We start from the raw sequence: 55067 nt of genomic DNA on the forward strand, positions 1-55067 counted from the left end.
CCGTCGTCCCCGCGTGTGTTCCCTGTTCTGGGGGGGGGGGGGGGGTGCGGGTAAGACCCGCCCCCGCCACTCCCGAGCCCGCGTCAGCTGACCAGTTCGGGAGCCGGTTTCGCGGCACGCCGCGCGGGGGCGGTTTCCGGGAGGATCAGCAGGCAGACCAGGCTCAGCACGAGCAGCGCGGCCAGGTAGTAGCCGACCGCGAGGGCGTCGCCGGTCGCGGCCACGATCCGGTTGGCGATCATCGGGGAAAGGCCGCCGCCCAGCACCGCGCCGACGTGGTAGCCCACGCCGAGGCCGGACTGGCGCTGCTCGCGCGGGAACAGTTCGGCGAACCAGGTGTACATCGGTCCAAAGAGGATTCCGGTGGCGGTGAAACCCAAGAGCAACGCGACGAATACCGAGCTGATGGTGCCCGCCGACGCGATCGGGAACATCACGAGCGCGGCGATGATCGACAGGACCGAGCCGGTCAGCATCACCGGTTTGCGGCCGATCCGGTCGGACAGCCAGGCGGCTCCGACGTTCGCCGCGGCGTGGCACAACAGGGTGATCGTGGAAATGGTGACGATCGGGGCGCGCGGGAGGCCGAGGCCTTCCGGGGCGGCGGCGGTCGCGTACGAAAGCATGAACGTGACCAGCGCGAACGTGCAGGCGGTGAGTCCGAGGTTCGCCCCGGCGATCAGCAGCAGCCGTCGCCAATTCGAGCGGAGTACGTCGGCGAGCGGCTTTTTCGCACGTGTTTCCGCGGCGGCCATTTTCTCGAATTCCGGGCTTTCCGAAACGCCGCGGCGGACCCAGATGCCGATCGCCAGCACGATGCCGCCGGCGAGGAACGGGAGACGCCAGCCCCAGCTCATGATGTCGTCGTTGGGCAGCAGGAGAACCAGTGCGAAAGCCAGGTTCGCCAGCACGACCCCGATCGGTGAGCCTAGTGCGACGAAGGAACCGTAGAGGCCGCGCCGTTTTTCCGGGGCGTGTTCAACGGCGAAGACGGCCGCGCCGGCGCTTTCCCCGCCGCGGGCGGCACCGTGCAGCAGGCGCAGTCCGACGAGCAGCAGCGGCGCGGCGATGCCGATCACCGCGTACGGCGGGAGCACGCCCATGCCCAGCGTCGCGAAACCCATCAGCAGAAACGCGGCGTACAGCGCGGTGCGGCGGCCTCGGCGGTCGCCGAGCCAGCCGAAAAGCGCCGCGCCGAGCGGGGCCATCACGAAACCGATGGCGAAGGTCGCGAGGCTCATGAAGGTGCCGAACCAGGCGTTGCCGGTTTTGAAGAACACCGATCCGAACACCAGCGCCGCCGCGGTGCCGTAGATCGAGAAATCGTACATTTCCAGGGAAGTGCCGACGCCGGCGGCGAATCCGAGCCGCAGCACGCCGGGAGAGTGCGCTTCGTCGCGCTTGGCCATGGCAGGCCTTTCGTCGTCTCGCGCGGAATGCGCGGAGTGTCCGGTGGTGGGGAAACGGTGGACACAGCTTAGGGAAAGCGTGACGAAGGAGGCAAAGTCCGATTTGCGGCGGATTGATAAATAAAATCGATCAATTAATAGACGCGACAGCCGGAATCCCGGGGATTCCGGCCGCCGGTGGCTCAGTACAGTTCGATCACCAGTTTTTCGGAGCGGGCCCGCGACACGCACAACGCCATCTGGTCGCCGGAAGCCTTGTCGCTGGCCGAAAGACACTGGTCGCGGTGTTCCGGCGTGCCTTCCAGCACCCCGGAGACGCACGAACCGCAGATGCCTTCCTCGCACGATTTGAACACCTCGATCCCGTTGTCGGTCAGCACCGACAGGATCGACCGGTCGGCCGGGATCTCGAACACCTCGCCGGTGTCGAGTTCGACGGTGAACGGCTGGTCGCCGCTCGTGTCGACCTCGGCCGCGGTGAAATGTTCGACGTGCACCCGCGTTTCGCCGACCACCGGCGCGAACACGCCGGTGACCTGCTCCATGAACCCTTCCGGACCGCAGGTGTAGACGTGCCCGGAGGAGCCGAGTCCAGCCGCCACTTCCGTGAGCACAGCGGGCTGCTCGTCGCGCGGTACGCCGAAATACAGCAGCACTCGATCCCGGAATTCCGCTCGTTCTTCAAGCAGGGAAACAAAAGCCGCTGACTCCCGGCTGCGCGCGAAGTAGTGCAGTTCGAATTCCGCACCGTCCGCGTGCAGCTGATAAGCCAGGCTCAGCAACGGAGTAATGCCGATGCCGCCCGCGATCAGCACGTGCCGCTCGGCGTCCGGAGCCAGCGAAAGCAGGTTCCGGGACTCGCCGATCTCGAGCTTGTCGTTCTCCGCGACCGCGTGCAGCGCCTCGGAACCGCCCCGCGAATCCGGCTCCCGTTTCACCGCGATCAGCAGCGACGACGTGTCGTCCGGCCGCCCGCACAGCGAATACTGGCGCAGGATCCCGGTCGGGCCGGTGACGTCGACGTGCGCACCGGCGGGATGCGGGTCGAACGGCAGGCCGTCGGCGCGCACGAGGCGAAGCGCCCGGATTCCGGGCGCTTCCTCGACGACCTCGGCCACGCGGACCACGGTGTTCGGCATCGGCTCTCCGTTTCAAGCGGTTCAGCGCAGGTAAAGGCCGCCGTTGGCGTCCCAGCAGGCCCCGGTGACCGAGGCCGCGCCGGGCGAGGCGAGCAGCGACACCATCCGAGCGATGAACGCCGGGTCGCCGAGCCGTCCGACGGGGATGTTCTTCGTGAAGGCCTCGAGGTTGTCCTCGCCGACGATCGAATGCACCATCGGGCTGTCCAACGGGCCGGGGGACACGGAGTTCACGGTGACCCCGCGCGAGGCGAGTTCGCGCGCGAACACCTTGGTCGCGGACATGATCGCGCCCTTGGACGACGCGTAGTGCCCGCCGGTCGCGGTGCCGCCGTTCTGGCCTGCCAGCGACGCCATGTTCACGATCCGCCCGTAGCCCTGCTCGGCGAAGTACGCGCCGAAGATCTGGCAGGCGGTGAACGTGCCGGTGAAGTTGACCGCGAGGACCGCGTCGAGGTCTTCCGGGGTGATCTCCATCAGCGGGGCGGCCTGAGTGCGGGCCGCGTTGTTGACCAGCACCTGCACACTGCCGAAATCGCGGACGACGTCGTCCTTCAGTTGCGCGAGCGCCGCCCGGTCCTGTACGTCGACCGCGTAGCCGCGGCAGTTGCCAAGGGCGGCGGCAAGCTTTTCGGCCGCTTCTCCGTTGACGTCCACGATCGCGACGCGGTAACCCTCGGCGTGCAGCTGCCGGACGATCGCTTCGCCGAGCCCGTTCGCACCACCGGTGACTACCGCGACGTGCGGCTCCTCCGGCGCGCTCACAGCAGGAATCCCGCGGCCGGAACGGCTTCGTCGCTGTTGACCAGCCGGACGACCTTCAACGCGATCCGGTCGCCTTCGGGGCCTTCCGGAGAAAACCGGATGCGGTGCACCAGATCCGCAGCCCACAGGTCGTGGTTGCCTCGCTTGTAGGCGACCAGGATCTGTGCCGAACGCAGTACGACCTCTTCGTCGGAGACGGATTCCGGCACGAAGCGCGACACCGTTCGCACGGTGCGGGCGGAATCGACAGCGGCGAGTGCGTAGCCCTCGGTCATCCGCGCGACGCGCATCTGCCGCATTCGCGCGTCGTCGTAGACCATGTTCAGCGAGCCGGCGAAATCGTCGGTTTCCCGGTCGATCGGGATGACGTAAATGCCGTCTTCGGAGAACAGCTTCTCCCACTCGTGGTATTCCGTGCGGTCGAGCAGTTCCGCCTCGCGGTTGACCAGCTCGACGGCGCGCGCGACGCGAGGGTCCGTGACGGGGATGGTTTCAGTCATCGCCCATCATCTCCTTCCACTGGGCGTACGCGGCGCGCATGCCGGTTTCGTCGGTGACGTGCGAGGTCGGCCAGCCTTCGGGGCTCGCCTTCTCCCGCGCGAGTCCGCGGTTGACCAGGATCGGCAGGTCCGGGCCGCCGTGCGCCCCGCGCTGCACGCGGTCCCAGCCCTCGGCGTCGTCGGGTGTGCCGAAGCCGAACGGGCCCTGGAAGTGTTCGTGGATGCGCAGCCGTTCGCGGTTGACCACGTCCAGTTCCGGCGGTCCGTCGGGACCGATCGCGACGTGTTCGATCAGCGTCTCGTTGACCGAAATCGGCCGCAGCACGCGGAAAAACGCCGCGGACATCGAAACGTTCGGGAACAGGTTGAGGTTGAACCCGGTGCCGTGCATGGCCCGGACCACCTTGCGCACCTGCGCCTCGTCCAGCGTCTTCGACAGCTCGGCCACGACGTGGTCGAACCGGCCCTGGAGCGGTTCGGTGCCGTCGTCGACGTCCAGATCGGAGTGTTCCGGCACCATCTGCATGACGCTGTGGCCGTTGCCGAGCGAATGCGTGATCGCCGACGGATCGGTCATGAACGACATCATGTCGGCGGTTTCCGCGTCCACCGAAGCCATCCACGACCGGTGCACGATCGGGAAGTGATAGCCGTCGGTGGTGTTCTCCAGCTGGATTTTCCAGTTGCCGCGGAACTTGAACTGGTGTTTGCCCAGCACCTTGATCGGGTAGCCGCCGCCCTGCTTCATGAAGCGGTCGATCCACAGTTTCGCGTCGCCGAGGAAGTCCTCAAGGGACTCGCTCTCTTCGGCGAAGGTCGCGAAAACCATGCCGCCGTAGGACTCGGTGCGCAGTTTCTTCAGCGACAGCTCGCCCTTTTCCAGCACGCCTTCGTAGCCGTCAGGATAAGGGATGCCGCGAAGCTTGCCGTCGAGGCCGTAGCTCCAGGCGTGGTACGGGCAGGTGAAGCCGTTGGCCTTGCCGCTCGGCTTCTCGCACAGGCTCGCGCCGCGGTGACGGCAGCGGTTGAGCATCGTGTGCAGGGTGCCCTTGCGGTCCCGCGTCACGATGACCGGCTGGCGGCCGACGTAAGTGGATTTGAAGTTCCCGGGCTGCGCCAATTCGCTTTCGTGCGCGACCCACACCCACGAACGCTCGAAGATCTGCGTCATCTCGCGCTCGAAGATTTCGGGGTCGGTGTAAAGCCGGGCGGCGACCCGGTCGCTCTCAGCGAAATCGGCGGGAACTTTCGCGTTCTCAGTCATGAGTTCTCCGATTTCACTCAGGCAGGTCGACGTCTTCGCGGACGGTCAGCGGACGGCCGATCCGGGCTTCGATCTTGGCGAAGCGCCACAGTTTGACGCCATTGCTGCCGACCTCCGTCGTGCGCAGCAGGTTGCACCCGGCCTTGACGGTTTCCTGGCTGTCGGCGTCGGCGAGGATGTAGCAGGTCCACGGCCAGCCGTCAGACGGGCCGACCATGTGCGCGTCGTCGTCGATGTCGCCGATGAAAGTGATGCCCGGCAACGCTTTCAGCTGGTCCATCATGGACACGAAGGACTGCCAGACGTCGCCGATGGTGATGTCGTCGGCGGGCAGGTCGAAGAAGTTCTGGTTGATGCCGATGCAGAAAAGCACCCGCAGGGGCTGCGTGCTCACAGTCGGAGACTCCTCGTCGTGGTGGTGGCTGGTCAGCGGAATCCGGGGCTGGTCGGCGGCTGTCCCATGAGAACCGCGCCGGCGGCGTCGTGGATGGCCGGGCCCAGGAACGCATGCTGCTTGGGTACCAGTGCGTCGCCTTGAAGTCCACGCAGCGGGTGCGTCGAGTAGATCGGCGCGGTGCCGGAAATCTCGACGAGCTTCGACACGACCTCGGACGCCGTCTTCGCCAAGTGCGCGGACGAAAGCCGCAGCTGGGCGTTCTGCTCGTCGGTGGCCTCGTCGCCGGAGACGACGGTGTCCCAAACCTCGTGGCTGACCTCGTAGAACCAGGCACGGGCGGACCGCAGCGCGGCCTCGGCGTCGGCGTACCCGGTGCGGTAGTAGCCGCGGTCGGCGAGCTTCGGCGCTCCGGTGACGCCGGTATAGCCAGCGCCGACCTCACGGGCGTGGTCGAGCGCGGCACGCGCGACGCCCGCGCCGACGATGGCGAGAACCTGTGCGGCGTAAGCGATTGTGGGGTAGCGATAGAGCGGCTCGTCGACCATGGGCGCGCCGCCGCGGATGAACGTCCACTCGCGGGGGACCTCGACGTCGCGTACGACCAGGTCGAACGACCCGGTGCCGCGCATGCCGACGACGTCCCAGTCCTGGACGATTTCGACCTGCTCGGGCCGCAGCAGCGCGGTGCGCGGTTTCCCGCCGGTCGATTCGTCGCCGGGGATGCCGACGCCGAGGATGTCCGCGCCCATGCAGCCGCTGGCGAACTTCCACCGGCCGTCCACGCGGAAGCCGGTTTCGGTCGCCGGGGCGGGCTGGACCGGGAAAAGACCGCCGGCGAACGCCACGTCCGGACCGTCCTTGTACAGCTCTGCCTGGGTGTCCAGCGGGAGCGCGGCGAGGTAGATCAGCGACGAGCCGAAGCTGGCGACCCAGCCGGTCGAACCGTCCACAGTGGAAATCTGCTCGATCAGGCGGAGGAATTCGGCCGGCGGGAGCGGGTTGCCGCCGAACTTCGCCGGCGTGCTGGCCCGGTAGATGCCGAGCTGCTTGAGCCGGTCAATGAAGTCGCGCGGAACGTAGCGCTGCTGCTGGAACTCGTCCTTGCGCTTGGCGAGCTCGGCGAGCACCTCCTCCATGGTGACTTCGCTCATCGCTGCTCCTCAGAATGCCGGTGCGGTCGCTCCGACGGTACGAACCACGGCGGCGCGCGGGAATTGGTAGTGCCTGAGCGGGCGTAGGGGATTTCTTCAGTGCGAGCCGCCAGCCAGGGGCTTTACGCTGAGCCGATGGAGGCAGACCCGCGCGCGCCCGAGCTGACGACGCACGATTTCGTCGCGATGCTCAACGCCAGCCGCACGTGCGTGCTCGTGCACGACGGCGCGACGAAGAACATCCTGTGGGCCAACCCGGCAGCCTGCGAGATGCTCGAATGGAGCGTCACCGAGCTGCGGCCGCTGAAGGCGAACCACATGAGCAGCTCCGCGCAGCAATACGACCGGGTGATCGGGCGGGCGTGGCTGCAGGAGGCGGTCGACAAGGGGGTCAGCCGGATCGAATGGCACTACCGCACGAAATCCGGCCGGGTGATTCCGACGGACGCGGTCGCCACGCGGGTCGAGCTGGCCCAGGGCCCGGCGGTGATGGTGCAGTTCCGCGACATCGAACGCGAGCAGGAAATCGAGCGTGAGCTGCGGTTGACCACGTCCTGGGTGGACGCGCTGGCCCGGCAGACGTCGGCGGTCGCGCTGATGCTCGACGGCTCGGGCGAGCTGCGGTTCGCCACGGACTCCGCGGTCGCGCTGTTCGGGGCGACGCCCGATGAGCCGCTCGGCCGCCTGACCGACTACGCCGGCCTGCGTCTCGACGACCGTCCGGCCACCTGGGACGAGGTCCGCGAACGCGCGGTGCCAGCCACGCAGGTGCGGCTGGAAATCCAGGGCCGGGTGTGGCTGGAAGGAAGCGTCGAACGGCTCCGCGAGCCTGGTGGAGACGCGTTTCTGCTGCTGCTCTACGACGTGTCCGAGCGCATCCGCGGCGAGGTGCAGCGCGAGCGTGACCTGCACCGGGAGAACTACCTGGCGCGCTACACCGCGATGGGCGACATGGCGATGGCGATCGCGCACGAACTGAGCCAGCCGCTCGCCGCCGCGGGCAATTTCCTGGCCGGGGTGCGGTCGCGGACGCTCGATGCCGCGCCCGTCGTGTACGGCATCGACAGCGCCGTCCGGCAGATCGAGCGGGCGAGCCAGATCGTGTCGTCCGTGCGCGCTTTCGTCGGGCATCTGGAGCACGTGGAGCAGGTGGCCGACCTCAACGAGATCGTCGAGGAATGCCTGTATTTCGTGCGGTTGCGAGCTGAACCGGCCGCGATCGAGGTGACCTTCGACCGGGCGGGCGAAGCGGTGCCCGTGCACTGCGAACGCGTGCTGACCGGCCAGGTCGTGCTGAACCTGTGCTTCAACGCGATCGAGGAAATGGCCCAGTGCCCCCAGCAGCGGCGCAGCCTGGTGCTCACCACGCGCCGCGACGGCGACACCGGCGTGGTCACCGTGGACGATCGCGGCCGCGGCTTCCCGCGCAATCCGTTCGACGAGTCGTTCACCGCGAAGGAGCGCGGCAGCGGCATCGGGCTGGCGCTGAGCCACCGCATCATCACCCGCCAGCACGGGACGATCTGGGCCGAACACCGCGCGGGCGGCGGTTCGCGCTTCGGCTTCGCACTGCCCGCGACCGGCCCGGGTTAGGAATTCTTCAGCTACGCCGGGGAAGTTCTCGATATCCCGGTACCGGTGCGGCTTTGTACGGTCAGCGGAGTCCCGGCCCCAGTCCTAGGAGGCACCGTGTCCGAGCTGACCCGGACCCAGCGCGAATTCCGCACCGCGATGGCCAACCTCTCCGCGGCCGTCAACGTCGTGACCACCGCCGGCCCGCACGGCCTCGCCGGGATGACGGTGAGCGCCGCCTGCTCGGTCACCGACAGCCCGCCGACCGTGCTGGTGTGCGTGAACCGGTCGAGCCGGTCGCACGCGATCCTGGTCGGCAACGGCCAGGTCTGCGTCAACGTCCTCGGCCCCGGCCAGGAGGACCTGGCCATGCACTTCGCAGGCGCGACCAAGGTGCCGACCGCCGAACGCTTCGACCGGGACTGCTGGGACCTCGACAGCGAGGACGCACCGGTCCTGCGCGGCGCGGCGGCCTCGCTGGTCGGCCGGATCGTCGGCGAACAGGAGCACGGGTCGCATTCGGTGCTGTTCGTCGAGATTGAGAAGGTGCTGACCGCGCCGGACAGCGGTGCTTTGGTGTACTTCCAGCGCCGCTTCCACCGGCTTGCCGCACTCAGCGCCTGATCGAGGAGAACCCGTGGACCGGATGACCCTGACCTGCTACAACGACACGCACGGCTACGGCTGGCGGCACGTCGACCTCTTCGTGCACGACGAGCACGGCCGCGAACTGGACTGGGTGCACTGGCAGGTCCCGGCCGACGGCCCGGACGCCGCCGACGAGGCCACCGCGCGCGTCGAACCGCTGCTGCGGCGGACGTCCGACTGGCGGCACGCGGTCAGCGCGAGCGGCATGGACTACTGGACCGCCGACGCCGCTTGGACCCAGCCGTGACCGGCCCGTGGTCGCTGCGCGCGCTGGTCGCCGACCTGACCGCTGGCCGGACGACACCGGAAGCCGCCGTGGCGGAGGCGCGCTCGCGGATCGCGGCGGCTTCCTTCGACGCTTGGGTTTCGTCGGCCTACGTGCCTGCTTCGACGGGTCCGTTGGGCGGAGTTCCGTTGGGCGTCAAGGACATCATCGACCTGGCCGGACTGCCGACCCGCTGCGGCTCCGTCCTGCGCGCGGATGTCCCACCGGCCACTGTGGACGCTTCGATCGTCCGGGAATGGCGTCGAGCCGGAGCGGTCCCGATCGGCAAGACGGTCACCACGGAATTCGCTTTCTTCGCACCCGGTCCCACGGATAATCCCGCGGCGCCCGGCCACACCCCTGGCGGTTCCTCCAGCGGTTCCGCCGCCGCCGTTGCCGCCGGACACGTCCCGCTGGCTTTGGGTTCGCAGACCGCTGGCTCGGTTACGCGACCGGCCGCATTCTGCGGAGTCGCCTCGCTGGTGATGAGCCGGGGCCGGTTCCCGGTCGACGGCGTCACCGGCCTGAGCCCGAGCCTGGACAGCCACGGCATGTTCACCGCGACGGTTTCCGACCTGGCCTTGGCCTGGTCAGCGCTGTCGGGAGAGCCGGAGGCCGCTGCTTCCTCGGCACCGCGATTGCTGGTGTGGTCTCCGACCGGCATGAGCCCAGCGATGGAGACCGCGCTTGGTACTGCGGTTTCCCGGCTGCGCGCCGCCGGTGCCGTGGTCGACGAATTCCCGGATTCTGCTCTGGTCGCTGCTTTGACTGCCGCACACCCCGTGGTGATGGCCTACGAAGCGGCGCGGGAACGCGCTGTTGAGCTGGCTTCCGCGGACCGCCTCAGCGTCCCGCTCGCGCAACTGCTGCGTACTGGCGCGGAGATGCCGCGCGCGGAGTACGAGGCCGCGCTGGACGTCGTCGCTTCCGGTGCTTCGCGGCTCGCTGAGGTCGTTGGCGGTTATGACGCCGTCCTCGCCCCTGCCGCGCTCGGTTCGGCCCCTCCCGGTCTGACCGCGACCGGCGATCCCGTGCTCAGCCGCCCGTGGCAGGCGCTGGGCCTGCCGGTCATCGCCGTCCCAGGCCTGCGCGACAAGGCTGGCTTGCCACTGGGATTGCAGCTAGTCGGCCGTTCGTGGGAGGAGACCGCTCTGCTGGTCACCGGCCGCTGGACGGAGACCGCGCTCAAACGGTGACGCGATGGGTGAGGATGTCGCGGACCAGCGTCCCCAGGCTGTCCGCTGACGTCTTCGCCTTGATCCGCGCCCGATGCACGTCGACGGTTTTGACGCTGGTGCCCAGCCGGTGCGCGATCGCCTGGCTGGGCATGCCGTCGACGACCAGTCGCAGCACCTCGCGCTCGCGCTGAGTCAGCGTATCGAGCCGAGCCCGGACCGCCTGCCGCTCGGCATGCTCCGCGAACCGGCGGCGGGCCTCGATGAGCTGGGTCTGGACCACCTCGACCATGCGCTGGGCCTGGTAAGGCTTCTCCAGGAAATCGACCGCCCCCGCGGTGAGCGCGCGGACCGACATCGGAATGTCGCCGTGCGCGGAACAGAAGATCAGCGGAGCCGGGCAGTCGATTTCCGCGAGCTTTTCCTGCAGCTGAAAACCGCTGATCGCAGGCATCCGCACGTCGACGATCACGACCGCGGGTTCGGCCGGATCGAATTCGTCGAGGAAGGTCTGGGCGTCCGGGTACGTCAATGCCTGCACGCCGACGCTCTCCAGCAGGAACACCAGGGACTGCCGGAGGTCCTCGTCGTCGTCCACCACGTGCACGACCGGGTCGTCGCTCATGGCTTCATCAGCACCGAGGCCGAGGGATAGTCGCTGGCCCAGCCTTCCGGCAGCGGGGCGATGAAGACGTTTTCGGTGCGCGTGCGGGTGATCCGCCAGGTGTCGCCGACGCGGCGGAACGCGTTGTTCAACCGGCTGGACCGCAGGAGCGCTTTCCCGTCGGAAAACAGCCACGGCTGCATGTGGATCCATTGCCCGGTGGCCTCGTCGCCGTCCACGTGAATCTGCTCGGAGGTGAGATAATGGGCGTTCAGGAGAAGTTCGGGATCTTTCTTCTCGCCCCAGAACCGCTGAAAGTGCGCCCGGATAGCCGCGGTGCCTTCGGCCCGCCCGAACTGTCCGTCGTAGTACTCGCCGACGCCCTCCCAGACCGCATCCTCGGTGTAGAGCTCCATGATGAGATCGATGCGCTCGTCGTCGCCGTCGATGCCGAACTCGGGGCAGGGCGTGTCGCAGAGGAACATGTAGCGCGCCTGCACCCGCCGGATCTCCGCCTCGGCCTCAAGCACCTCAACCCGCCGCACCAGCCCCGCGACGGCCTCCTCCAACGCGGCCACCCGCCGGTCCTGGCTGCTGTCGGACAGTGCGGAGTGCTCGAGAGACATCGTTTTCCTCACTAGGGAACTCGTGACGGTTGACGCTTCAGCGCCGGGGCTCGCCTTTCGGTGCGGTTTTCGGCTCGTTGACAGGGTAACCGGACCGCTCCGGGCGCTGGCAGCTTGTGATCAGCCTCTGCCGGGGCCGGAAGGCTTGTCAATCGAAACCGGGAGTTATGCGCGGCGTGTTTTAACCGGGGGGCGAGGGTTATCAATGGGCGGGGTTGGTTGGTGGAGAAGGGGTTGGGCGGGTGGCGTCCTGTTCGGAGTCTTGGGCTGGGGTTGGCGGGGTCGGGAACGGTGTGCTGTTCGTCGTCAAGGTCGGGGACGCCGCTCGTTCCCGGGGCCTCATGGTCGTCGGCGGGCGCAACGGCTGCTGTTCTCCGGGAGCTCTTGGTCGTTGGGGTGGGGACGCCGTCGAGCGTGAAGGCGGCTGTTCTTGCCCCCGGACATTGGCGGGGCCGCCGTTTCCCCAGCTGCCGATTGGTCGTTAGCGAGCGAGATGCTCCCCGCGAGCGCCTGGTCGCCGCCGGGCGTGCCAGGCCGCAGATTATGCAGCTCTCGTGTGGTCCGCGATACCGTGGCGGTATGTGCGTTTCCACTGGTGCGGGTCGTCGGCGATGAGCGCGGCTCAGCGGGCCGACGCCCGGGAGAACCGGGAGCGGATCGTCGAGATCGCCCGCGAAGCGATCGCCTCCTCGGGAGAACTGCGGCTGAACGCGGTGGCCAAGTCGGCCGGTGTCGGGCAGGGAACGCTCTACCGGCACTTCCCCACGCGCGAGGACCTGCTTGCCGAGGTGTACCGGCAGGAGGTGGAAGACTTGGTCGCGCTGGCTCCGGAACTGCTGGCTGCCAGCGAACCGGTCGAGGCGCTGTCGCGCTGGTTCGACCGGATCACCGAATACGCACGAGTCAAGCGCGGCGTCTTCGCGGCACTGGAAACCGCAGTGTGGAAAGGCCTGTCCGAAGAAAGCCACGGCCCGCTCGGCGACGCCATCACGCTCCTGCTCGACGCAGGGAAGGCCGAAGGGGCCATCCGCCCCGACATCGACGCCCGCGACTTCTTCATCTTGTCCGGCTACCTGACGCGCCTGGACGAGGACGAGTGGGACACCCGCGCTCGGCACCTCTTGGACGTCTTGCTGCAAGGCGTCCTTTCCCGCTGACCCGCGGCTCATTGCGCCGAGCGACGGTCGGCGGGGGTGGCTTACCGGGTCGGTCGCGCTTGCCTTTCATGCAGAACCGGCGGATCGACGCTGGCGAGATCTGCTTGCAAGGCAACGGATTCACGCGCTACCGCCGACGGTCGCGACGCGGTCGTGCGGCAAGCGTGCTGTGCTAGGCAACTTCGCGTGATGTACCGCATGGTTGCGGGATGTGAGGGTTCCGTGGCGATCGGGGCAGGTCCGTTGCGCTAACGACGCCGCGTGATTGTCTGACGTGACGGCACCGTGACTATCGATGCGCCGCAGGCATGCCGCGCGAGATGACGCCAGGTGATGCGGTGTGCTGCGCGGGTGTGCGTTGGTGCAGGCGCTGCAGTCGGCCGATTCTGTCGTGGGTGCCAATGTGGATTGGCAATCCCGGCGCGGAGCAGCGGTGTGCCGCAACGAGCGCAGTGGAGCACCGAGAAACCAGTGGCCGAGACAGCGATCGCAGTGGATGTGGCGTGGCCGGCGGTGACCCGGGGCGCGGCGAGTATCGCGGAGTGAGCGGAGCGCGTTGTGACCGTCGTGGACGGGCGCGGCGGGGTGCAGGGCAGCAGGTTCTGCCGAAAATGTAAGGAAATTCAGCGCGAGATCCGGCCGAAAAGCCGGGGCATCGGACGTGGTGTCCATATTGGACGGGCCGTTCGCGTGCGCGGCGGCCCGGTCCCCCAGATTTCCCCAGTGGTGGTGCTGTTGGTGTTTCAGTTCAGGAGGCGACGGCCAGCCGGACCCGGCGGTCGCGAGCGTACGAGACCAGTTCCCGGACCTCGTCGGTGGTGATGATGCGGACTGCGTCTTCCAGGATCTCGGCCGTGGCCACCTGCAGCGGCCAGGAACGCAGGCCGGGAGCGGGTTCGTGCCAGAACCACTGGCCTTGGGCGAGATCTTCGGCGGCGACGGTGGGTGCGTCGGTGTTCATGCCTGCAGCCTAACTTGCACCACCGACAGAAAATCGCTCTACCGGACATCCCGGGACAACCCTGGAGGAAGCGCAAGAAGTGAATGCGGATTCGGAGAAAGTTCCTGCTGGTCGAGAGGATGCGCGTGAGCTGGCGGGTGGCGTGGGTCACGCGGGGTTTCCCGGTCGGCGGGTGGGACGGGGGCCTGGTGCCAAAGTAAGGGGCTGGTGACCTGGCGCCTCTTGGCGGCGGGTTCAGGTGGATTTTGCACGGCCGGGCGGCCTGCCCTAGGCTTCGCCGGTCACCGCGCACACACCGGGGGTTTCCGGGACGAGAGGAACGGTGCGAATGGCTTTGCGCGACCCCGAGGCGTACCGCGATATCGATCTGCCGACGATTCTCCGGATGGAGCGGCGGCTTCCCTGGTACGGCTGGCCGCACCTGCCGTTGGGGCTGCTGGTCTGCGTGGCCGCGATCCTCGCCGCCTACCGGGTGCCGGTTTCGTATCACCTGACGACCGCGCTGGTCGCGGGTGGCGGGGTGGTCGGCGGGTTTTCCGGTTACGGCTGCGGGCTGGTCATGGTCAGCACTCCGGATCTGGTCCAGACCGGCTACCTGAACTGGCGGCGCACCCGGGTGCTGCGGGTGTTGCTCATCGTGCTCGGCGGGCTGTCCGCGGCGTCGATGGTGGTCGTTGTCGCGTGCCACATTTCGTTGCTGGCGGGAGCTTCCGACGAGCATCCGTTCCGGCTTTCGGTGCAGGCCGGGTTGTATTTGGTGCTCGTCGTCGCCAACACCGTGCTCGCCGGGCTTGAGGCGTGGCAGTTGTCAAAGGTGCTGCGCGAGCCGGTTGCCGAGGCTGCCGCGGAACCGGCCGGGCCGGCGCGGGTTCGGCTTGGCTGAACTGTCTACATCGGACTGAGTCAGCGCCTGCGCAGCAGCACTTCTTGCGTCACTGAGGCAACGAGACGTCCGTCGGTGGTGAAGAATTCGCCGTGGGTCAGGCCTCGCGTGTTCGCGTAGCTGGGGCTTTCCATGTCGAACAGCAGCCATTCGTCCGCGCGGAACGGACGGTGGAACCACACCGCGTGGTCCAGCGACGTCAGTTGGGGTTCGCCCGGGTCGTCGCGGTGGGGCAGCAGGGCGGTGCCTGCCAGGCGGATGTCGGAGATGTAGGTGAGCGCGCAGACGTGCGCCAGCGGGGCGTCCGGCAGCGCGTCCTTCGCCCGGACCCAGATCTGCTGACGTGGGCCGCGGCCGGTGTCGGGCAGGCCGGTTTCCGGGCTGCTGACGAAGCGGACCTCGATGGCGGACAGCACGATCGGCGAGCGGTCCTGCTCGACGACGCCCGCCTCGTCCGGGGCTGGGACGTCCGGCATCCGCGCCTGGTGCGCACTGCTTTCCGCCTCGGTCTGGAACGACGCGGACAGGCTGAAAATGCTCTCGCCGTTCTGGATCGCGACGACCCGGCGCGTGGTGAACGAACCGCCGTCTCGAGTGCGCTCCACCTCGTAGATGATCGGCATGTCGGTGCGTCCGCCGCGGATGAAATAACCGTGCAGCGAGTGCACGTGCCGCGCCGCGGGCACGGTCGCGCCGGCCGCGGTGAGGGCCTGCGCCGCGACCTGACCGCCGAACGCCCGCTGCGGCGAACCCTGGTGGCACCAGCCGCGGAACAGGTTCAGCTCGAGCGGTTCGAGCTTCAGCAGCTGGTCTAGCCCGGTCCGGGTCGGATCGATCGTCGTCACCCGGCCAGTCTAAGCGCCTGCTCAGTCGCTGCGCGGTGTGAGCAGCGCCGCCACCGCGGCCGGATCCTCGACGTGCGCGTTGTGCCCGAGCCCGGACAGGACCACTGCCTCGGGAACAAGGGCCCGCAGTTGCTCGGGACGGCACATCGGATCGTTTTCCCCGGTGGCGAGCACCACCGGGCAGCGCGCGGCCGCCAGCAGGCTCGGCATTTCCGGGCGGCCGACGCCGAAGGCGGATGGATCAAGGGCCAGTCGCCAGCCGTCGGCGGTTTCGGTGACGCCGTCCGGGTCTGCCGGAGCCAGGCCGGTCAGCCCGGAGATCTTCAGATAGGCGGTTTCGGCCTCCTCTCGAGTGTCGAACAGCCGCGGCGGACGGGCTGCCATCGCTTCGGCGCGGGCAAGGTCGTCTTTGCTCCACTCCACCTTGATGCCCACTGCCAGCACACTGCTGACGTCGAGCCCGTAGCGGCCGTTCGCCAGTTCGAGCGCGACGACACCGCCGAGCGAATGGCCGACGACGGCGATCGGACCTGGCTCGTCCAGCGCCTCGGCGACCGCGGCCGCGAGCGCCTTGAACGTGTACTCGGGCAGTCGCGGCGAGCCGCCGTGGCCGGGCAGGTCCGGCGCGAGCAGTCGCTGGTCGAGCCGGCCGGCGAGGCCGTCCCAGACCGCGCCGGTGGCGCCGAGCCCGTGCAGGAGCAGGATCGGCGGTTCGCCTTCTCCGGTGACGCGCAGCTTCAGCTTTTCCACCGGACGGATCTTTCCGCAGGCGGCGGTCTCGGGGCTAGGGTCGAAACGTGTCGAGTGCTGTCATCGCCGACCCGGACACCTACGTCACGGGCGTGCCTTACGACCTGCTTGCCCGTCTGCGCCGGGAAACGCCGGTGACGCGGATCGACGATTTCTGGGCGGTGCTGCGCCACGCCGACGTACGGCACGTGCTCCGCACTCCGGCGGTGTTTTCGTCGCAGTCCGGCGGTACGCAGATCCGCGACCCGGCTACCGCGGAGGACCTGCGGTACGTGCGCCGAATGATGCTCAACATGGACCCGCCCGAGCACGGCAGACTGCGCGGGCTGCTCACGAAGGCGTTCACTCCGCGCGCGGTCGGCCGGATCACGGAACGGATCGAAGGCTGGGCACGGGATCTCGTCGCGGCGGTGGCCGATCGCGGCGAATGCGATTTCGCCAAGGACATCGCCGCCGATCTGCCGTTGCTCACGCTCGCCGAGGTGTTCGGCGTGCCCGAACAGGATCGCAGGCTGATGTTCGACTGGAGCAACCGCGTGATCGGCTTCCAGGACGCCGAATACGCGGTGAGCGCTACCGTCAACACCGACGATGTCACCGACCTCGCCCGTGCCGCGCTGGCCGTGCGCCCGGAACCCGGCCCGGACGGCCAGATGCCGGATCCGCGCAGCCGCGCCGGAATGCCGGACCTCTACGCCTACGCGCACGCGCTTGGCGAGCACAAACGCGAGCACCCCGGCGACGACGTGATGAGCAACCTGATGCACTACGTGGACGACGACGGCGGCCGCGTGTCGATCGAAGAGTTCGAGAACCTTTTCTGGCTGTTTTCGGTAGCGGGCAACGAAACCCTGCGCAACGGCCTTCCCGGCGGGATGGCCGCGTTGCTCGCGCATCCCGAGCAGTACCGCAAGCTTCTCGACGATCGAAGCCTGCTTCCCGGCGCGGTCGAAGAGATGCTGCGCTGGCACACGCCGGTGATGCACTTCCGCCGCACCGCGACCGAGGACACTCGACTGTCCGATGTGGACATCAAGGCTGGGGACAAGGTCGTGGTGTGGTTTTCCTCGGCCAACCGCGACGAGACGGTCTTTCCCGATCCGGACGTGTTCGACGTGACGCGTGCGCCGAGCGAGCACCTGACCTTCGGCCACGGCCCGCATTTCTGTCTCGGTTCGCACCTCGCGCGGATGCAGATGCGGGCGTTGTTCGCGGCGGTGTTCGACCAGCTCGGCGAGGTCCGGCTCGCGGGCGAACCCCGCCGGCTGCGGTCGAACTTCCAGAACGGGATCAAGAGCCTCCCGATCCGCTGGGACTGACCGGCTCAGCCGAAGCCGACGAGCGAGAGCCAGCGGTCGAGGTATTCGGTGTCGCCGATGCGGTGCGCGATCTCCGGCGACAGCCTGCCGTAGACCATCAGCAGCAGGTCGCCCAGCGGCGCGGCCGCGGTGACCGCCGCGTTCGCCGGCGGACCCGGATGCCAGGCCAGCTGATCGCCGGTCAGATCGACCGTCCAGGACGCCGTGTGGTCGGTCGGCGCGAGGTGGATCGTGCGGTCCGGGCCGAGCAGTGTGCGGCGTTCGGGAACGTACTCCAGCAATTGCGGCAGCGACCCGAGCTCCAGTCATTCCTCCATCGCATCGTGTGCGACTTCCGGCGAGACGGTGAATTCCCCGCCCGCGGCCAGCGTCGCGTCGGCGCGGTGGATCAGCGTCTCGTTCATGAACCGGCGCGCGTAGAACGCCGCCCGCGGCGGCCCGTTCGGGACCGGCGTGAATACCTCCGCGTCCGGACCCGCTTCGCGCAGCGTCGCCACCAACGCCTTCGCCCCGTCCACAAGCCACGACTCCGGTCGTGCGGTGTCCACCGGATTCCGGAGGTGGTCGTCGGGCAGCCAATGGCCGGCCCGCGTCCGCACGGTTTCCTCCGCCCACCGGTGCCCGGTGCTGACGTGGTCGAGCAACTGTCCGAGATTCCACTCCGGGCACGCCGCGACCCGCACCGTCCGGTCCGCGCCTTCGACGGCCGCGGTGAGCAGTTCCGTCTGCCGCAGGATCTCGGCGCAACGCTCGTGGAAGTCCATGGGGTGTCCTCTCCGGTTCAGATCCGCTGACACCAGACAGTCGGAGCCGACGCGGCCAACCAGACATCGCAGCCGGAGAAGCCGGGTTACTCCACGCTCCAGGCGTCTCCCCATTCCGCGTCGCGAGCGGCGCGGTACCGCACGCCGTGCCGCTTCGACACGACGGTGCCGGGCGCGAGCCCGTCGACGGTGCAGAGGTCGAGTTGCACGAACCCCTTGTGCTTGCGCGGATGCCGGATGATCCGGGCCGACGGACGGTCGACCGGTGCCGACGTGGCCGCCACGTACGAGAACTTCTCGTCCTCGAATCCCAGCGTGCCGGATTTGATCCGCCGGTGCACCCCGCTTCGGGGAAGCCGTGCGGAGAAGTGGCACCAGTCCTCGCCCGGTTTGATCGGGCAGGCGTCATCGTGCGGGCACGGCGCCACCACGCTGCGGCCCATCTCGCGCAAGACTTCGCGAGCCTCGCGGATCCGTGCGAACCCCGCTGGCGTGCCGGGCTCGATGAGCACGACCGTGCCAGCCTTCGCGGCGAGCCACTTGACGACGTCGGCACGGCCGCGTTCGGGAAGCTCGCCGAGGACGTACGACAGAGTGACCAGGTCGGCCTCCGGTGCCGCGGACGCGGAATCGACCAGCCCGCGCTGCCAGACCGCGGTGCGGACGGCTGGCTCATCGGCGCTCGCCGCCAGCTTGCGTCCCAGCGCCAGCGCGGCAGCCACCTGCTCCAGGACAGTGCACTTCTCCAGCGACGGCCAGACGTCGGCAGCGGCCCACACGGCTGCTCCGGTGCCGCCGCCGATGTCGACGTGCGTCTTCGGGACGAATCCGGGGGCTGCGGCAGCCACCTCGCCCAGCACCGCGCTGACTGCCGCGTACGTCGCTGGCATCCGGTACCCGGCATACGCGGCGACATCCAGCTCCGAGGAGAGGATCGGCGACGTCGCCGAGTCGCCTTGTCGATAACGCTTGCTGAGCCGGTCCACGGCCTGCGCGAGCCGGGATTCGGGGAACCGGGCCAGCTCGTCGTCGAGGGCGGCGCGGAGAGCTTCGGGAAGTACTGCCACGGACAACGATTCTCCCATGCCCGTTTTGTCCTCCGAGGTTCGCCTGACCTGCTAGTTTCGCGACCAGAAAAAAAGTTCGAAGACCTTGTCGATCCGGCCCCGGCCCGTTCGACGCAGTGGTGGAAGCAAGCCGAGAGCGAAGGGGAACCGAAGATGCGATTCATGGTGATCATGAAGGCCAGCGAAGAGAGCGAAGCCGGCCAGATGCCCAGCACCGAACTGCTCGCCGAGATGGGCAAGTTCAACGAGGAGCTCGTGAAGGCCGGCGTGATGCTCGCGGGCGAGGGGCTGGCTCCGAGCTCCGAGGGCGCGAGGGTGAAGTTCTCCGGGGACAGCGAGCCCAGCGTGGTCGACGGTCCGTTCGCCGAGACCAAGGAGCTGATCGCCGGGTTCTGGATCCTCCAGGTCCGTTCGCTCGAGGAAGCCGTGGAGTGGATCAAGCGGGTGCCCAACACCGACGGGGCGCACCACGAGATCGAGATCCGGCGGATCTTCGACGCCGAGGACTTCGGCGACAACCTCACCCCGGAGCTGCGCGAGGCCGAAGAGAAGCTGCGCGAGCAGGCTGCGCAGAACTGATGCGGTTCATGGTGCTGGTGAAAGCCAGTCAGGAATCGGAAGCGGGAGCCGCGCCGAGCGCCGAATTGATCGAGCAGATGGGCCGGTTCAACGAGGACCTCGCCGCATCCGGTCACCTCGTGCAGGCCGCCGGGCTGACGCCTAGCGCGGAAGGCGCCCGGCTGCTGTGGTTCGACGGCGACGCGGAGCCGAGCGTGGTCGACGGCCCGTTCGCCGAGACCAAGGAACTCGTCGCGGGCGTGTGGATCCTGGAGGGGGAGTCGCTCGCCGAAATCGTCGAGTTGATGAAGCGGGCGCCCAATCCGGACCGGCGGGCGGGCACCGTCGAGATCCGTCCGATGGCGGGCGAGCTCTGACGCCGCGCCCGCCCGAGGGTTGCCTCGGGCGGGCCGGGCCGGTCTGATGGGCCGGTGGACACGCGAAGTGCGGTAGAGGCCGTTTGGCGGATCGAGTCGGCGCGGGTGATCGCCGGCCTCGCGCGGATGACCCGCGACGTGGGCCTCGCGGAGGAACTGGCGCAGGACGCGCTCGTCGCCGCGCTCGAACAGTGGCCGGAGACCGGGGTGCCGCGCAACCCTGGCGCCTGGCTGATGACCATCGCGAAGCGGCGGGCCATCGACCTGTTCCGGCGGAACGAAACCCTCGGCCGCAAGCTCGACGAGATCGGCCGGGAAGCCGAACAGCTCGGCGAGGGCGTGCTGCCGGACTTCGACGCGGTGCTCGACGACGAGCAGATCGAGGACGACCTGCTGCGGCTGGTGTTCACCGCGTGCCATCCGGTGCTGTCCACCCAGGCGCGGGTGGCGCTCACGCTGCGCATGCTCGGCGGGCTCAGCACCGACGAGATCGCCCGCGCGTTCCTGGTGAAGGAATCCACTGTCGCGCAACGCATCGTGCGGGCGAAGAAGACGCTCGCCGAGGCCAAGGTGCCGTTCGAAACGCCGGTCGGCGACGAGCGCGTGGCTCGGGTCCCGGCCGTGCTCGAAGTGATCTACCTGATCTTCAACGAGGGCTACTCCGCCACGCGCGGCGACGACTGGATGCGGCCCGCGCTGTGCGAGGACGCGTTGCGGCTCGGCCGGGTGCTGGCCGGTCTGATGCCCGCCGAACCGGAAGTGCACGGACTGGTCGCGCTGATGGAGATCCAGGCGTCGCGCTCGGCGGCGCGTACCGGTCCGAACGGCGAACCCGTGCTGTTGATGGACCAGGACCGCAGCCGTTGGGACCGCCTGCTGATCCAACGCGGGCTCACCGCGCTGGCCCGGTCCGAACGGCTGGCGGACGGAACGTACGGGCCGTATTCCGCGCAGGCCGCGATAGCCGCGTGCCACGCCGTCGCGGTTACGCCGGAGGAGACCGACTGGGCGCGGATCGCGGCGCTGTACTCGGGTCTTGCGCAGCTCACGCCGTCTCCGGTGATCGAGCTGAACCGGGCCGTCGCGGTCTCGATGGCGGAGGGACCGGAAGCCGGGCTGGCGCTGGTGGACAAATTGCTGACTGAGCCCGCGCTGAAGAATTACCACCTGCTGCCGAGCGTGCGCGGTGACTTTCTGTACAAACTGGGCCGCCGGGACGAGGCGCGCGCCGAGTTCGAGCGCGCGGCGAAGATGACCGGCAACGAGCGGGAGCGCGTGCTGCTGCTGGAGCGGGCCGAGTCGTGCAGCAAGCTGGAAGCGGGAACGAGGTAGCGGGGCACCGTGCGGTGCGGCAGTGATCGACATGCCCGCAACGATCCGCCACCGGGCCGACAATTCCCGGTGGCACCGCCACCCATCCCCAGGGTTGTCCACAAGTCGACACGCCTGTGGACAACCTGTTTTCGCAGGTAGCGACGACGGAAATTGGCTGCCCGACTCGATCCGGTGAATGGCCTCAGCGGTTTCGGACGTGCCTGCGGTCCCGGCTGCCGACGCGCCCAGTTCCGCATCCCCGGGCCGCTGGTCCGATGTCTCCGAGCGCTCCGCCCGAACGGTCTCAGCGGTTTCGGACGTACCCGAGCCGCATCGACAACGCGGCCGCCGTCCCGGCCACCGTCGCGCCCAGTTCGTCCGCCCGGCGCATCACCCGCGGTGCGGGCCCGGCAACGCTGATCGCCGCGATCGGACGGCCCGAGTGGTCCCGCACGGCCGCCGCGACGCAGCCGACGTCCGGCTCGTTCTCCAGGTCGTCCACGGCCCAGCCGCGACGCCGCGTGCGCGCCAGCTCGTCCAGCAGCCGGACCGGGTCGTTGATCGTCTTGAGGGTGAGGCTGTCCAGCTTCATCCGGCGCACGCGCTCCACCCGGTCAGCCTCCGGCAAGGCGGCCAGCCAGGCCTTGCCCAGCGACGTCGCGTGCTGCGGCCGCCGGGTGCCGAGGCGGCAGGACAACGTGACCGCGCTGGCGCTGCGCTCGGTCGCGACGTAGACCATCGCGTCGTTGTCCGGCACCGCGAGGTACGTCGTCTCTCCGGAACGTTCGGCCAGCGCGGTGAGATACCGCGGCGCGCAGCGGTGCAGGTCGGTCGCCGCCATCGCGCGGGCGCCCAATTCGACCAGCCGGGTGCCGAGCCGCACGCGTCCGGTGACGGTGTCCGCCTCCAGGTACTCCAGCCGCTTCAGCGTGCCGACGATCCGGTAGGCGGCGCTGCGGGACAACCCCAGTTGCCGGGCGAGCGCGTTCGTGGAAATTTCCTGGTGCTGGCCGACGTGTTCGAGCACCGCCAGCCCGCGCTCCAGGGTGCCGCTTTGGTCCAGCCCGCGTGCTGCTGCGTCCACGTTCGCCCTCCGCCTGTCGCTCTGCGTTCCCGGTCACCGGTGCGTGGTGCCATCAAGCGGGGTTGGACGCTAACACCTCCGATGTATGGACGGAAGATCTTGACCGATCTCTGTCATTGGGCAAGGTCAAGGTTGCGCCGAATGGTTCAACCTCCGATCGGTAAGACTGCTTACAAAGGGTAACGGAGACTGGAGTCACCCTCTCAGGAAAATCACAGCGCTCGTGCCGCACGGTTTGTCGTGATGTCAACACGTCTGCGCACCCGGGCGTCGGTCGCCGCCGGGCGGATGACCGCGTGGTTTTCCCGTACCGCCCGGTTGGGCCGCGGCGGGGTGATCGGCGGCCGCGTCACGCTGCGGCTCGACCCCAAGGCGCTGCGCAGGCTCGGCCGCGATCGCACGGTCGTGATCGTCACCGGCACGAACGGCAAGACCACCACGTCGCTGATGCTGACCCGCGCGCTCGAAGCGCTCGCCGAGGTCGCGCACAACGGCGACGGAGCGAACATGCCCGACGGTCTCGTGGCCGCGCTCGCCGCCCGCCCGGACGCGCCGTACGCGGTGCTTGAGGTGGACGAAACCTACGTTCCGTGGGTGGCCGAGCAGGTGCAGCCCGCGGCGCTCGTGCTGCTCAATCTCAGCCGTGACCAGCTCGACCGCGTCGGCGAGGTCCGGATGATGGAGCGCGACCTCCGTGCCGCCTTCGCCGGGCTGTCGCGCACGGTCGTGGTCGCGAACTGCGACGACGTGCTGGTCACGTCAGCGGCCTCGGCGGCGGCGCGCCCGGTGTGGGTCGGCACCGGACGGCGCTGGTCGGGCGATTCCGTCTCCTGCCCGCGCTGCGGCGGCGCGATCACGCACACCGATCGCGAATGGCGGTGCGCGGTGTGCGCTTTCGCCCGCCCGGAGCCGACCTGGAACCTCGACGGCGACCTGGTCCACACGCCCGGCGGCAGGCAAGTCGACCTCGACCTGCGGCTGCCCGGCGAGGCCAACCGGGCCAACGCGGCTCTCGCGCTCGCTGCCGCGCACTGCGTAGGCGTGCCGCCGCACACCGCCGCGGCTCGGCTGCGCACAATCACCGACATCGGCGGCCGCTACCGCACGATTCGCCGCACGCGGCATTCAGTTCGGCTCATGCTTGCGAAAAACCCGGCTGGCTGGGCCGAAACGTTGCGTGTGCTCGACGAGGACACTCCGGTCGTCGTCGCGGTCAACGCGCACGAGGCGGACGGCCGTGACCTGTCGTGGCTCTGGGACGTGCACTTCGAGCGGTTGCGCGGCCGTCAGGTCGTCGTGGCCGGCGAGCGGTCCGCGGATCTCGCGGTGCGGCTTTGCTATGCCGAGGTGCCGCATTGGTCGGCCCCGGACCCGGTCAGCGCGATCGACACGCTGCCGCCGGGCGGGGTCGAACTCGTCGCGAACTACACCGCCTTCCGTGACCTGGTGGACCGGTTGCCCGATGTCTGATTCGACCGTCGGAATCGGCCTTTTGCTGCCCGAGGTGCTGGGGACGTACGGCGATTCCGGGAACGCGCAAGTGCTCTGCAAACGCTTGCAGTGGCGCGGTTACGACGCCGAGGTGGTGCCGGTTTCGCTGGACTCCGAGGTTCCGTCCACTTTGGACCTCTATCTGCTCGGCGGCGGCGAGGACATGGCGCAGGTGCTGGCCGCGGACTTCCTGCGCAACTCGGCTGGCCTGCGGAGCGCGGCGGACGCTGGACGTCCGGTGTTCGGGGTGTGCGCTGGTCTGCAGATTCTCGGCACGCGCTTCCGCGGCGTCGACGGCATCGAACACGCTGGGCTGGGGCTGCTCGACCTGGTCACCGAGCCGGCGGAGCAGCGTGCGGTGGCTGAGCTGATCGTCGAACCGAACCTGCTTGAGACGCCGTTGACCGGCTTCGAGAATCATCAGGGCGCGAGCGTGCTCGGCCCGGGCAGCGCACCGCTGGGCCGCGTCGTCCGGGGCACCGGCAACGGCGACGGCAGCGAGGGCGCGGTCACCGATCATGTTCTCGGCACCTACCTCCACGGCCCGGCGCTGGCGCGCAATCCCGAGCTTGCTGACCTGCTGTTGTCGTGGGTGCTCGGCCATGCGCTGAAGCCGTTGGACCTGACTGAGGTGGACACGCTGCGCTCGGAACGGCTGGCCGCGCGCCGCGCCCGATGACGTCCCTCCGCGCTCGTTACGCTGCGTGCGTGAGACTTCTCGCTGCCGCAGGTGTCCGGATGCGGACAACCGGGGTTGCCGTGCTCGCGCTGGCGTTGGCCATCGCGACCGCGTGCGTCGTCGTGGTGCTGTTGCTGCAACAGTCGCTCGACCGAAGCGTCACCGAGAGCGCGCGAAGTACCGCGCGGCAGGTTGCTGTCCAACTCGTGCGCGCAGGCGCGCGAGATCTGTCTCCGAGCGACGTCGCGAGCACTGGGGACACTGAAGCCGTGACGCAGGTCCTCGGGCCGCGAAGCACGCCGATCGCGAGCGACCCCGCGATCGTCGGCCGTCCGGCCATCACCGCTGCGCGCCCGGCTCCGGGACAGGAGACCGTCGAGACGCTGCCGCTCGGCTTAGACGGCGACGGCAGCGACTACCGCTTGGTCTCGGAAGGCGTCAACGGGCCGGGCGGACCGTTCACCGTCATCTCCGCCCGGTCCCTTGAGCCGGTCACTGAAGCCTCTGCTCGGCTTACGCTGCTGCTAGGGCTGATCTCGCTGCCGCTGCTCGGTATCGCTGGCTTCGCGGTGTACCGCTCTGTCGGATCCGCGCTGCGCCCAGTGGAGCGGATGCGGCGCACTGTCGCCGAGATTTCGACGCGCGACCTCGCGTTGCGCGTACCGCTGCCTCCTGGAGGCGACGAGGTGCACCGGCTTGCTGTCACGCTCAACGAGATGCTTGAGCGGCTTGGGTCCGCACAGGCCGCGCAACGCCGTTTCGTCGCCGACGCGAGTCACGAACTGCGCTCGCCGCTGTCGACCATCAGCACCGCGCTAGACGTTTCGAACCAGCACCCGGAGACCACCGACGAACTGGTGCCGGTGATCACGCGCGAGACCGCGCGCCTGCGGGAGCTGGTCGACGACCTCCTGATGCTCGCGCGCACCGACGACGCCACCGACCGGCCCGCACGTACTGAAGTCGATCTGGACGACATCGTCCGTGCCGAAGCCGAACGCGTACGCGGCGAAGCGGCTGTCGAGATCGAAGTGCGCGCAGGGCCGGCGAAGGTGCGTGGCAATGAGGCGCAGCTGCGTCGCGCCGTACGCAACCTCGTCGACAACGCATGCGGGCACGCGCGCGAGCGGATCCGGATTGCGAGCTCGGTGCAAGATGAGATGGTCGTAGTGGAGGTGAGCGACGACGGCCCGGGCGTCGCCGAAGACGACCGGGAGCGAGTGTTCGAGCGGTTTGTGCGGCTGGATGCTTCGCGACGACGCGGCGGGACCGGGCTGGGCCTGTCGATCGTGGCCGGCATCGCGGCCCGGCACGGCGGCCGCGCGCGGTACGTCGACGTGGCAGACCCGAGTTACCCGGGCGCGCATTTCGTGATCGAACTGCCGAGCATCGAACTGCCCCGGATCGAGGAGGACTGAGCATGCGGTTGCTGATCGTGGAGGACGAGCTGGAGTTCGCCGAAACCCTTCGCCGCGGCCTGGTCGCCGAGGGATTCACGGTGAACGTGGCGCACACCGGCCGGGACGGGCTCTGGTCGGCGATGGAGCACGATTACGACGCCGTGGTGCTCGACATCATGCTTCCCGAGCTTTCCGGCTACGAAGTGCTGAAACGCTTGCGGGCGGCGGAGAATTGGACTCCGGTGCTCATGCTCACGGCGAAGGACGGCGAGTACGACGAGGCTGACGCGTTCGATCTCGGCGCGGACGACTATCTCTCGAAACCGTTCTCGTTCGTCGTTTTGCTGGCTCGGCTGCGGGCGTTGCTTCGACGGGGCGCACCGGCTCGCCCGGCGGTGCTGACCGCGGGGGATCTGCGGCTCGACCCGGCCGCGCGCACTGTCCACAGAGGAGAGACGCGGATCGAGCTGACCGCGCGGGAATTCGGGCTGCTGGAGTTTCTGCTGCGGCGGCAAGGAGCGGCGCTGACCAAGAACGAGATCCTCGGGCACGTGTGGGACGCGCATTACGAGGGGGACGAGAACGTGGTCGAGGTTTACGTGGGGTATTTGCGGCGGAAGATCGACGCGCCGTTCGGGACGCGGACGATCGAAACGGTGCGCGGGGTGGGCTACCGGCTCGTCGGATGAGCGGACACGTCATCCTCCTCAACGGCACGTCCAGTTCCGGCAAGTCGAGTATCGCGGCGGAACTGCTGGATTTGCTGCCGGGTCCGTATTTCTCCCTGCCGAGGGATGCGGTCAACAGCATGCGATCGCGGGCGCAGACGCCCGAATTCGGCACGCCGGAGTTCGACGAGGTTTTCGAACGGACTGTGCGCGGCTACCACCGAATGCTGGCCGGGCTCGCGGCGGCGGGCAACGGCGTGATCGCAGACCACGTACTCCGGCCGCATTGGCTCGCCGATTGCCTGGAAGTGTTGCAGGAGCAGGAAGTCACTTTCGTCGGCGTGCATTGCCCGCTGCCGGAGCTGCAACGACGCGAGCAGGTGCGAGGCGACCGCCCCGCCGGTCTGGCGGAGCGGCAGTATCCGATCGTGCACGCCCATGGCGATTACGACGTGGAGTGCGACACGTCAGTGCACAGCCCCCGGGAATGCGCGCGAATCATCGCGGACTTCATCGCGACTCCCAACCGTTCCGAAGCATTCCGTCGATTAAATTCGGCCAAGGATCTGCGCCCGCATCAGTGAAATGCCAGCGGCCCGGACTTTGCGGCTGCTGTGGCCGGGATCGGCACGGACCGTACCGACGCCCGTGGCGGTCCGTTCCGGCCTGCCCGCTGAGCGGGACCGGGCGCGTCCGCGCAGCCGTTCGATCCCTAGCGTGCAGCGGTAAATCGGCAAGAGGAGTGCAATGGCTGCGCCGAAGATCAGCGATCGCGACGCGATCGTCGAGGTCGTCAACCGTTACAGCTACAGCTTGGACGAGCGGGACTGGGATTCGCTCGATCAGGTCTTCACCGCCGACGCCGTCGGCCGCTACGGCGGGCAGGAGTTGAACGGCAGGGCCGCGATCGTGGCCTCCATCCGGTCCTTCCTCGACGGATGCGGTCCCTCGCAACACCTGCTGGGCAACCATATCGTGGAGCTCGACGGCGACCAGGCGATCGCCCGGTGCAAGGCGCGGGTGTACCACTACGGCGCGGCCGAGCGAGCCGCGCTGGCCCCCTATGAGTGCTTCGGGGTCTACCGGGACCGGCTACGGCGAACCGCCGAAGGCTGGCGGATCACCGAACGGTTCTTCGACGTGCGGCACACAGTCGGCGACATCGCGATCTTGCGGCCGTCTTCTGGGGCCAACCCGTGACCGGCAGCGCTCCGGTCGGTTCCGGAGCGCGGGTCCTCCCTCGGCAAACAGCCGGAAATCAAGCCAGCGAAATCCCCGCGACCGCCCGGACCACGGCAGTGCACCGATCCTCGACATACTCCAGCCCGGCCTCCGAAGCGATCCGCCGCGCCTCCGCCGACACGATCCCCTGCTGCAGCCACAACGCCTTAGCCCCGATCGCCACCGCGGAACGAGCGATGTCCGGTGCCTCGTCGGCCGGACGGAAGACGTCCACCAGATCCACCGGCTCCGGAATATCCTCCAGCGACCGGTAAACGTTCTCCCCGAGCAGTTCCGTCGCCGACGGATGCACCGGGATGATCCGGAAACCGTGCGCCTGCAGCGAAGCCGGTACGCCGTGCGCGGCCTTGCCCGGGTCGCGGCTCAGGCCGACCACGGCGATCGTGCGCGCGCTGGCGAGAATTTCTTCAGGCTTCATACTCTCCTCAACATCCCCGCCCAGCGAACGATTCCGCTACGTCACAACCGCCACAACCGCAGGCCGCGGACGCGATACACCGGCCACAGCACGTGCCAGGGCGACCGCCGCAGGAACGCGGAGCTGCACACCAGAACATTGCGCGCGACAGTGGACGCGACTTCGTGCCGGTCTGGCCACGCTTCGCCGCGGGCGCCGAGCGCTAGGCGAAGGACGGTCAGCAGACCGCGTCCTTGCAGGTCATAGCGGGCACCGGTGTCGCCGGCGTCCGGAAGAAGGCGGGCGATCTCCACGCGGAAAGCACCAGTGACAGCCTCGCCCGCGGGCACGTCAGCGACACTGCCCGCGATCGCGCGGCCGTGCAGCCGACGCGCGAATCGTGTGAGCAGCCGTCGTTCCCACCACGGCAGCAACCGGCCGTGCGCCAGCAAGGCGGCGCACTCGCTGTGGCCGAGGGCGAAAACCTCGGCGAGATCGTCGTACCGGCTGATCGCGGTCGGCTCCGCCAGGTGCAGCCGCACCTCGAAGCGGACTCGCGCGATCAGCTCGTCGATCGCTTCCCGCCGGTCGAGCCGTGCCTTCTGCCGCGAAGCCGCCCAGTCGCCCATGGGCCAACACTCTGAACCCGGCGGGGTGCCGAGTCCAGTGGTTCAGCCGATCTTCGAGCCGTACATCTCGCCGAGGTCGTCCGCGATCAGTTCGATCCGGGCGCCGTCCGGGTCGGCGAAGTAGATCGACGTGCCGCTTTCTTCCTGGTACTTCACGCCGGCGGCGTCGAGCCGGGAGCGCGCGCCCGCCCACGCTTCCGGGGTGAGCGACAGGGCCAGGTGGTGCAGCCCGCCGAGCACCTCCGCGTACGGGCCGAGGTCGAGGCCGGGCAGGTCGAAGAACGCGACCGCGTTGCCGTTGCCGACGTCGAAGAAGAAGTGGCTCGACCCCGGGTAGTCGCGGTTTTCGATCAGCTCGGTGAGCGGAAAGCCGAGAATGTCCTGGTAGAAGGTGATCGTCCGCTCGACGTCGCTGGACAGCAGCGCGGTGTGGTGGATGCCGCGGCCGACCGTCGCCGGGCGTTCCGCCGCGGGGTGCAGGTGCTGCTCCCGCAGCCGGTCGCGGGCCTGCGCGAGCTGGGCGACTTCGGTCTCGGTGGGTGCCATGGCAGGTCACGTCCTCTCTGGGAGCCAACACGAAGTACGGTACGCCGACAAACTCTCGCGCGCAAGAGATTAGCGAGCGAGAGAACTCGTCCGTACCGGTGAATGGAACGGCCGGGTTGGCTCAGGCGGCGCGGTCAGGCAAAGTTCGGCCCGTGGAACCCGCTGAGCTGCAGGACGCCGTCGCGCTGCTGAGGAGCGCGTACGAGCGCCACGAGCCGATCGATCCGCTCGTGAAGACCTTTCCCGACGGCACCATCGAAGACGCCTACCGCGTGCAGCAGGAGCAAGTCCGCGCCTGGGTGGCGGCGGGCGACGTGGTGCGCGGCCACAAGGTCGGCCTCGCGTCCGCGGCGATGCAGCGCCAGATGGGCGTGAACCAGCCCGACTTCGGGCACCTCACCAGCTCGATGTTCCTGCTCGAACACCAGCCGATCCCGACGACGCGGTTCCTGCAGCCGCGCATCGAACCGGAGATCGCGTTCGTGCTCGGCGCGCCGCTGCGCGGTCCGGGCGTAACCGTCGCCGACGCTGTCCGCGCGGTCGACTTCGTGCTTCCGTCGCTGGAGATCGTCGATTCGCGGGTCCGAGACTGGAAAATCTCGATCTTCGACACCGTCGCGGACAACGCGTCGTCTGGCGGCGTCATCCTCGGCAGCAGCCCGACCAATCTGCGAGACGTCGACCTGCGGCTCGCCGGCTGCACGCTGCATGTCAACGGCCAGCTCGCGGCCACCGGCGCGGGCGGTGCGGTGCTGGGTTCGCCGATCAACGCCCTGGTGTGGCTGGCCAACACGGTCGGCCCGCTCGGCGTGACGCTGGAGCCCGGCCACGTCGTACTGCCCGGTTCGATGACCGCCGCACAGACCGTCCGCCCCGGCGACACCGTCGTGGCGACCATGGCTGGCCTGGGCAGCGTGACCGCGGTGTTCGCGCCGGAGGAGGACAAGTGACCGCCGATATCGTTGCTGCAGCGCAGGAATTGCTCAACCGGACCGAAGAGAGCGCGCAGCTCACCGACACCTGGCCGGACCTCGACCTCGCCACCGCGTACGCGATCCAGGACGAAGCCCTGCGGCTGCGTCAGGAACGCGGCGAGACGCTGATCGGGGTGAAGCTCGGGCTCACGTCGCGGGCGAAGCAGCAGCGGATGGGCGTCGAGGAACCGCTGCTCGCGTGGCTGACCGACGCGATGGTGCTGCCCGCGGGCGCCCCGACGCCGCAGCTCATCCACCCGCGCGCGGAGCCGGAACTGGTGTTCGTACTCGGCGAACGGCTCGCCGGTCCTGGCGTCACCGCGGCTACCGCTCTCGCCGCGGTTTCCCAGGTGTACGGCGGAATCGAGATCATCGACAGCCGGTACCGCGACTACCGGTTCACGTTGCCGGACGTCGTGGCGGACAACGGTTCGTCGGCGCTGTTCGGGCTCGGCTCGGTCGGCCGTCCACCGTCCTCTTTGGACCTTTCACTGGAAGCCGCGCTGCTCGAAGTAGACGGTCAGATCGTCGACACCGCGACCGGGGCCGCCGTGCAGGGCCACCCGGCCGAGGCGCTGGCGCTGGCGGCGAATTCGCTGGCCGCACGCGGATTGGCGCTCGAACCGGGCTGGCTCGTGCTGACCGGCGGCATGACCGACGCCGTCGAACTGCGCCCAGGCTCCCGCGTCGCCGCGCACTTCTCGAACCTGGGCTCGGTGACGATCAGCGGGTAGCGAGCCGTTTGATCCCGGCGATCACGCGCGGCCACACCTCGCGCGGCAGGTCGTGTCCCATGCCGGGCACGAGATCGAGGTCGGCGCCCAGCGCGCGGGCCGTCGCGCGGCCGCCGGACATGTGCACGAGCGGATCGGCCGTGCCGTGAATCACCAGGGACGGCACGGAAAGCCGGCGCAGATCGGCGGTCCGGTCGCGAGCGGACAGGATCGCGGCGAGCTGCCGGAACACGCCCGCCGGGTTGAGGCCGCGGTCGTAGGTGCGTTCCGCGCGCTGGCGGAAATGGTCCTCGTCGAACTGGTACTCGCGCGAGCCGATCAGCTTTGACGTGCGCACCAGCTGTGTCACGTAGTCCTCGCGCGTGCGCGGCCCCGGGGCCAGCATCGCGAGCGCGGCGCGCGGGCTTGGCAGGCCGACGTTCCGCGCGCCGGTCGTCGACATGATCGAGGTCAGCGTCCGCACGCGCCGCGGATGCCGGATCGCGAACTCCTGCGCGATCATCCCGCCCATCGACGTGCCGACCACGTGCGCGCGTTCGATGCCGAGCGCGTCGAGCAGCTTGCCCGCGTCGTCGGCCAGGTCGCCGAGCGAGTACGGCGCGGACCGCAGGAAGTACGCGAGCGGCAGGCTGGCCCGGCCGGTCCACCACTGCGAGCGCCCGACGTCGCGGTTGTCGAACCGGTGCACGTGGAAACCCGCCTCGGCGAGCTGCTCGCAGAACTCGTCGTCCCACCAGATCATCGGCGCGGCAAGGCCCATCACCAGCAGCAACGGCGGCGCGGACGGATCGCCGAACGATTCGTGGCACAGGGTGATGCCGTCGGCCTCGATGGTCTGCTCGGTCATGGCTCCAGTTTCGCGCACGGCTTGGCCGGTCGCCGCCGTCCGGGTACTCTCCCGCTAGAGCGATCTATCAAATCGCAAGGGGGCGAGCAGTATGGACGTTCTGCGCGAGAAAGGACTCGGCCCGCTGCGGGTGATTCTGGCATTCACCCTGGTCAGCACGGTCCTGCACTACACCCACAACGTGGTGCGCGCGGCGGATTACCCGCAGATCCCGGGCATCAGCGTGCCGGTCACGCAGGTCGTGGTAGCGGTCAGCTGGGTGGTCTTCACTGTGTTCGGCGCACTCGGCTATCGCGCCTACGCACGCGGCCAGTACTGGCGTTCGCTGGCGTTTCTGCTGGTCTACTCGCTGTCTGGACTGGCGAGCGCGGGGCATTTCCTCGTCGGCGTGCCGCGGGTCCCGGCGTTCTGGTTCGCGACGATCTTCACCGACACGTTCGCGGCACTCGCGCTGTGGATATTCGGGTGCTGGGCGGCGATGCGGCTCAACCGGGTGAGCATCGCCGGGCAAATGTCTACACAACATTGACGTTCGTTGAAACCATGTAGACAATCGAGGACGTGACCACCACCACACCTGTCACATTCGAGCGGCATCCGGACACGTACCGGCACTGGCGGCTTGCCGTCGACGGCGAGGTCGCCTGGCTGGAGATGGACGTCGACGAACAAGGCGGCCTCGTGCCCGGGTACGAGCTGAAGCTCAACTCGTACGACCTCGGCGTCGACATCGAGTTCTACGACGCCACGCAGCGGCTGCGGTTCGAACATCCGCAGGTGCGCGCGGTGATCGTGACGAGCGCCAAGGACAAGGTGTTCTGCGCCGGGGCCAATATCCGGATGCTCGCCGCGTCGCCGCACGAGTGGAAGGTGAACTTCTGCAAGTTCACCAACGAGACCCGCAACGGCATCGAGGACGCGACCGAGTTCTCCGGCCAGACCTACGTGGCGGCGGTGAACGGCAGCTGCGCCGGCGGCGGCTACGAGATCGCGCTGGCCTGCGAAAAGATCCTGCTGGTCGACGACAACTCGTCCACCGTCGCGTTGCCCGAGGTGCCGCTGCTCGGCGTGCTGCCCGGCACCGGCGGGCTCACCCGGGTGGTCGACAAACGGCGGGTTCGCCGGGACCTCGCGGACGTGTTCGCGACGCGGCCGGACGGGGTCAAGGGCCGGACCGCGGTCGACTGGCGGCTGGTGGACGAGCTGGTGCCGCGCGTCGGGTTCCGCGAGAAGGTGCTGTCGCGGGCGCACGAACTGGCCGCCGAATCCGACCGGCTGCCCGCTGAACAGGGGATCGAGCTGGCCCCGCTGGACCCGTCGGTGACCGACGACGGCATCGAGTACCGGCACGTCCGGATCGCGTATGACCGGCCGAACTCGCTGGTCACGCTCACTGTGCTCGGTCCGGACGGCGAACCTCGGCTCGACGGCTGGCTGCTGCGGATGACCCGCGAGCTGGACGACGCGATCCTGCGGCTGCGCACGAACGAACCAGAACTCGGCACCTGGGTGCTGCGCACCGAAGGCGATCCGGAGCAGGTGCTCGCGCACGAGGAGGTCGTGCTCAGCGGAAAAGACTGGCTGAGCAACGAAATCCTGCACTACTACAAGCGCACGCTGAAGCGGCTGGACGTCACCAGCCGTACCTTGATCGCGTTGATCGAACCGGGCAGCTGTTTCGCGGGCAGCCTGCTCGAACTGGCCTTCGCGGCGGATCGGCAGTACCTGCTGGACGGGCCGCCGATCGACGACGAGGACTCGCCGGAACGCGCGTCGATCACCCTGTCGGAAGCCAATTTCGGCGTCTTCCCGATGGGCAACGGACTGTCCAGGCTCCAGTCGCGGTTCTACGGCGACGACGACCATCTGACGTGGCTGGCCCGCGAACGCGACCGTGCGCTGAGCGCCGCCGAAGCCGTCGAACTCGGCCTGGTCACCGACGCGCCGGACGACCTCGACTGGGAGGACGAGATCCGGATCGCGCTGGAGGGCCGGGCCTCGCTGTCGCCCGACGCACTCACCGGGATGGAGGCGAACCACCGGTTCGTCGGCCCGGAAACGATCGAAACCAAGATCTTCGGGCGGCTGACCGCCTGGCAGAACTGGATCTTCACCCGACCGAACGCCTCCGGACCCGACGGCGCGCTGCGTCGTTACGGCACCGGGCAGAAGGCGGTCTTCGACAGGAAGCGGGTCTGAACCGATGCCCGAAAAGATCGACTACGACGCCAAGATCCCGAACAACGTCCAGCTCGCCGACGACCGCAGGCTGCAGCGCGCGCTGGAGGGCTGGCAGCCGAAGTTCATGAACTGGTGGGGCGAGATGGGGCCCACGCTGGAGACCGAGGGCGTCTACCTGCGCACCGCGGTGAGCGTCGGCCGCGACGGCTGGGCGCACTTCGACCACGTCAACGTCCCGGACTACCGGTGGGGCATCTTCCTGGCCGAACGGGAACCGGACCGGCGGATCGCGTTCGGCGAGCACGCCGGCGAACCGGTGTGGCAGCAGGTGCCCGGCGAATACCGGGCCGACCTGCAGCGGCTGATCGTGATCCAGGGCGACACCGAACCGGCGTCGGTCGAGCAGCAGCGACTCCTCGGGCTCACCGCGCCTTCGCTGTACGACCTGCGCAATCTCTTCCAGGTGAATGTGGAAGAGGGCCGGCACCTGTGGGCGATGGTGTACCTGCTGCACGCGTACTTCGGCCGCGAAGGCCGGGATGAGGCCGAGGGCCTGCTGCTGCGCAACTCCGGCAGTCCGGACGCGCCGCGCATCCTCGGCGCGTTCAACGAGGAAACGGCCGACTGGCTCGCGTTCTACATGTTCACGTACTTCACCGACCGCGATGGGAAATACCAGCTCGGCACGTTGAAGGAAAGCTCGTTCGACCCGCTGTCGCGCACCTGCGAGTTCATGCTCAAGGAGGAGGCGCACCACATGATGGTGGGCACCACCGGCGTCGACCGGGTGGTGCAGCGCAGCGCCGAACTCATCCGCGAGCACGACACCTACGACATCGCGTCGCACGGCGGGATCCCGCTGGACGTGATCCAGCGGTACCTGAACTTCCACTACACCGTGTCGCTCGACCTGTTCGGCAGTGAAACGTCGACGAACGCGGCGAACTACTACACCGCGGGGCTCAAGGGCCGCTGGCAGGAGACGCGGCGCAAGGACGACCACAAACTCACCGAGGACAGCCGCCTGCTTGAGCGTCCGCGCGACGACGGGACCTGGACGTCCGAGGAATTGCAGGCCATTCTGCTGCTGAATCTCGACTTGCGCGCCGAGTACACCGCGGATTGCCAAACCGGGGTCAACCGGTGGAACAAGATCCTCGGCGACGCGGGCATCGACTTCCGGTTCGCGTTGCCGCACCCTGGTTTCAACCGCGAGGTGGGCATAAACTCCGGCCACCACGTTACTCCGGACGGCAGCATCGTCGACGAGGCCACGTGGGAGGCAGCGCGGCGCAAATGGCTGCCGACGGCCGAGGACCTGACGTTCGTCCGGTCGCTCATGCACCCGGTGTACGAGCGCGGGAAGATCGCCAGCTGGGTCGCGCCGCCGAGGCAGGGCATCAACGGCAAACCTTTCGACTACGAGTACGTGTACCTCACCTGAGGGGGCACCGATGACGGTTCCCGCGAATTTCAACGCCGCGGAGTACCTGCTCGGCCAAGGCCGTCCGGACGCGCTCGCGGTCGTCTCGCCGCGGCGCACGCTCAGCTACGGCGAACTCGCCGCCGAGACCCACCGGGTCGCGTCCGGACTGCGTGCGCTCGGCGTGCGTCCGGAGGAGCGGGTCATGTTCTGCATGGTCGACGACGTCGAACTGCTGAGCGGGATCCTCGGCGCGATGCTCGTCGGCGCGGTCGCGGTTCCGGTGTCCACTATGGTCACCGGGCTCGAACTGGGCCAGGTGCTCGCCGATTCGCGGGCGCGGGTGCTGTGCGTGTCCGGGGAGTTTTCCGCGCAGGCGGCGGGCGCGCTGACCGGTGCGCCCGAGGTGACCGATGTGGTGCTCGACCGGGCCGATCCGGCGGAGTTCCCCGCCGGAGTGCGGACGCACCGGTGGCCGTTGACCCCGACGGACGATGTCGTGGCCTCGCCGACTTGGGAGGATTCGCCCGCGCTGTGGCTGTACACCTCCGGCACGACCGGCAAGCCGAAGGGCGCGATGCACCGGCACGGGAGCATTCGCGCGGTGTGCTCGACCTACGCCTCACAGGTGCTGGGAGTGTCCTCTTCGGACCGGTTCCTGTCCGTGCCCAAGTTGTTTTTTGCTTATGGGCTAGGAAACTCGGCGTTCTTCCCGCTCTCCTGTGGCGGGACGACGCTGCTGGAACCGGCGCGTCCGACGCCGGGGCTCATTGCCGCACGGGCGCGGGCGGACCGGCCGACGTTGTTCTTCGGAGTGCCGACGTTCTACGCGGCGCTGCTGGCCAGCGACGTGCCGGACGATTCGTTTTCCTCGGTGCGGTACGCGGTTTCGGCTGGCGAGCCGTTGCCGTCGGCGTTGTTCAAGCGATTCCGTGAGCGGTTCGGGGTGGAGATCCTGGACGGGATCGGGTCGACTGAGGCGTTGCATATTTTCCTGTCCAACCAGCCGGGTGCGGTGCGGCCGGGCAGTACCGGCGTGGCGGTGCCGGGGTACTCGGTCGAAATCCGGGACGAGCAGGGTGCGGTGATTTCGGAAGCGGGACGGCCGGGTGAGCTGTTCGTGTCCGGACCGTCCATCGCCACCGGGTATTGGGCGCGATACGAGACTACGAAACAGGTTTTCCAGGGCCCGTGGCTGCGGACCGGCGACAGCTACGTGCGCAACTCGGATGGCACCTACACGTGTCTCGGCCGATTCGGGGACATGCTGAAGGCGGGCGGGATCTGGGTGTCTCCGTCCGAAGTGGAAGAACGGCTGCTGCAACATCCGGCCGTTGCCGAGGTGGCGGTGGTCGCCGCGCCGGACGAGGACGGATTGGACAAACCGGTCGCCTGCGTTGTCGCCGCCCCTTCGTCCACTGTAGACGCCGAGGAGCTGATCGAGTTTTGCCGGGAGGGGTTGGCGGCGTTCAAACGGCCGCGCGGGGTGGTCGAGATGGCCGAGTTGCCGAAGACCGCGACCGGGAAGATCCGGCGGAACGTGATCCGCGAGATGGTGCGCGAGTCGCTGCTCGTGCCGCAGCCGCAATCGTGATCGACTGGCCGGCATGATCGACGAGCATTTCGTGGTGGACGCCCACGTGCACACCCCGCGGCTGCCCACGCTCAAGCCCGCGTGGCTGGACTGGGCGCGCGACTTCGCCGGCGAGTACCCGTGGCGCACGGTGTACGACGCGGACGGCGCGGTGATCCCCGCGGCGATGGACGACCTCATGGCGCAGGAGGGCGTCGACCGGGTGCTGCTGTTTTGCGAATACAGTCCGCGGGCTACCGGCATTCAGGCGATCGAAGACAATCTGCCGTTGGTCGCTTACAACCCCGAGCGGTTCCGCCTGGTGGCCAATGTGAATCCGCATCTGCACCATCCGCTGGTCGACGAGGTGGAACGCCAGCTCGCGCTGGGTGCGGTGGCGTTGAAGATCCATCCGGTGCACGGCGCGTTTTCCCCGGCGGACAAGGAGCTGTACCCGGTCTACGCCTTGTGCGCCGAACGCGGGATTCCGGTGATCCTCCACTCCGGACTATCGGTCTTTCCGGGATCCCGTGCCAGCTATGGGGATCCTTCGCTGCTGTCTGATGTGGTCGAAGACTTCCCGTCGGTGAACTTCGTCTTCGCGCACGGCGGCCGCGGCTGGTGGTACGACGTGGCGGCGTTCATGGCCCAGGCGAGGCCGAACGTGTGGCTCGACCTCGCCGGGCTGCCGCCGAAGAAACTGCCGGAGTATTACGCGCGGTTCGATCTCGTGCGATTGGCCCGGAAATGGATCTTCGGCACTGACTGGCCTGGGGTGCCGGGAACTGCCGTGAATGTCCGTGCGGTCGCCGATTTGGGGTTGCCCGCGGAGGTCCTGGACGGTGTTCTGTCCGGTAATGCGTTACGGCTGATGCCCGGCCTGCGTTGAGTTTATTTGCGCCAGAACAAGTGGTGCACGACGCCGCTGGAGCTGGGGATTTTCTCGAGGTGGTAGCGGTCGGTCAGTTCGTCCGGGCTCGCCCAGAGCCGTTCTCCTGCGCCGAGTTCGACCGGTGCGACGGCGATGTGCAGCGTGTCGATGAGACCGGCTTCGAGGAATTGCCGCACCGTGTTGACGCCGCCGCCGATCCGCACGTCCTTGTCGCCGGCGGCTTTCTTTGCCTGCGCGAGTGCTTCCTCCGGGGTCGTGTCGAGGAAGTGGAAAGTGGTCTGGCCCAGGGTGATCGAGGGTCGTACGTGGTGAGTGAGGACGAAGACCGGCGCGCGGAACGGGGGTTCGTCGCCCCACCAGCCTTGCCAGTCGTGGTTCTCCCACGGCCCGCGGTACGGGCCGAACTTGTTGCGTCCCATGATTTCCGCGCCGACGTCACCGCGGTGCATGTCGCGGGTGAAGTAGTCGTCGAGCCCGCGAGTGCCGCCGGGTTCGCCGCGCATCGGCCAGCTGGCGGTGGCCCCGGCCCAGGCGAAGAGCGGTCCCGGGTCGGGATGGCCGAACGGCTGCTCGAGCGTTTGGTCCGGACCGGCGCCGTAGCCGTCGGCGGAAACGTTGAAGCACTGGACGCGTACCAGCATCGATACCCCCTGCTTGTCTTTTGCAAGCACTATGCCGGAGGCGATGGTAAAGTGCAAGTGGTTTGGAGGAGGTATGCGATGCCGGACGGCCCGCGCTCGGGGTGCCCGATCAACGCCGCGATCGAGGTCGTCGGCGACCGCTGGAGCCTGCTGGTCCTGCGCGACGTGATGTTCGGCGACCGGCGGCATTTCCGGCAGTTGCAATCGCAGTCGGAGGAAGGAATCGCGTCGAATATCCTCGCCGACCGGCTGCGCACGCTGACCGAAGCCGGATTGCTCACGCGCGATTCAGCCGGTCGCGGGCAGCGCGCGACTTACAGTTTGACTGAGGCGGCGATTCAGCTGGTGCCGGTTTTGGTGGCGTTGGGAAGCTGGGGGTTGCGGCATCGGCCGACGACGCCGGAATTGCGCGTCCGGGCGGAACTCCTGGAAGCTGGCGGCCCGCCGCTGTGGGAGGAATTCATGGCGGAGCTCCGGGAGCGGCATCTCGGGATTCCCCGGCCGGACGGAGACGGGCCAACGGCCACGGAACGCTTGGCGGCGGCTTATGCGGAGGCGGTCGCTCGGAGTTGACGCGGTTGCCTCGGTCGATTTATCGACCTGCCGCGACCTGATTTCAGGTGCCCGAGACACTCGCTCGTCCTTGGATACATCCAGCCGAAGTTGATCACTCAATCCGGCATTCGCCCAGCTGAACCGGATCCGCCGAGCGGCCTGGCTCGTCAGCCTTCCCGTGCGAGGAATGCGGAGCGAGGACGAAGTACGCCGTCTGTTGACGAGGATGAACCGGATCGTCGGCGCGAACCCGGGCTTTCGCGCCGACGCGGACGACGCTTGCCAAACGGCCTGGCTGGAATTGCTCACCCGCCAGCCGGACTTGCGGGATTCGAACGGCCTGGCCGGCTGGCTGACGACCGTCGCGTGGCGGCAGGCGCTCCGGGCAGCCGAAAACCGCGCGCGGGTGAAGCTGGTCGACGACTCGCACCTGGATGCACACGAACCGGCGAAGTCGCCCGAGACGGAAACCTTGGCTGGCGAACTGGCGACCGCGCTGTGGCGCGCGGTGGCGAAGTTCCCGGAACGCCACCGGCGGATGATGCTCCTGCTGGCGCACTGCCCGGAACTGCGGCACGACCAATTGGCCGCCGAACTGGGCATCTCCCCGTCGAGCGTGAGCCGCATCCGGCATCGCTGCTTGACGGTCCTCCGGCGTCGGCTGGAGGCCGACGGCTTCAGTTATCCATGACCCGGGTAGCCCGCGATCACCCGTTCACCGACCGCAGCGTCCGCATCGCCTCCGCCAGCCCCTCGGCATCAGGCCCCAATGGCCCGAGCACGATCCGCCACAAGATTTCCGCGCACGCGGCTCTCGCTTTGAGCGCCACCTCCAACCCGTGCTCGGTCAGGGAGGCGAACGTCACCCGGCGGTCTTCCGGGCTCGGGATGCGGCAGATCAAATCCGCGGCGACCAAGCGGTCCGCCACCTTGGTGAAGCCTCCGCTCGACAGGGCGGCTTCGGTCGCCAGGCGGGTCATCGGCATGCGGTGTTCCGGGGACCGCACCAGGCGCAGCAGGATGTCGAACGACGCGGGAGCCAGGCCGAACCGTTCGGCGATTTCTCCCATCAGTGCGTTCTGCGTGGCCAGATAGCCCTCGATCACGAGGCCCCACCACGTCACGATCTCGTCGTCGTCCGTCTGCGGATCCGGGGTCATCTTCCGGAGTCTACCCGGAATACATCTTGCGCGCGAGAAGTTACTCTGGACAACGAAGGCTGAGGTGTCCACAAAGGAGCGACGATGATTCACCGGTACGCCGAGGGCGACCCGGACCTCCCGGTGCTTGTTCTCCTGCACGGAACCGGTGGTGGTCCAGACGATTTGCTCAGTGTGGCGAACGAGCTGAGCCCGGAATCGGGGACGCTCGCGCCGGCGGGGCCGGTTTCGGAAAACGGGGCGGCGCGGTGGTTTCGGCGGCTTTCGGAGGGCGTGTTCGATCACGAGGACGTCCGGGCGCGAGCGGACGAACTGGCGGATTTCCTCAACGAGGCACGGGAAAAGTACGGGTTCGGCAGGGCGGTGGCGGTAGGATTCTCGAATGGCGCGAACATCGCGGCCGCGGTAGCGCTCACCAGGCCGGACGCGCTCCGGGAAGCGATTCTGTTCTCGTCGATGTCCCCATTGCCGGAATTGCCGCGCCTCGATCTCACCGGAACTCGCATATTCCTTTCCAACGGCGAGCAGGATCCGATGGCTCCGCTGCCAGCCAACGACGCACTCGTCCGCCAGTTCCGCGAGCGGCACGCGGAGGTGGCGACGCATCGCTGGCCGGGAGGGCATCAGGTGACCGTCGAAGGAATCAGCACGGCGAAGGACTGGCTCGCTAGGGTCGGGGCATGACCGAGCTGACTCGCGCGCAAGACCTGCTCGCCTCCACGATCCTCGCCGACGGACACAACGACCTGCCGTGGGCGCTCCGCGACAAAGCGGGCCCGAACCCGGTCGAGGCGGTGGCGGGCGTGGATCTCACGGTCCCGCAGCCGACGCTGCACACCGACTTCCCCAAACTCGCCGAAGGCAAGCTGGGCCTGCAGTTCTGGTCGGTGTACGTCCCGTGCGAGTTCAAGGGCGACAGCGCGGTCACCGCGGTGCTGGAACAGATCGAGGTGGTTTACCAGCTGGCCGAGCGCTACCCCGAGCGGCTGCGGCTGGTGACCACGGCCGACGAGGCCGAGGCGGCGTTCTCCGGCGGGCGGATCGCGTCGTTGCTCGGGGCCGAAGGCGGGCACAGCATCGCCGAATCCCTCGGGGTGCTGCGGATTCTGCGCAGGCTCGGCGTCCGGTACATGACGCTGACCCACAATTTCAACACCACCTGGGCGGACTCCGGAACCGACAAGCCCGAGCACGACGGGCTCACCGAGTTCGGCCGCGAGGTCGTGCGCGAGATGAACCGGATCGGCATGCTGGTCGACCTTTCGCACGTCGCGCCGAGCACCATGCGCGCCGCGATCGAGGTGTCGAGCGCGCCGGTGATCTTCAGCCACTCGTCGTGCCGCGCGGTCAACGACCATCCGCGCAACATCCCCGACGACGTGCTCGCCCAGCTGCCCGGCAACGGCGGCGTCGCGATGATCACCTTCGTGCCCGCCTTCATCTCCGCCGCGGTCACCGAGTGGGACAACCAGCTCCGGGACGCGATGACCGCCGCCGGGCAGGAGTTCCTCGACCTCGGCCAGCGCGGCCGGTTCGCCGAGACCTGGGACGCGCCGCCCAAGCCGAAGTCGACGATCGAGGACGTCGTCGCGCACATCGAGCACGCGCGCGAGGTCGCCGGGATCGACCACATCGGGCTCGGCGGCGACTACGACGGCGTCGGCGAGCTGCCGGAAGGCCTCGAGGACGTGTCGAAGTACCCGGTGCTCATCGCCGCGCTGATGGAACGCGGCTGGAGCGACGAGGACTGCGCGAAACTCGCCGGCCGCAACACGCTCCGGGTGCTGCGCGAGGTCGACGCCAAGCTCTGAATTAGCGCAGCACGGCGAGTGGGCGGACAATCACGATATGTCCCACGCGCGAAACGACGGTCCCGACGGGGCCGCGAAATCGGAAATTCCCGAGGCGCCGGGCACTGAGGTGCCCGGCGCACTCGACCACGCCGCCCCGGGCACCGCACCGGGAGCCGAACCCGGGCCGCGCCCGCCCGCCGCGAAACCCGCGGGCCGCCGGGGCAAGGTCAAGTCCACCCGGATCAGCGGCACCTGGATCGCCGTCATCGTGGCGATCGTCGTGCTGGCGTTCCTGCTGGTGTTCATCCTGCAGAACCTGGACACGGCGACCGTCCACTTCCTCGGCGCGTCCGGCAGCATGCCGCTCGCGGTGGCGATGCTGTTCGCCGCGATCGCGGGTGCCGCGCTGGTCGCGTTGATCGGCGGCGCTCGCATCCTCCAGTTGCGGAAGCAGGCCCGCCGACGGCGCTGACCGGTACCGTCAGCCGCATTCCGGCGCTCGCAGGCTCAGCAGGATCTCGCACACCGCGGGATCCCCGCTGACCTGCACTCGCGCGCCCACGTCCGATGCGGGCAACGTCCCGCTGCACAGCCGCCAGAACGCGTCCGCGTCGGTAACCAGAGAGGCGAGCGGAGACCGTGACGTCGCAGCGCCGCGGTCGATCGTCCAGCCCGCCGAGGTCGCGCGGAGAGTCCATCGCCCGGCTCCCTCCACCGCACAGGCCACCTGACGTCCGGCCCGCGCGGGCACCGTTCGCAGCATCTGCGGCAGCGCACGCAGAAACGTGTCCACCACCGGCGTCCGGAACTCCGGCTCGTCGAGCAGCGGAGCTGCCGCGGCCTCCCGGACCTGCTGCTGAAGCACCCACTGCGCCGCGTAGTCGCGAGCGACCGTCAGCCACAACGGCGCCGCGGCCGGTTCGTCCAGGTCGCGGTGCTTCCACAGTTCGGTCAGCTGTGTCGTGCTGTCCACGAGCATCGCGAACAGCACCTCCGGCGACAGTTGCCGGCAGGCGGAGACCCAAGACGACCCCTCCGCGAAGTGGCCGTCCCGGTCCCGGGAGAGCCGCCTGAGCTTGCGGCCCAGGATGTCGGCGGTCAGGTCGTGCACCGTCCGTTCGCCGAGCGCGGGCAGGGCCCACTCGGGCGTCCGGAGGTCGGAGAGAACTCCGATCAGCGCCTGTTCTTCGCGGACGAGCAGCGGCAGCACGTCGATCGGCGGTCCCCACGGCGCGGTCATGCGCGTCATCCAACACCCACCGGCCAGGCATCACAGGGCCATTCGGCCTACTCGCAGGTAGCATCAGCGCGAACAGTGAGGGGAGCAGCCCGTGGACTACCAGCGACCGAACGGCCGGGGCACCGCCGAGGACGTGGCCAACCTGGCCCGCCGGGCAGGCCAGCTCGCCGGATGGGCGGCGCGCACCGGCTTCGACCTGACCCGCAAACTCCCCGGGATCGACACCGCCGAACGCGGCCTCAAGCAGGTCGAACGCGGCCTGCTGAGCGAACTGCGCCGCCGCCTCGACGAGGTCGACGATCCCTATCACGCGGCGTTGACCGCGGCGTCCGCGATGAACCGGGCCGACGTCGGCAGCCGCGCCGTCGAGACGACCGTGACGCTGGTGCCCGCCCGCGACCACGTCGAACCGTTGCGCGCGGCGATGGCCGAACTGCTCAACCACTCCATCGGCTTCGGCCGCGAACGCGCCCGCGAGTACTTGTACGCGATCATTCTCCGCCAGCTCACGCCCGACGAAGCGCGCATCCTCGCCGCGCTGTCGGACGGCTCCCCGTTCCCCGCGATCGACGTCGCCGAGCGCAGCGCCATGGGCGGCACCGGCCGGATCGTGCTGCGCAACGCCTCGACGGTCGGCAAGGCGGCCGGGGTGTCGCTGCCGGACCAGGTGCCCGGCTACGTGACCCGGCTGATCGGCCTCGGGCTGGTCGAACTGGACGAGGAGGTGCCCTCGCTCGAGACGCAGTACGAGATCCTGCTGACCGACGAGTCGGTCCGCGAGGTGGAGAAGCAGGTGAAGCGGATCAAGATCATCCGCCGCACCATCCACGTCTCGCGGCTCGGCGCGCAGTTCTGGCAGGCCTGCGACCCGAGCCTGGGCTGAACCCGATGGGCGGGTTCGTCTCGGGCATTCTCGACGACTTCGTCCGGCACTGGCCGCTCTATGTCTCCATTCCGATCGTCGCCGCGCTGATCGGGTACGGCACGAAGCTGGTCGCGATCCGGATGATGTTCCAGCCGGTCGAGTTCATCGGCGTCAAGCCCTTCCTCGGCTGGCAGGGCATCGTGCCCAAACGGGCCGCGCGGATGGCGAGCATCGCCTGCGACACGATGACCGAGCAGCTGATCAAACCGGCCGAGGTCGTCGCGAGGCTCGACGCGGACCGGATCGCGAAGGAAATCGAGAAACCGCTGCTCGCGGCGGTCGAGGACATCGTGCGCGAGGTGGCCGGGCACTATCAGCCGGGCCTGTGGGAATCACTGCCGGTCGGCGTGCAGCGGCTGGTGATCCAGCGCGTGCAGGCCGAATCGCCGCACATGGTCAAGGCCGTGCTCGAACTCATTCAGTCCGATGTGGACAGTGTGTTCGACCTCAAGGGCATGGTGGTGACCAGCCTCGTCAAGGACAAACGGCTGCTCAACCGGATCTTCCAGGAAGCGGGCGCGGAGGAGTTCAAGTTCATCGCGCGCTCCGGACTCGTGTTCGGCGGCCTGATCGGCGTCATCCAGATGGTCGCCTGGGTGCTGTTCAAATTCCCGCCGATCATGCCGTTGTTCGGCCTCTTCACCGGCTGGTTCACCGACTGGCTCGCGTTGCGGATGATTTTCTACCCGCTGGAGCCGAAGAAATACTTCGGCGTCACCTGGCAGGGTCTGTTCCTCAAGCGGCGCGCGGAGGTCGCCGAGGCCTACGGCGAGTTGATCGCGAAAGAAATCATCACGCCGCACAACGTCATCGAGGCGGTGCTGCAGGGCCCGCTTTCCGACCGGGTGCTCGCGCTCATCCAGCGGCAGCTCGACCGCGAGCTGGGCCGGGCGGCGAACGTGGCGAAACCGTTGCTGGTCTTCGCCATCGGCAGCCGCCGCTACCAGGACATGAAGCTGGCCATCTCCGAGCAGATCATGACCCGGCTGCCGGACACCATGCGCTACATCGAGGATTACGCCACCGACGCGATGGACATCCGGAACGTGCTGGTCGGCAAGATGAAGGAATTGTCGCCCGAGGAGTTCGAGCAGCTGCTGCGCCCGGCTTTCCAGCAGGACGAATGGATTCTCATCGCGACCGGGGCGGTGCTCGGGTTCGCGGTGGGGGAGGCGCAGGTGCTGGTGTTGGAGCATCTCGCCACGTAGGTGTCGTGAGTGGCAAACCCGGTTAGAACCGGCATAAACACTCACGAGGTTGGGCCTTGTGGAGGAGCGGGCTGGGCCGGGAGACTGACCCTCATGGGTGAGACGGCGGTGCCGTGGCCGCAGGAAATCCGGATCGCGATGGCCATGGTGGGGGGATCCAGCCTGGCAGTGTGGATGGGGGGAGTCGCTACCGAGACGTCGGCGTTGCTGCACGCTTCGCGCACGCCGGACGAAAGTAACGGCTACCGGAAACTGCTCGACCTTTTGCACGCTTCGGTGCGCCTGGACGTGCTCACCGGAACGAGCGCGGGCGGCATCAACGCCGCGTGTCTCGGGCTGGCGGAGGCGTACCGGTCGACGCCCGCGATCTTGCGCGACACCTGGTTCTCCGCCGGGTCGCTGGAGAATCTGATCCGCGACCCCGGCGAGACGCGGCCGCGTTCGGTGCTGAACGGAGACAAGGTGCTGCTGGGCGGACTCGTCCAGGCGATGCACGACATCACCGGGTCCGGCGTCGTGCCCACTGAGCCGCCGGATGTGACCGTGCTGCTCACCGGCACCATGCTCGACGGCGAGACCACGCAGTACGACGACGCGCTCGGAAACCGGGTGCGGGACACCGAACATCGCATGCTGTTCCGCTTCGACGGTCCATTGTGGAATAACCAGGTGCACGGCCCGCTCGCGCTCGCCGCCCGGTCGAGCGCGTCCTTCCCCGGTGCCTTCGAACTGTCGCGCATGCCGATCGGCCCCGAGGCGGCGGACCGGCTGCATCCGGACATGACCGATTACACCGAGCTGGTGCGTTCGCATTGGCTCGCCGACGGCGGCGTGCTGGTGAACAAGCCCTTGCGACCGGCGTTGCGAGAGATTTTCGAACGCTCTTCGTCGACGGATGTGCGACGGCTGCTGCTGTACGTCGTCCCGACGGTCGACGGCGAAGCCAAGCCGATGACCTGCGATCCGGCGGATCCCCCGATGCTCGGCACCGCGTTGGCGAAGGTCGCCTCCACGATCATGAGCCAGACCATCAGCGTCGAGCTGGAGGAATTGAGCAAGCACAACTCCGCCGTCACGCGCACCAGGGACACCCGGGTCGCGCTCGCGTCGCTCGGCCTGCGCGGCGGGCAGCTGGTGGACGACCGGGTGCACCGGGCGTACCTCGACCGCCGGGTCGCGCTCGACGCGGCCGAGCTGGTTCGCGCGGTCACCCGCCGCTACGAACTGTCCGATGAGGACAGTAAGTGGGCGGCCGGGAATTCGGCGCTGCTGCAGGACATCGCTGCCGACGGATTGCGCCGCGGGATCCCGGCCGCGTTGCCCGGCGAATCGGTCCCGGTCGGCGAAATGGTCCGCTACCGCACTTCAACGCTGGAAGACGCGGTCGCCACCGGCATCCAGCTGATCAACGCGGGCTTCCGGATGGGCCCGGATCTCGACCAGGCGACCCAGCTCAACGAGGCCCGCGCGAAGATGCACGCCGCCCGGCGGAGCGCGGCTCGCGACGTGCGGTTGCCCGCGTGGGTGGCCCGGCACGAACCGCCGCCGCCAGGCACCTCGATGCCGGACTGGATCGGCCAGCTCGCCGCCGAATGGGCGGATCTCGGGGCGTCGGACGCCGTCGGCGAGGCGTGGCCGGAGCTGACCGGCGCGCTGCGGTCGGCCGCTCCGGTGCTGCAAGCGTTGTCGGGCAAGGAAAACCAGTGGTCCGCGGACGCCGCCGACACGGTGACGACGCTGCTGGACTGGTTCGGCCTTGACAACGCGGACGTCGCGGACGGATTCGTGATGGCGCGATTCCTGTTGCTGCACATGGCAACGCGGGGGCTGCTGGCCGAAGCGCCGGCGGTGGACCAGCGCGTCGACCTGGTGCAGATGAGCGCGGACAGCCGGACCCTGCTCGACCTGGCGCGCCCCCGCGGCCGGGACAAGCTGACCGGTACGCAGGCGAGCAACTTCGGCGGCTTCTACAAAGCGTCGTGGCGCGCGAACGACTGGATGTGGGGCCGGATCGACGGCGCGGGCTGGCTGATGCAGTGCCTGCTCGACCCGAAACGCCTGCGGGTGCTGCGCGACATCGTGGGCCCTGAGGAATTCCGGGAGCAGGTAAGGGCGACGTTTCGCGAGATCGGCTGGGAGCCGCCTTCGCCCGCGGACAACGGGATGCCCTCGGACCTGCCCGGGCTGCTCGCCCAGCTGGGCGACGAACTGGCTTTCCTCGGCCTGGACGCGAATCTGTCGCCGGTCGACTTCGGCAAGGACATCCCGACCAGTCTTCCGGTGACGTCGATGGTGCTGGCCAAGTCGCGGCAGCTGACGATCGCGCGGGAGGAATTGCCAGTGCTCGCGCAGCAGGCCGAGCATGATGCGAAGGAGGGCAACGGAAAAGCGTCGGAGAGTTTCCGGAAGCTGATGGTTTCCCGGCCGCTCGAACAAGAATCCCGGAAAGCCGCCGCCCCGCCGGAAAATTCCGGTCAGCAGGACGCGGCTCAGCGCGCTTTCCAAGCCTGCCAAGTCTCCGCTGAACGCTTCGAAGGCGAACTCGGCAGTACACTGCTCACCAAAACGATTGTCAAAGCCGGAGCCGCCGGGCTCAACGCCGCGTCCACGGCCACCCGGGTCCCGAAAACCCTCCAGCCGCTGGCGAAATTCGCGCAGCTCAGCAGCCGCAGTTCGTGGTGGGTCACCCAAGGCGCGACGCGGCTGGGCCGCCCCTGGAACCTGCTAGCCGCCGCCATCACCGCGATCGCCGGGTTCGTGCTCAGCGGCGAAGGCGGGTCCGTCCTGCAATGGCTCGGCCTGCCGGTGGCGGGCGGCGCACTCGTGTTCCTCGTGGTGAGCCTGCTGACCTTGAGGCGCACGTGGCGAATGGTGCTCACCGTGCTGGGTGTGCTGGTGATAGCCGCGTTGCTGTTCGCGGCCTTCCTGCCGCCCCTCGCGCAGCCGTTGTTCGGCTGGCTCGGCACCGTTGTGGACGGTTGGCGGCGCGGCCAGGCTCCGCTGTGGTGGCTCGCCGTCGTCGCGCTGCTCCTGCTGCCCGCGGTCTGGACGCCGCTGTCCGGGCTCGGGCGGCGCGGACGGAAGCGGCGACGGTCGCGTGCGGACAGTCGACGCTGAACCCCAGGTAGAACCCCATTTTTCGGCGCTGGAGTTGCGGTAGCGCCCCGGAAGGCCCATGGTCTGGGGTCACAGGTCGCATACCGATGGTGTGCGGCCCAGGCGCACGCATGCCCAGAACTTCGCCTCGTTAAACATGTTTGTGGTCCTCCTCACCGGGGTATCCCTGTCGTCCCTGGTGAGGGCGGTGGACGTGGCATGGATCGCTGGCGGCGCGAAAATTCTCTGTTACGTTTCCAAAGTATGTCCGGAAAGCACTTGATCGAATCCCCGACCAAGGCCGATGGTGCCGCTCTCTGGCGAATCGCACGCGATTCGCAGAAGCTTGATCTCAACTCGCCGTATGCGTACCTGTTGTGGTGCAAGGATTTCGCGGAGACCTCGGTCGTCGCCCGCGTCGACGGTGAGCCAGTCGGATTCGTGATCGCTTACCGAAGGCCGTCCGCACCGGACGTCGCGCTCGTGTGGCAGGTCGCCGTCGACGCGTCGCAACGCGGAAAAGGCCTGGCCGGGCAGTTGCTGGACAGCCTGTACACGCGTCTGGTCGGCGAGGGCGTGCGGTACCTGGAAACCACGATCACTCCGGACAACGCGGCGTCGATCCGCCTCTTCGAGTCGTTCGCGAAGCGCTGGGACGCGGATCTGGAACACCGCCGGTTGTTCGAGGTCGCTGATTTTCCGCAGGGGGAGGCGCACGAACCCGAGGATCTTTACCGCATCGGGCCGTTGCGCCGCTAATAACCCGTCAATTTCGCCGAGTAGGAGCGAAAGAAATCGTTATGAGCATCTTCGAAGAGCTCGAATCAGAAGTCCGCAGCTACAGCCGGGGGTGGCCGGTCGTCTTCGACCGGGCGCAGGGCAGCAGGCTCTACAGCGAGGACGGCAAGGCCTACCTCGACTTCTTCGCCGGTGCCGGCGCGCTGAACTACGGGCACAACAACCCGCACCTGAAGAAGGCGCTGATCGATTACATCCAGCGCGACGGCGTCACGCACGCGCTCGACATGTACACCGTCGCGAAGCGGGACTTCCTGGAGACCTTCCGGGAGAAGATCCTCGCGCCGCGCGAGCTGGACTACAAGATCGTCTTCCCCGGGCCCGGCGGCGCGAACGCCGTGGAGGCCGCGCTGAAGCTGGCGCGCAAGGTGACCGGCAAGGAATCGGTCATCAACTTCACCAACGCGTTCCACGGCATGACGCTCGGCGCGCTGTCGGTCACCGGCAACTCGATGAAGCGCGGTGCCGCGGGCATCCCGCTGGTGCACGCGACGCCGATGCCGTACGACAAGTACTTCGACGGCGCGATGCCGGACTTCATGTACTTCGAGAAGCTGCTCGAAGACTCCGGCAGCGGCCTGAACGAGCCCGCCGCGGTGATCGTGGAGGGCGTGCAGGGCGAGGGCGGCATCAACGCCGCGCGCCTGGAATGGCTCAAGGGCCTCGACGACCTGTGCAAGCGGCACGGCATCCTGCTCATCCTCGACGACGTGCAGATGGGCTGCGGCCGCACCGGCCCGTTCTTCAGCTTCGAGGACGCCGGCATCTCGCCGGACATCGTGTGCCTGTCGAAGTCGATCGGCGGCTACGGCCTCCCGATGGCGCTCACGCTGATCAAGCCGGAGTTGGACGTCTGGGAGCCGGGCGAGCACAACGGCACCTTCCGCGGCATCAGCCCGGCGTTCGTCACCGCGACCGAGGCGCTGCGCGTCTACTGGAGCGACGACGAGCTGGAGAAGTCGACCAAGGCCAAGGGCGAGCGCATCGCGAGCACCTTCAAGGACCTGGTGGAGAGCTACCCGGAGGCGAACCTCGTCGCGAAGGGCCGCGGTCTGGCGCGCGGTCTCGAATTCGGCAGCGGCGAGCTGGCGGGCGCGGTCTGCAAGGCCGCCTTCGAACGCGGCCTGCTGATGGAGACCTCCGGTCCGGACGGCGAAGTGATGAAACTGCTGCCGCCGCTTACCCTCACCGACGAGGAACTGAGCGAGGGTCTCGCGATCATCACCGAGTCCGTCGCCGCCGTCCTCAAGTAACCACCCCGAAGAACAAGAAGGAGCTCTTCACTTGCTGGTCCGCACGCTCGACGAGATCACCGACACCGACGCTGACATCAAGACCCCGAACTGGCGCAGCAAGCGCATCATCCTCGCGAAGGAGGGCGTCGGCTTCTCGGTGCACGAGACGACGCTGTACGCGGGCACGGTGAACGACTTCTGGTACGCCAACCACATCGAGGCCGTTTTCATCACCTCCGGCGAGGGCGAGATCGAAGACCTCGCCACCGGTGAGGTGCACCAGCTCAAGCCGGGCACGCTGTACCTGCTGAACGACCACGACAAGCACCAGGTCCGCCCGAAGACCGAGATCAAGTGCGTGTGCGTGTTCAACCCGCCGGTCACCGGCCGCGAGGTGCACGACGAGAACGGGGTCTACCCGCTCGTCACCGAAGACTCCTGACACTGCGTCGCTCCCACCACCACCCCGAGAAAGAAGAAACGCCAGAAGAACTGGAGGCGAGCCACTGTGACGATCATGGACACCCGGGTCGAAGACGGTTACCCGACCCGGATCACCGGTACGCCGGAGCACCTTCCGCGCGTGCACCCCACGGTGTGGGGTACCGAGGCTGACGGCCCGATCGACGCCGCGACCCTGGCGAACCACGACGCCAAGGGCTACACGGTCGTCGAGGGGCTGCTCTCGCCCGGTGAGGTCCAGACGTACTGGCAGGAGGTCGTCCGGCTGTCGTCGGACGAGAAGCTGCGCGACGACGAACGCGTGATCACCGAGGCGCGGACCGGCGAGGTCCGGTCGATCTTCGACGTGCACGAGATCTCCGGCCTGATCGCCGAGCTGGTACGCGATCCCCGGGTGCTCGACCGGGCGCGGCAGATCCTCGGCTCCGAGGTCTACATCCACCAGAGCCGGATCAACTACATGCCGGGCTTCAAGGGCACCGGCTTCTACTGGCATTCCGATTTCGAGACCTGGCACGCGGAGGACGGCATGCCGTCGCCGCGGGCGGTGAGCTGCTCGATCGCGCTCACCGACAACTACCCGTACAACGGCGGGCTCATGGTCATGCCGGGTTCGCAGCGCACGTTCGTGCAGTGCGTTGGCGAGACCCCGGACGCCAACTACAAGAGCTCGCTCAAGGACCAGCGGGTGGGGGTGCCGACCAACGACGACATCACCAAGCTCGCCGCGGACTGCGGCATCGAGCAGTTCACCGGTTCGGCGGGCTCGGCGCTGTGGTTCGACTCGAACATCATGCACGGATCGTCGAACAACATCACGCCGTATCCGCGCTCGAACATCTTCCTGGTGTTCAACAGCGTGGAGAACGCGTTGCAGGAGCCGTTCGCCGCGAGCGCGCCGCGGCCGTCGTTCATCGCGGGCCGCAACTCGGCTCCGATCACGCGGTGACCAGCGTTACCTTCGCCTATCGGCGGGTCGCTCGTAACGAAGAATGTGCGCCCTGTTACGTTGTCGCCACCTCGCAGCTCGTCTGCGCAGGCATGGTTGTCCGCGGCGGTCCGGGTTCTTGCTCGGGGTGAGCCCCCCGAACCGCGGGCGGACGGCCGCGATGCACGGGTGGACCGCGCCCCCTGGCGGCCCGGCCGACGATCATTGAGTCCGGCCCCGCACCATCAGATCGGGACTGATGGTGCGGGGCCGGACTCGTCTGTTCAGGGGCGAAATTCACGAAAGAGCGGTTTCTGCGGGCTGCCGCTGACGGTAAGTTGACCTGTCTGGCTGGGGGTGAGCCTGGGAGGTGCGCGCGAGCATGGCCGATGGCGGCGCGCGGGTCGAACTGCTCGGCCCGGTGCGGCTGCTCGACGGCAGCCGTGCGGTACCCGTCGGCGGCCCCGGGGTGCGGGGACTGCTGGCGCTGCTCGCGCTGCGCGTGGGCAAGGTGGTGCCGCTCGAGGAGATCATCGACGCGCTGTGGGGCCACGATCCGCCCGCCACCGCTCGCACCATCGTGCACGGCAACGTGTCGCAGTTGCGCAGGCTGCTGCGGGAGATGGCCGATCCGGTCGCCGAGATCAGCACCCGTCCGCCGGGCTACCAGCTTTCCCTCGCGCCGGACCGGATCGACGCGCACCGGGCGCGGGCGTTGCTGGACCAGGCCGCGCTGGAATCGCCGGAGAGCGCCTCGAAGCTGCTCGCCGAAGCTCTCGCGCTGTGGCAGGGGCCCACGCTGTCCGGCGTGCCCGATTCGGTGCGGGCGCCCGAATTGGAGGAGTTGCGGCGCGCGATCCGCTACGCCCGGATCAACGCGGATCTCGACCTCGGCCGCTACGACGAGCTGATCGTGGAGCTGAGCCCGATCGTCCGCGCCGACCCGCTCGCCGAGCGCATCGCCGGACAGCTGATGCGCGCGCTCTACCACGCCGGGCGGCGCGGGGAAGCGCTCGAGCTGTACCGCACCGTCTCGCGGGCCACCCTCGGCTCGCTCGGCGTCGAACCCGGCGCGGATCTGCGCTCGCTGCACGAGCGGGTGCTCAACGACGATCTCGCCGCGCACGAGAGCGCGGTTCCGGAGCAGGCCGTCGCGCCGTCTCAGCTGCCGCCCGCGCTGCCGACGCTGGCCGGACGCGAGACGGAGGTGGAATGGCTCGACGGGCTCGCTGAACGCGGCGACAGCACGGTCATCGTGTCGGGCACCGCCGGGGTCGGCAAGAGCGCGCTGGTCATCTGGTGGGCGCACCGCGCGGCCCGGCTGTTCCCGGACGGGGTGCTGTACGCGGCGCTGCAAGGGTTCGATCCGCATCAGCCGCCGCTGGAACCAGGCGATCTGCTGTCGCAGTTCCTGCTCGGGCTGGGCGTGCCCGCGGACGAGGTGCCGGAGCAGGTGCACGAACGCGTCGCGCTGTACCGCTCGCTGATCGCCGGGCGGCGGATGCTCGTGCTGCTCGACGACGCGCGTTCGGCCGAACAGGTGCGTCCGTTGCTTCCTCCGGGCGCACGGTCGATGACGGTGGTGACCAGCCGGTCGCGGCTGGAGGCGCTGGCGGTGTCCCACGCGGCGAAGCTGCGCGTGCTCGGCACGCTCGCGCCGGAAGACGCGGTGAGCGTGATCGAGGAATTGGCCGGGCCCGCCGACTTCGACCTCAACCACGCGCTGGCCCGGCTGTGCGGCTACCTGCCGCTCGCGCTGCGGATCGCCGGGGCCAAGCTCGCCGCGAGTCCACAGTGGACACTCAAGGATCTCGTCGGCGAGCTGGGAAACGAACGCACCCGGCTGGCCGGACTCGATGTCACCGGAGCCGACGACGGCGTCCGGGCCGCGTTCGACGTCTCCTTCCGCGGCCTGCCGGACGGACTGGCCCGGACCCTGCTGCGCCTGGGCGCCGTGCCCGCCCGGCACACCGGCCCGCACCTGACGGCGGCCATCGCGCAGATCCCGGTGCAGCAGGCCCGCCGCGAACTCCGCACGCTGGCCGCGCACAACCTGATCGCCGAGACTTCGCGCGACGCCTTCGCCCCGCACGACCTGGTCCGGCTGTACCTGCGGGAGCTGGCGGAAACCGAACTGGAGCCAGCCGAACGCGCGGCGGTGCTCGACCGGGCGATCCGCTACCACCAGGCCGCCTCGGACACCGCGCGGCGGAAGATGCTGCGCATCGTCGACCCGCTCGACCTCACCGGCCTCGTGCCGCCGGACGCGCTGCCGCCGCTGGAAACCTTCGCCCAGGCGCAGGACTGGTTCGCCGCGGAATGGCCGAACCTGCTGGCCGTGCTCGACGCCGCCCACGCCGACGGCCGCTACGCCGACGTCTGGCGGCTCGCCCGCGTCGCGCACACCTACCGGGTCGTCTGCCCGCTGTACGAGGAATGGATCCGGCTGGTCGACCTCGGCCTCGCCGCCGCCGAAGCCGCGGACGAACCGCTCGGGCAGTGCTGGATGCTGATCTCCCGCTGCGCCATCGCGCTCACCTTCGAGCTTTCGCAGGCCAGCATCGCCGACGCCGAACGCGCGGTCGGCTTGGCCACCCGGCTCGACGGCCGCTCGCTCATCGTCGCCAAAATCCACCTCGGCAGCGTGCTGACCCTGCTCGGCCGCTATTCGGAGGCGATCGAACGGCTGCTGGAGGCGGTCGCGGAGACCGAGCGCACGGGCGATCTCGAACTGCGCGGCCAGGCGCTCAACAACT

59 protein-coding genes (1 of these 59 running past the window's edge) are annotated in these 55067 nt (G+C 68.5%); 36 read left to right on the forward strand and 23 right to left on the reverse strand.

Going from position 1 to position 55067, the window contains the following annotated elements; all coding sequences use genetic code 11:
* Positions 1-83: 83 nt before the first annotated feature.
* From H4281_RS41800 to H4281_RS41830, 7 genes are all read right to left on the reverse strand, one after another.
* Positions 84-1409 carry an MFS transporter gene (locus H4281_RS41800; protein ID WP_182896391.1) on the reverse strand — a complete coding sequence of 442 codons (1326 nt, stop codon included), beginning with the start codon at positions 1407-1409 and terminating at the stop codon, positions 84-86.
* Positions 1410-1591: 182 nt separating this feature from the next.
* Positions 1592-2548 (reverse strand): PDR/VanB family oxidoreductase, encoded by a 957-nt coding sequence (locus H4281_RS41805; protein ID WP_182896392.1) that lies wholly within the window; start codon positions 2546-2548, stop codon positions 1592-1594.
* A 21-nt stretch (positions 2549-2569) separates the two neighbouring features.
* Entirely contained in the window at positions 2570-3313 is a 744-nt protein-coding gene (locus tag H4281_RS41810) for an SDR family NAD(P)-dependent oxidoreductase (protein WP_182896393.1), read from the reverse strand.
* Positions 3310-3813 carry an aromatic-ring-hydroxylating dioxygenase subunit beta gene (locus H4281_RS41815; RefSeq protein WP_182896394.1) on the reverse strand — a complete coding sequence of 168 codons (504 nt, stop codon included), beginning with the start codon at positions 3811-3813 and terminating at the stop codon, positions 3310-3312. The genes H4281_RS41810 and H4281_RS41815 overlap by 4 nt, the downstream gene beginning before the upstream one ends.
* Positions 3806-5077 (reverse strand): aromatic ring-hydroxylating oxygenase subunit alpha, encoded by a 1272-nt coding sequence (locus H4281_RS41820; protein WP_182896395.1) that lies wholly within the window; start codon positions 5075-5077, stop codon positions 3806-3808. Before H4281_RS41820 ends, H4281_RS41815 begins: the two co-directional genes overlap by 8 nt.
* A 13-nt stretch (positions 5078-5090) precedes the next feature.
* Positions 5091-5471, reverse strand: a complete 381-nt coding sequence (locus H4281_RS41825) for a hypothetical protein (protein WP_182896396.1) — start codon at positions 5469-5471, stop codon at positions 5091-5093.
* Positions 5472-5503: 32 nt separating this feature from the next.
* Positions 5504-6625, reverse strand: a complete 1122-nt coding sequence (locus H4281_RS41830) for an acyl-CoA dehydrogenase family protein (protein WP_182896397.1) — start codon at positions 6623-6625, stop codon at positions 5504-5506.
* A gap of 135 nt (positions 6626-6760) precedes the next feature.
* On the opposite strand from H4281_RS41830, the gene H4281_RS41835 reads away from it, so the two are divergent.
* From H4281_RS41835 to H4281_RS41850, 4 genes are all read left to right on the forward strand, one after another.
* Positions 6761-8218 carry a PAS domain-containing sensor histidine kinase gene (locus H4281_RS41835; protein WP_182896398.1) on the forward strand — a complete coding sequence of 486 codons (1458 nt, stop codon included), beginning with the start codon at positions 6761-6763 and terminating at the stop codon, positions 8216-8218.
* Positions 8219-8314: 96 nt separating this feature from the next.
* Positions 8315-8821 carry a flavin reductase gene (locus H4281_RS41840; RefSeq protein ID WP_182896399.1) on the forward strand — a complete coding sequence of 169 codons (507 nt, stop codon included), beginning with the start codon at positions 8315-8317 and terminating at the stop codon, positions 8819-8821.
* A 22-nt stretch (positions 8822-8843) separates the two neighbouring features.
* Positions 8844-9092 (forward strand): hypothetical protein, encoded by a 249-nt coding sequence (locus H4281_RS41845; RefSeq protein WP_051171481.1) that lies wholly within the window; start codon positions 8844-8846, stop codon positions 9090-9092.
* Positions 9089-10306, forward strand: coding sequence for an amidase (locus tag H4281_RS41850; protein ID WP_182896400.1), 1218 nt, complete (start codon positions 9089-9091; stop codon positions 10304-10306). The genes H4281_RS41845 and H4281_RS41850 overlap by 4 nt, the downstream gene beginning before the upstream one ends.
* Here the strand turns inward: H4281_RS41850 and H4281_RS41855 are convergent.
* Positions 10296-10910: a response regulator transcription factor gene (locus tag H4281_RS41855; protein ID WP_009084166.1), complete on the reverse strand. Its 615-nt coding sequence runs from the start codon at positions 10908-10910 to the stop codon at positions 10296-10298. The two genes, H4281_RS41850 and H4281_RS41855, sit on opposite strands and share 11 nt — an antisense overlap.
* Complete coding sequence (locus H4281_RS41860) at positions 10907-11515, reverse strand: nuclear transport factor 2 family protein (protein ID WP_220508657.1); 609 nt, start codon at positions 11513-11515, stop codon at positions 10907-10909. Before H4281_RS41860 ends, H4281_RS41855 begins: the two co-directional genes overlap by 4 nt.
* 611 nt (positions 11516-12126) lie before the next feature.
* Here H4281_RS41860 and H4281_RS41865 point away from each other — a divergent pair.
* Positions 12127-12672, forward strand: coding sequence for a TetR/AcrR family transcriptional regulator (locus H4281_RS41865; protein ID WP_182896472.1), 546 nt, complete (start codon positions 12127-12129; stop codon positions 12670-12672).
* 748 nt (positions 12673-13420) lie between these two features.
* Here H4281_RS41865 and H4281_RS41870 read toward each other — a convergent pair.
* A complete protein-coding gene (locus tag H4281_RS41870; protein WP_009084161.1) occupies positions 13421-13633 on the reverse strand; it encodes a hypothetical protein in 213 nt (70 codons plus the stop codon).
* Between the two features lie 328 nt (positions 13634-13961).
* Between H4281_RS41870 and H4281_RS41875 the strand changes: the two genes are divergently transcribed.
* The gene (locus tag H4281_RS41875) at positions 13962-14516 is read left to right on the forward strand and encodes a hypothetical protein (RefSeq protein WP_182896402.1); all 555 of its coding nucleotides are present in this window, start codon (positions 13962-13964) and stop codon (positions 14514-14516) included.
* Positions 14517-14536: 20 nt separating this feature from the next.
* Here H4281_RS41875 and H4281_RS41880 read toward each other — a convergent pair whose 3' ends face one another.
* Positions 14537-15361 (reverse strand): acyl-CoA thioesterase, encoded by an 825-nt coding sequence (locus tag H4281_RS41880; protein WP_037808080.1) that lies wholly within the window; start codon positions 15359-15361, stop codon positions 14537-14539.
* Positions 15362-15382: 21 nt separating this feature from the next.
* The gene (locus H4281_RS41885) at positions 15383-16111 is read right to left on the reverse strand and encodes an alpha/beta fold hydrolase (protein ID WP_182896403.1); all 729 of its coding nucleotides are present in this window, start codon (positions 16109-16111) and stop codon (positions 15383-15385) included.
* Between the two features lie 47 nt (positions 16112-16158).
* Here H4281_RS41885 and H4281_RS41890 point away from each other — a divergent pair, with 47 nt between their 5' ends.
* The gene (locus H4281_RS41890) at positions 16159-17430 is read left to right on the forward strand and encodes a cytochrome P450 (protein ID WP_182896404.1); all 1272 of its coding nucleotides are present in this window, start codon (positions 16159-16161) and stop codon (positions 17428-17430) included.
* 5 nt (positions 17431-17435) lie between these two features.
* Here H4281_RS41890 and H4281_RS46025 read toward each other — a convergent pair whose 3' ends face one another.
* The 3 genes from H4281_RS46025 to H4281_RS41900 all read right to left on the reverse strand — a co-directional run bounded on the left by H4281_RS46025 (position 17436) and on the right by H4281_RS41900 (position 19279).
* Entirely contained in the window at positions 17436-17711 is a 276-nt protein-coding gene (locus tag H4281_RS46025) for a hypothetical protein (RefSeq protein ID WP_246412717.1), read from the reverse strand.
* A 24-nt stretch (positions 17712-17735) separates the two neighbouring features.
* Entirely contained in the window at positions 17736-18194 is a 459-nt protein-coding gene (locus tag H4281_RS46030; protein WP_246412719.1) for a maleylpyruvate isomerase family mycothiol-dependent enzyme, read from the reverse strand.
* Between the two features lie 86 nt (positions 18195-18280).
* On the reverse strand, positions 18281-19279 hold the full coding sequence (locus tag H4281_RS41900; RefSeq protein WP_182896405.1) for a small ribosomal subunit Rsm22 family protein: 999 nt from the start codon (positions 19277-19279) through the stop codon (positions 18281-18283).
* A gap of 135 nt (positions 19280-19414) precedes the next feature.
* Between H4281_RS41900 and H4281_RS41905 the strand changes: the two genes are divergently transcribed.
* From H4281_RS41905 to H4281_RS41915, 3 genes are read left to right on the forward strand one after another with little or no spacing between them, the layout of a single operon-like run.
* Positions 19415-19840, forward strand: coding sequence for a YciI family protein (locus tag H4281_RS41905; RefSeq protein ID WP_043827215.1), 426 nt, complete (start codon positions 19415-19417; stop codon positions 19838-19840).
* The gene (locus tag H4281_RS41910; RefSeq protein WP_182896406.1) at positions 19840-20196 is read left to right on the forward strand and encodes a YciI family protein; all 357 of its coding nucleotides are present in this window, start codon (positions 19840-19842) and stop codon (positions 20194-20196) included. Before H4281_RS41905 ends, H4281_RS41910 begins: the two co-directional genes overlap by 1 nt.
* 54 nt (positions 20197-20250) lie before the next feature.
* Entirely contained in the window at positions 20251-21528 is a 1278-nt protein-coding gene (locus H4281_RS41915) for an RNA polymerase sigma factor (RefSeq protein ID WP_182896407.1), read from the forward strand.
* A gap of 286 nt (positions 21529-21814) precedes the next feature.
* On the opposite strand, the gene H4281_RS41920 is transcribed toward H4281_RS41915, so the two are convergent.
* Positions 21815-22594 carry an IclR family transcriptional regulator gene (locus H4281_RS41920; RefSeq protein ID WP_081684630.1) on the reverse strand — a complete coding sequence of 260 codons (780 nt, stop codon included), beginning with the start codon at positions 22592-22594 and terminating at the stop codon, positions 21815-21817.
* 243 nt (positions 22595-22837) lie between these two features.
* Here H4281_RS41920 and H4281_RS41925 point away from each other — a divergent pair, with 243 nt between their 5' ends.
* The 6 genes from H4281_RS41925 (at position 22838) to H4281_RS41950 (ending at position 28032) form a co-directional block, all read left to right on the forward strand.
* Positions 22838-24064: a MurT ligase domain-containing protein gene (locus H4281_RS41925; RefSeq protein ID WP_182896408.1), complete on the forward strand. Its 1227-nt coding sequence runs from the start codon at positions 22838-22840 to the stop codon at positions 24062-24064.
* Positions 24057-24764 (forward strand): type 1 glutamine amidotransferase, encoded by a 708-nt coding sequence (locus H4281_RS41930; RefSeq protein ID WP_182896409.1) that lies wholly within the window; start codon positions 24057-24059, stop codon positions 24762-24764. Before H4281_RS41925 ends, H4281_RS41930 begins: the two co-directional genes overlap by 8 nt.
* Positions 24765-24823: 59 nt before the next feature.
* Positions 24824-26182 carry a HAMP domain-containing sensor histidine kinase gene (locus H4281_RS41935; protein WP_182896410.1) on the forward strand — a complete coding sequence of 453 codons (1359 nt, stop codon included), beginning with the start codon at positions 24824-24826 and terminating at the stop codon, positions 26180-26182.
* 2 nt (positions 26183-26184) lie between these two features.
* Positions 26185-26853: a response regulator transcription factor gene (locus H4281_RS41940; RefSeq protein ID WP_037354559.1), complete on the forward strand. Its 669-nt coding sequence runs from the start codon at positions 26185-26187 to the stop codon at positions 26851-26853.
* Positions 26850-27416, forward strand: coding sequence for a chloramphenicol phosphotransferase CPT family protein (locus H4281_RS41945; protein ID WP_182896411.1), 567 nt, complete (start codon positions 26850-26852; stop codon positions 27414-27416). The genes H4281_RS41940 and H4281_RS41945 overlap by 4 nt, the downstream gene beginning before the upstream one ends.
* Positions 27417-27579: 163 nt before the next feature.
* Entirely contained in the window at positions 27580-28032 is a 453-nt protein-coding gene (locus H4281_RS41950; RefSeq protein WP_182896412.1) for a nuclear transport factor 2 family protein, read from the forward strand.
* A 58-nt stretch (positions 28033-28090) separates the two neighbouring features.
* Here the strand turns inward: H4281_RS41950 and H4281_RS41955 are convergent, their stop codons facing one another.
* From H4281_RS41955 to H4281_RS41965, 3 genes are read right to left on the reverse strand one after another with little or no spacing between them, the layout of a single operon-like run.
* A complete protein-coding gene (locus H4281_RS41955; protein ID WP_182896413.1) occupies positions 28091-28492 on the reverse strand; it encodes a CoA-binding protein in 402 nt (133 codons plus the stop codon).
* Positions 28493-28533: 41 nt separating this feature from the next.
* Complete coding sequence (locus tag H4281_RS41960; protein WP_182896414.1) at positions 28534-29100, reverse strand: hypothetical protein; 567 nt, start codon at positions 29098-29100, stop codon at positions 28534-28536.
* A 42-nt stretch (positions 29101-29142) separates the two neighbouring features.
* Positions 29143-29646: a VOC family protein gene (locus H4281_RS41965; RefSeq protein WP_182896415.1), complete on the reverse strand. Its 504-nt coding sequence runs from the start codon at positions 29644-29646 to the stop codon at positions 29143-29145.
* Positions 29647-29798: 152 nt separating this feature from the next.
* On the opposite strand from H4281_RS41965, the gene H4281_RS41970 reads away from it, so the two are divergent.
* A complete protein-coding gene (locus H4281_RS41970; protein WP_182896416.1) occupies positions 29799-30596 on the forward strand; it encodes a 2-keto-4-pentenoate hydratase in 798 nt (265 codons plus the stop codon).
* Positions 30593-31354, forward strand: coding sequence for a 2-keto-4-pentenoate hydratase (locus H4281_RS41975; protein ID WP_182896417.1), 762 nt, complete (start codon positions 30593-30595; stop codon positions 31352-31354). The genes H4281_RS41970 and H4281_RS41975 overlap by 4 nt, the downstream gene beginning before the upstream one ends.
* Here H4281_RS41975 and H4281_RS41980 read toward each other — a convergent pair.
* Complete coding sequence (locus H4281_RS41980) at positions 31344-32201, reverse strand: alpha/beta fold hydrolase (protein WP_182896418.1); 858 nt, start codon at positions 32199-32201, stop codon at positions 31344-31346. The genes H4281_RS41975 and H4281_RS41980 overlap by 11 nt on opposite strands.
* A gap of 91 nt (positions 32202-32292) precedes the next feature.
* On the opposite strand from H4281_RS41980, the gene H4281_RS41985 reads away from it, so the two are divergent.
* Genes H4281_RS41985 through H4281_RS42005 form a run of 5 tightly spaced genes read left to right on the forward strand, consistent with a single transcriptional unit; the run spans position 32293 to position 38267 of the window.
* Positions 32293-32730, forward strand: coding sequence for a hypothetical protein (locus tag H4281_RS41985; RefSeq protein ID WP_182896419.1), 438 nt, complete (start codon positions 32293-32295; stop codon positions 32728-32730).
* A 32-nt stretch (positions 32731-32762) separates the two neighbouring features.
* Positions 32763-34400, forward strand: a complete 1638-nt coding sequence (gene boxC / locus H4281_RS41990; protein ID WP_182896420.1) for a 2,3-epoxybenzoyl-CoA dihydrolase — start codon at positions 32763-32765, stop codon at positions 34398-34400.
* 4 nt (positions 34401-34404) lie between these two features.
* Positions 34405-35826 carry a benzoyl-CoA 2,3-epoxidase subunit BoxB gene (boxB, locus tag H4281_RS41995; protein WP_182896421.1) on the forward strand — a complete coding sequence of 474 codons (1422 nt, stop codon included), beginning with the start codon at positions 34405-34407 and terminating at the stop codon, positions 35824-35826.
* Between the two features lie 10 nt (positions 35827-35836).
* Positions 35837-37399, forward strand: coding sequence for a benzoate-CoA ligase family protein (locus tag H4281_RS42000; protein ID WP_182896422.1), 1563 nt, complete (start codon positions 35837-35839; stop codon positions 37397-37399).
* 13 nt (positions 37400-37412) lie between these two features.
* Positions 37413-38267: an amidohydrolase family protein gene (locus H4281_RS42005; protein ID WP_182896423.1), complete on the forward strand. Its 855-nt coding sequence runs from the start codon at positions 37413-37415 to the stop codon at positions 38265-38267.
* Between the two features lie 2 nt (positions 38268-38269).
* Here H4281_RS42005 and H4281_RS42010 read toward each other — a convergent pair whose 3' ends face one another.
* Entirely contained in the window at positions 38270-38911 is a 642-nt protein-coding gene (locus H4281_RS42010) for a dihydrofolate reductase family protein (RefSeq protein ID WP_182896424.1), read from the reverse strand.
* Positions 38912-38989: 78 nt separating this feature from the next.
* On the opposite strand from H4281_RS42010, the gene H4281_RS42015 reads away from it, so the two are divergent.
* Both H4281_RS42015 and H4281_RS42020 read left to right on the forward strand, forming a co-directional pair.
* A complete protein-coding gene (locus H4281_RS42015; protein WP_182896425.1) occupies positions 38990-39484 on the forward strand; it encodes a winged helix-turn-helix transcriptional regulator in 495 nt (164 codons plus the stop codon).
* A 169-nt stretch (positions 39485-39653) separates the two neighbouring features.
* On the forward strand, positions 39654-40157 hold the full coding sequence (locus tag H4281_RS42020; RefSeq protein WP_182896426.1) for an RNA polymerase sigma factor: 504 nt from the start codon (positions 39654-39656) through the stop codon (positions 40155-40157).
* Between the two features lie 16 nt (positions 40158-40173).
* Here H4281_RS42020 and H4281_RS42025 read toward each other — a convergent pair whose 3' ends face one another.
* A complete protein-coding gene (locus H4281_RS42025; protein WP_182896427.1) occupies positions 40174-40626 on the reverse strand; it encodes a MarR family winged helix-turn-helix transcriptional regulator in 453 nt (150 codons plus the stop codon).
* 84 nt (positions 40627-40710) lie between these two features.
* Here H4281_RS42025 and H4281_RS42030 point away from each other — a divergent pair, with 84 nt between their 5' ends.
* The 3 genes from H4281_RS42030 to H4281_RS42040 are packed head-to-tail and all read left to right on the forward strand — an operon-like array spanning position 40711 to position 42891.
* A complete protein-coding gene (locus tag H4281_RS42030) occupies positions 40711-41310 on the forward strand; it encodes an alpha/beta hydrolase (protein WP_182896428.1) in 600 nt (199 codons plus the stop codon).
* Positions 41307-42437: a dipeptidase gene (locus H4281_RS42035; protein WP_182896429.1), complete on the forward strand. Its 1131-nt coding sequence runs from the start codon at positions 41307-41309 to the stop codon at positions 42435-42437. The genes H4281_RS42030 and H4281_RS42035 overlap by 4 nt, the downstream gene beginning before the upstream one ends.
* Positions 42438-42474: 37 nt before the next feature.
* Positions 42475-42891 (forward strand): LapA family protein, encoded by a 417-nt coding sequence (locus tag H4281_RS42040; protein WP_182896430.1) that lies wholly within the window; start codon positions 42475-42477, stop codon positions 42889-42891.
* A gap of 9 nt (positions 42892-42900) precedes the next feature.
* Here the strand turns inward: H4281_RS42040 and H4281_RS42045 are convergent, their stop codons facing one another.
* Positions 42901-43659: a hypothetical protein gene (locus H4281_RS42045; RefSeq protein ID WP_370648134.1), complete on the reverse strand. Its 759-nt coding sequence runs from the start codon at positions 43657-43659 to the stop codon at positions 42901-42903.
* A 91-nt stretch (positions 43660-43750) separates the two neighbouring features.
* Here H4281_RS42045 and H4281_RS42050 point away from each other — a divergent pair, with 91 nt between their 5' ends.
* The 8 genes from H4281_RS42050 to H4281_RS42085 form a co-directional block, all read left to right on the forward strand.
* Positions 43751-44542: an Abi-alpha family protein gene (locus H4281_RS42050; protein ID WP_182896432.1), complete on the forward strand. Its 792-nt coding sequence runs from the start codon at positions 43751-43753 to the stop codon at positions 44540-44542.
* A gap of 5 nt (positions 44543-44547) precedes the next feature.
* Positions 44548-45792, forward strand: coding sequence for a DUF445 domain-containing protein (locus H4281_RS42055; RefSeq protein WP_182896433.1), 1245 nt, complete (start codon positions 44548-44550; stop codon positions 45790-45792).
* A gap of 93 nt (positions 45793-45885) precedes the next feature.
* On the forward strand, positions 45886-48909 hold the full coding sequence (locus H4281_RS42060; RefSeq protein ID WP_182896434.1) for a patatin-like protein: 3024 nt from the start codon (positions 45886-45888) through the stop codon (positions 48907-48909).
* A gap of 243 nt (positions 48910-49152) precedes the next feature.
* Entirely contained in the window at positions 49153-49647 is a 495-nt protein-coding gene (gene ectA / locus H4281_RS42065) for a diaminobutyrate acetyltransferase (RefSeq protein ID WP_182896435.1), read from the forward strand.
* Positions 49648-49688: 41 nt separating this feature from the next.
* Positions 49689-50939, forward strand: coding sequence for a diaminobutyrate--2-oxoglutarate transaminase (ectB, locus tag H4281_RS42070; protein ID WP_182896436.1), 1251 nt, complete (start codon positions 49689-49691; stop codon positions 50937-50939).
* 31 nt (positions 50940-50970) lie between these two features.
* Positions 50971-51363 carry an ectoine synthase gene (locus tag H4281_RS42075; RefSeq protein WP_037807993.1) on the forward strand — a complete coding sequence of 131 codons (393 nt, stop codon included), beginning with the start codon at positions 50971-50973 and terminating at the stop codon, positions 51361-51363.
* A 66-nt stretch (positions 51364-51429) separates the two neighbouring features.
* The gene (gene thpD, locus H4281_RS42080) at positions 51430-52332 is read left to right on the forward strand and encodes an ectoine hydroxylase (protein WP_182896437.1); all 903 of its coding nucleotides are present in this window, start codon (positions 51430-51432) and stop codon (positions 52330-52332) included.
* A gap of 361 nt (positions 52333-52693) precedes the next feature.
* Positions 52694-55067, forward strand: the 5' portion of a protein-coding gene (locus tag H4281_RS42085; RefSeq protein WP_182896438.1) for an AfsR/SARP family transcriptional regulator. The gene runs 380 nt beyond the window's last position; the window shows 2374 of its 2754 coding nt (coding positions 1-2374); the start codon lies at positions 52694-52696; its stop codon lies off the right edge, out of view.

Source organism: Amycolatopsis dendrobii, assembly GCF_014145675.1.
Taxonomy (GTDB): Bacteria; Actinomycetota; Actinomycetes; order Mycobacteriales; family Pseudonocardiaceae; genus Amycolatopsis; species Amycolatopsis dendrobii.

Excerpts from the sequence above, each read along its gene's own strand:
- H4281_RS41800 (WP_182896391.1), bottom strand. The coding sequence starts at position 1,409 with ATGGCCAAGCGCGACGAAGCGCACTCTCCCGGCGTGCTGCGGCTCGGA.
- H4281_RS41805 (WP_182896392.1), bottom strand. The coding sequence starts at position 2,548 with ATGCCGAACACCGTGGTCCGCGTGGCCGAGGTCGTCGAGGAAGCGCCC.
- H4281_RS41815 (WP_182896394.1), bottom strand. The coding sequence starts at position 3,813 with ATGACTGAAACCATCCCCGTCACGGACCCTCGCGTCGCGCGCGCCGTC.
- H4281_RS41820 (WP_182896395.1), bottom strand. The coding sequence starts at position 5,077 with ATGACTGAGAACGCGAAAGTTCCCGCCGATTTCGCTGAGAGCGACCGG.
- H4281_RS41830 (WP_182896397.1), bottom strand. The coding sequence starts at position 6,625 with ATGAGCGAAGTCACCATGGAGGAGGTGCTCGCCGAGCTCGCCAAGCGC.
- H4281_RS41835 (WP_182896398.1), top strand. The coding sequence starts at position 6,761 with ATGGAGGCAGACCCGCGCGCGCCCGAGCTGACGACGCACGATTTCGTC.
- H4281_RS41845 (WP_051171481.1), top strand. The coding sequence starts at position 8,844 with ATGACCCTGACCTGCTACAACGACACGCACGGCTACGGCTGGCGGCAC.
- H4281_RS41855 (WP_009084166.1), bottom strand. The coding sequence starts at position 10,910 with ATGAGCGACGACCCGGTCGTGCACGTGGTGGACGACGACGAGGACCTC.
- H4281_RS41860 (WP_220508657.1), bottom strand. The coding sequence starts at position 11,515 with ATGTCTCTCGAGCACTCCGCACTGTCCGACAGCAGCCAGGACCGGCGG.
- H4281_RS41865 (WP_182896472.1), top strand. The coding sequence starts at position 12,127 with ATGAGCGCGGCTCAGCGGGCCGACGCCCGGGAGAACCGGGAGCGGATC.
- H4281_RS41870 (WP_009084161.1), bottom strand. The coding sequence starts at position 13,633 with ATGAACACCGACGCACCCACCGTCGCCGCCGAAGATCTCGCCCAAGGC.
- H4281_RS41875 (WP_182896402.1), top strand. The coding sequence starts at position 13,962 with ATGGCTTTGCGCGACCCCGAGGCGTACCGCGATATCGATCTGCCGACG.
- H4281_RS46030 (WP_246412719.1), bottom strand. The coding sequence starts at position 18,194 with ATGGACTTCCACGAGCGTTGCGCCGAGATCCTGCGGCAGACGGAACTG.
- H4281_RS41900 (WP_182896405.1), bottom strand. The coding sequence starts at position 19,279 with ATGGGAGAATCGTTGTCCGTGGCAGTACTTCCCGAAGCTCTCCGCGCC.
- H4281_RS41905 (WP_043827215.1), top strand. The coding sequence starts at position 19,415 with ATGCGATTCATGGTGATCATGAAGGCCAGCGAAGAGAGCGAAGCCGGC.
- H4281_RS41910 (WP_182896406.1), top strand. The coding sequence starts at position 19,840 with ATGCGGTTCATGGTGCTGGTGAAAGCCAGTCAGGAATCGGAAGCGGGA.
- H4281_RS41925 (WP_182896408.1), top strand. The coding sequence starts at position 22,838 with ATGTCAACACGTCTGCGCACCCGGGCGTCGGTCGCCGCCGGGCGGATG.
- H4281_RS41930 (WP_182896409.1), top strand. The coding sequence starts at position 24,057 with ATGTCTGATTCGACCGTCGGAATCGGCCTTTTGCTGCCCGAGGTGCTG.
- H4281_RS41935 (WP_182896410.1), top strand. The coding sequence starts at position 24,824 with ATGCGGACAACCGGGGTTGCCGTGCTCGCGCTGGCGTTGGCCATCGCG.
- H4281_RS41940 (WP_037354559.1), top strand. The coding sequence starts at position 26,185 with ATGCGGTTGCTGATCGTGGAGGACGAGCTGGAGTTCGCCGAAACCCTT.
- H4281_RS41945 (WP_182896411.1), top strand. The coding sequence starts at position 26,850 with ATGAGCGGACACGTCATCCTCCTCAACGGCACGTCCAGTTCCGGCAAG.
- H4281_RS41950 (WP_182896412.1), top strand. The coding sequence starts at position 27,580 with ATGGCTGCGCCGAAGATCAGCGATCGCGACGCGATCGTCGAGGTCGTC.
- H4281_RS41955 (WP_182896413.1), bottom strand. The coding sequence starts at position 28,492 with ATGAAGCCTGAAGAAATTCTCGCCAGCGCGCGCACGATCGCCGTGGTC.
- H4281_RS41960 (WP_182896414.1), bottom strand. The coding sequence starts at position 29,100 with ATGGGCGACTGGGCGGCTTCGCGGCAGAAGGCACGGCTCGACCGGCGG.
- H4281_RS41965 (WP_182896415.1), bottom strand. The coding sequence starts at position 29,646 with ATGGCACCCACCGAGACCGAAGTCGCCCAGCTCGCGCAGGCCCGCGAC.
- H4281_RS41980 (WP_182896418.1), bottom strand. The coding sequence starts at position 32,201 with ATGACCGAGCAGACCATCGAGGCCGACGGCATCACCCTGTGCCACGAA.
- H4281_RS41985 (WP_182896419.1), top strand. The coding sequence starts at position 32,293 with ATGGACGTTCTGCGCGAGAAAGGACTCGGCCCGCTGCGGGTGATTCTG.
- boxB (WP_182896421.1), top strand. The coding sequence starts at position 34,405 with ATGCCCGAAAAGATCGACTACGACGCCAAGATCCCGAACAACGTCCAG.
- H4281_RS42000 (WP_182896422.1), top strand. The coding sequence starts at position 35,837 with ATGACGGTTCCCGCGAATTTCAACGCCGCGGAGTACCTGCTCGGCCAA.
- H4281_RS42005 (WP_182896423.1), top strand. The coding sequence starts at position 37,413 with ATGATCGACGAGCATTTCGTGGTGGACGCCCACGTGCACACCCCGCGG.
- H4281_RS42010 (WP_182896424.1), bottom strand. The coding sequence starts at position 38,911 with ATGCTGGTACGCGTCCAGTGCTTCAACGTTTCCGCCGACGGCTACGGC.
- H4281_RS42015 (WP_182896425.1), top strand. The coding sequence starts at position 38,990 with ATGCCGGACGGCCCGCGCTCGGGGTGCCCGATCAACGCCGCGATCGAG.
- H4281_RS42020 (WP_182896426.1), top strand. The coding sequence starts at position 39,654 with ATGCGGAGCGAGGACGAAGTACGCCGTCTGTTGACGAGGATGAACCGG.
- H4281_RS42025 (WP_182896427.1), bottom strand. The coding sequence starts at position 40,626 with ATGACCCCGGATCCGCAGACGGACGACGACGAGATCGTGACGTGGTGG.
- H4281_RS42030 (WP_182896428.1), top strand. The coding sequence starts at position 40,711 with ATGATTCACCGGTACGCCGAGGGCGACCCGGACCTCCCGGTGCTTGTT.
- H4281_RS42035 (WP_182896429.1), top strand. The coding sequence starts at position 41,307 with ATGACCGAGCTGACTCGCGCGCAAGACCTGCTCGCCTCCACGATCCTC.
- H4281_RS42040 (WP_182896430.1), top strand. The coding sequence starts at position 42,475 with ATGTCCCACGCGCGAAACGACGGTCCCGACGGGGCCGCGAAATCGGAA.
- H4281_RS42045 (WP_370648134.1), bottom strand. The coding sequence starts at position 43,659 with ATGACCGCGCCGTGGGGACCGCCGATCGACGTGCTGCCGCTGCTCGTC.
- H4281_RS42055 (WP_182896433.1), top strand. The coding sequence starts at position 44,548 with ATGGGCGGGTTCGTCTCGGGCATTCTCGACGACTTCGTCCGGCACTGG.
- H4281_RS42060 (WP_182896434.1), top strand. The coding sequence starts at position 45,886 with ATGGGTGAGACGGCGGTGCCGTGGCCGCAGGAAATCCGGATCGCGATG.
- ectA (WP_182896435.1), top strand. The coding sequence starts at position 49,153 with ATGTCCGGAAAGCACTTGATCGAATCCCCGACCAAGGCCGATGGTGCC.
- ectB (WP_182896436.1), top strand. The coding sequence starts at position 49,689 with ATGAGCATCTTCGAAGAGCTCGAATCAGAAGTCCGCAGCTACAGCCGG.